The 56538-nt window shown below is 65.9% G+C and carries 52 protein-coding genes and 1 other RNA gene (2 of these 53 cut by a window edge); 16 read left to right on the top strand and 37 right to left on the bottom strand.

Annotation, left to right across the window (positions count from 1 at the left end; translation table 11 throughout):
* From ftsA to rsmH, 14 genes are all read right to left on the bottom strand, one after another.
* Positions 1-60: the beginning of a cell division protein FtsA gene (ftsA, locus tag AC0WRY_RS27650; protein WP_491121789.1), read on the bottom strand. The gene continues 1263 nt to the left of window position 1, outside the view; 60 of the gene's 1323 nt are visible here — the first part of the coding sequence; its start codon is at positions 58-60; the stop codon falls past the left edge of the window.
* The gene (locus tag AC0WRY_RS27655) at positions 57-1085 is read right to left on the bottom strand and encodes a cell division protein FtsQ/DivIB (protein WP_194403926.1); all 1029 of its coding nucleotides are present in this window, start codon (positions 1083-1085) and stop codon (positions 57-59) included. Before AC0WRY_RS27655 ends, ftsA begins: the two co-directional genes overlap by 4 nt.
* A 350-nt stretch (positions 1086-1435) precedes the next feature.
* On the bottom strand, positions 1436-2422 hold the full coding sequence (locus AC0WRY_RS27660; protein WP_194408428.1) for a D-alanine--D-alanine ligase family protein: 987 nt from the start codon (positions 2420-2422) through the stop codon (positions 1436-1438).
* 151 nt (positions 2423-2573) lie between these two features.
* Positions 2574-3494, bottom strand: a complete 921-nt coding sequence (gene murB, locus AC0WRY_RS27665; protein WP_491121791.1) for a UDP-N-acetylmuramate dehydrogenase — start codon at positions 3492-3494, stop codon at positions 2574-2576.
* Positions 3495-3498: 4 nt separating this feature from the next.
* Positions 3499-4902, bottom strand: coding sequence for a UDP-N-acetylmuramate--L-alanine ligase (gene murC / locus AC0WRY_RS27670; protein ID WP_285807640.1), 1404 nt, complete (start codon positions 4900-4902; stop codon positions 3499-3501).
* Between the two features lie 124 nt (positions 4903-5026).
* Positions 5027-6127 carry an undecaprenyldiphospho-muramoylpentapeptide beta-N-acetylglucosaminyltransferase gene (gene murG, locus AC0WRY_RS27675; protein WP_491121794.1) on the bottom strand — a complete coding sequence of 367 codons (1101 nt, stop codon included), beginning with the start codon at positions 6125-6127 and terminating at the stop codon, positions 5027-5029.
* Positions 6128-6316: 189 nt separating this feature from the next.
* The gene (gene ftsW / locus AC0WRY_RS27680; protein ID WP_194403930.1) at positions 6317-7468 is read right to left on the bottom strand and encodes a putative lipid II flippase FtsW; all 1152 of its coding nucleotides are present in this window, start codon (positions 7466-7468) and stop codon (positions 6317-6319) included.
* A gap of 196 nt (positions 7469-7664) precedes the next feature.
* Positions 7665-9062, bottom strand: coding sequence for a UDP-N-acetylmuramoyl-L-alanine--D-glutamate ligase (murD, locus tag AC0WRY_RS27685; protein WP_491121796.1), 1398 nt, complete (start codon positions 9060-9062; stop codon positions 7665-7667).
* Between the two features lie 7 nt (positions 9063-9069).
* On the bottom strand, positions 9070-10173 hold the full coding sequence (mraY, locus tag AC0WRY_RS27690) for a phospho-N-acetylmuramoyl-pentapeptide-transferase (RefSeq protein ID WP_194403932.1): 1104 nt from the start codon (positions 10171-10173) through the stop codon (positions 9070-9072).
* 149 nt (positions 10174-10322) lie between these two features.
* On the bottom strand, positions 10323-11702 hold the full coding sequence (locus AC0WRY_RS27695; RefSeq protein ID WP_491121798.1) for a UDP-N-acetylmuramoyl-tripeptide--D-alanyl-D-alanine ligase: 1380 nt from the start codon (positions 11700-11702) through the stop codon (positions 10323-10325).
* Positions 11699-13171 (bottom strand): UDP-N-acetylmuramoyl-L-alanyl-D-glutamate--2,6-diaminopimelate ligase, encoded by a 1473-nt coding sequence (locus AC0WRY_RS27700; protein ID WP_491121800.1) that lies wholly within the window; start codon positions 13169-13171, stop codon positions 11699-11701. Before AC0WRY_RS27700 ends, AC0WRY_RS27695 begins: the two co-directional genes overlap by 4 nt.
* 86 nt (positions 13172-13257) lie before the next feature.
* Positions 13258-15012: a peptidoglycan D,D-transpeptidase FtsI family protein gene (locus tag AC0WRY_RS27705; protein WP_194403935.1), complete on the bottom strand. Its 1755-nt coding sequence runs from the start codon at positions 15010-15012 to the stop codon at positions 13258-13260.
* Entirely contained in the window at positions 15009-15401 is a 393-nt protein-coding gene (gene ftsL / locus AC0WRY_RS27710) for a cell division protein FtsL (protein ID WP_194403936.1), read from the bottom strand. The genes AC0WRY_RS27705 and ftsL overlap by 4 nt, the downstream gene beginning before the upstream one ends.
* A gap of 3 nt (positions 15402-15404) precedes the next feature.
* The gene (rsmH, locus tag AC0WRY_RS27715) at positions 15405-16394 is read right to left on the bottom strand and encodes a 16S rRNA (cytosine(1402)-N(4))-methyltransferase RsmH (protein ID WP_491121803.1); all 990 of its coding nucleotides are present in this window, start codon (positions 16392-16394) and stop codon (positions 15405-15407) included.
* Between the two features lie 554 nt (positions 16395-16948).
* Between rsmH and AC0WRY_RS27720 the strand changes: the two genes are divergently transcribed.
* Positions 16949-17731: an N-acetylmuramoyl-L-alanine amidase gene (locus AC0WRY_RS27720; RefSeq protein ID WP_194403938.1), complete on the top strand. Its 783-nt coding sequence runs from the start codon at positions 16949-16951 to the stop codon at positions 17729-17731.
* Positions 17732-17902: 171 nt separating this feature from the next.
* Here the strand turns inward: AC0WRY_RS27720 and AC0WRY_RS27725 are convergent, their stop codons facing one another.
* Positions 17903-19135 (bottom strand): RNA polymerase sigma factor, encoded by a 1233-nt coding sequence (locus AC0WRY_RS27725; protein ID WP_491121805.1) that lies wholly within the window; start codon positions 19133-19135, stop codon positions 17903-17905.
* A gap of 22 nt (positions 19136-19157) precedes the next feature.
* Complete coding sequence (locus AC0WRY_RS27730) at positions 19158-19511, bottom strand: YciI family protein (RefSeq protein WP_194403940.1); 354 nt, start codon at positions 19509-19511, stop codon at positions 19158-19160.
* 149 nt (positions 19512-19660) lie between these two features.
* Here AC0WRY_RS27730 and rnpB point away from each other — a divergent pair.
* Positions 19661-20086: RNase P RNA component class A (gene rnpB, locus AC0WRY_RS27735), an RNA gene on the top strand.
* Positions 20087-20268: 182 nt separating this feature from the next.
* On the opposite strand, the gene AC0WRY_RS27740 is transcribed toward rnpB, so the two are convergent.
* Complete coding sequence (locus AC0WRY_RS27740) at positions 20269-20742, bottom strand: DUF983 domain-containing protein (RefSeq protein ID WP_491121807.1); 474 nt, start codon at positions 20740-20742, stop codon at positions 20269-20271.
* Positions 20743-20791: 49 nt separating this feature from the next.
* Between AC0WRY_RS27740 and AC0WRY_RS27745 the strand changes: the two genes are divergently transcribed.
* The gene (locus AC0WRY_RS27745) at positions 20792-22162 is read left to right on the top strand and encodes an aminotransferase-like domain-containing protein (RefSeq protein ID WP_491121809.1); all 1371 of its coding nucleotides are present in this window, start codon (positions 20792-20794) and stop codon (positions 22160-22162) included.
* A gap of 97 nt (positions 22163-22259) precedes the next feature.
* On the opposite strand, the gene AC0WRY_RS27750 is transcribed toward AC0WRY_RS27745, so the two are convergent.
* Positions 22260-22526, bottom strand: coding sequence for a hypothetical protein (locus AC0WRY_RS27750; protein WP_194403943.1), 267 nt, complete (start codon positions 22524-22526; stop codon positions 22260-22262).
* Between the two features lie 218 nt (positions 22527-22744).
* Between AC0WRY_RS27750 and AC0WRY_RS27755 the strand changes: the two genes are divergently transcribed.
* Positions 22745-23488 (top strand): sulfite exporter TauE/SafE family protein, encoded by a 744-nt coding sequence (locus tag AC0WRY_RS27755; protein WP_194403944.1) that lies wholly within the window; start codon positions 22745-22747, stop codon positions 23486-23488.
* Here AC0WRY_RS27755 and AC0WRY_RS27760 read toward each other — a convergent pair.
* From AC0WRY_RS27760 to AC0WRY_RS27780, 5 genes are all read right to left on the bottom strand, one after another.
* Positions 23485-24753, bottom strand: a complete 1269-nt coding sequence (locus tag AC0WRY_RS27760; RefSeq protein ID WP_491121812.1) for an O-antigen ligase family protein — start codon at positions 24751-24753, stop codon at positions 23485-23487. The two genes, AC0WRY_RS27755 and AC0WRY_RS27760, sit on opposite strands and share 4 nt — an antisense overlap.
* Positions 24754-24824: 71 nt before the next feature.
* Complete coding sequence (locus AC0WRY_RS27765; protein ID WP_491121814.1) at positions 24825-26231, bottom strand: MATE family efflux transporter; 1407 nt, start codon at positions 26229-26231, stop codon at positions 24825-24827.
* Positions 26232-26299: 68 nt separating this feature from the next.
* Positions 26300-28099 carry an ABC transporter ATP-binding protein gene (locus AC0WRY_RS27770; protein ID WP_491121816.1) on the bottom strand — a complete coding sequence of 600 codons (1800 nt, stop codon included), beginning with the start codon at positions 28097-28099 and terminating at the stop codon, positions 26300-26302.
* A 413-nt stretch (positions 28100-28512) separates the two neighbouring features.
* Positions 28513-30096, bottom strand: a complete 1584-nt coding sequence (locus AC0WRY_RS27775; protein ID WP_212067694.1) for a DHA2 family efflux MFS transporter permease subunit — start codon at positions 30094-30096, stop codon at positions 28513-28515.
* A gap of 33 nt (positions 30097-30129) precedes the next feature.
* Positions 30130-31443, bottom strand: a complete 1314-nt coding sequence (locus AC0WRY_RS27780) for an HlyD family secretion protein (RefSeq protein WP_212067695.1) — start codon at positions 31441-31443, stop codon at positions 30130-30132.
* 197 nt (positions 31444-31640) lie between these two features.
* Here AC0WRY_RS27780 and AC0WRY_RS27785 point away from each other — a divergent pair, with 197 nt between their 5' ends.
* Together AC0WRY_RS27785 and AC0WRY_RS27790 are read left to right on the top strand one after the other, a co-directional pair.
* On the top strand, positions 31641-32276 hold the full coding sequence (locus AC0WRY_RS27785; RefSeq protein WP_194403950.1) for a TetR/AcrR family transcriptional regulator: 636 nt from the start codon (positions 31641-31643) through the stop codon (positions 32274-32276).
* 43 nt (positions 32277-32319) lie between these two features.
* Entirely contained in the window at positions 32320-32661 is a 342-nt protein-coding gene (locus tag AC0WRY_RS27790) for a DUF6665 family protein (protein ID WP_194403951.1), read from the top strand.
* Between the two features lie 6 nt (positions 32662-32667).
* Here AC0WRY_RS27790 and AC0WRY_RS27795 read toward each other — a convergent pair whose 3' ends face one another.
* The 7 genes from AC0WRY_RS27795 to AC0WRY_RS27825 all read right to left on the bottom strand — a co-directional run bounded on the left by AC0WRY_RS27795 (position 32668) and on the right by AC0WRY_RS27825 (position 40728).
* The gene (locus AC0WRY_RS27795) at positions 32668-33396 is read right to left on the bottom strand and encodes a Crp/Fnr family transcriptional regulator (RefSeq protein ID WP_483070942.1); all 729 of its coding nucleotides are present in this window, start codon (positions 33394-33396) and stop codon (positions 32668-32670) included.
* A 72-nt stretch (positions 33397-33468) separates the two neighbouring features.
* Positions 33469-34824: an amidase family protein gene (locus AC0WRY_RS27800; protein WP_491121820.1), complete on the bottom strand. Its 1356-nt coding sequence runs from the start codon at positions 34822-34824 to the stop codon at positions 33469-33471.
* A 49-nt stretch (positions 34825-34873) separates the two neighbouring features.
* A complete protein-coding gene (locus AC0WRY_RS27805) occupies positions 34874-35884 on the bottom strand; it encodes a taurine ABC transporter substrate-binding protein (RefSeq protein WP_491121822.1) in 1011 nt (336 codons plus the stop codon).
* Between the two features lie 21 nt (positions 35885-35905).
* Positions 35906-36745 carry an ABC transporter permease gene (locus AC0WRY_RS27810; RefSeq protein ID WP_194403955.1) on the bottom strand — a complete coding sequence of 280 codons (840 nt, stop codon included), beginning with the start codon at positions 36743-36745 and terminating at the stop codon, positions 35906-35908.
* A complete protein-coding gene (locus tag AC0WRY_RS27815; RefSeq protein ID WP_211416277.1) occupies positions 36742-38040 on the bottom strand; it encodes a M20 family metallopeptidase in 1299 nt (432 codons plus the stop codon). Before AC0WRY_RS27815 ends, AC0WRY_RS27810 begins: the two co-directional genes overlap by 4 nt.
* Positions 38041-38281: 241 nt before the next feature.
* Positions 38282-39496, bottom strand: a complete 1215-nt coding sequence (locus AC0WRY_RS27820) for an extensin-like domain-containing protein (RefSeq protein ID WP_194403957.1) — start codon at positions 39494-39496, stop codon at positions 38282-38284.
* A 356-nt stretch (positions 39497-39852) separates the two neighbouring features.
* Positions 39853-40728: a DUF2147 domain-containing protein gene (locus AC0WRY_RS27825; protein WP_491121826.1), complete on the bottom strand. Its 876-nt coding sequence runs from the start codon at positions 40726-40728 to the stop codon at positions 39853-39855.
* A 194-nt stretch (positions 40729-40922) separates the two neighbouring features.
* Here AC0WRY_RS27825 and AC0WRY_RS27830 point away from each other — a divergent pair, with 194 nt between their 5' ends.
* Positions 40923-41708 carry a DUF2147 domain-containing protein gene (locus AC0WRY_RS27830; protein WP_491121828.1) on the top strand — a complete coding sequence of 262 codons (786 nt, stop codon included), beginning with the start codon at positions 40923-40925 and terminating at the stop codon, positions 41706-41708.
* Positions 41709-42033: 325 nt separating this feature from the next.
* Positions 42034-43488: a FecR domain-containing protein gene (locus AC0WRY_RS27835; protein WP_491123505.1), complete on the top strand. Its 1455-nt coding sequence runs from the start codon at positions 42034-42036 to the stop codon at positions 43486-43488.
* Positions 43489-43617: 129 nt separating this feature from the next.
* On the opposite strand, the gene AC0WRY_RS27840 is transcribed toward AC0WRY_RS27835, so the two are convergent.
* Together AC0WRY_RS27840 and asd are read right to left on the bottom strand one after the other, a co-directional pair.
* Positions 43618-44181 (bottom strand): NUDIX domain-containing protein, encoded by a 564-nt coding sequence (locus tag AC0WRY_RS27840; protein ID WP_491123506.1) that lies wholly within the window; start codon positions 44179-44181, stop codon positions 43618-43620.
* A gap of 64 nt (positions 44182-44245) precedes the next feature.
* Positions 44246-45109: an archaetidylserine decarboxylase gene (gene asd / locus AC0WRY_RS27845; protein ID WP_212067704.1), complete on the bottom strand. Its 864-nt coding sequence runs from the start codon at positions 45107-45109 to the stop codon at positions 44246-44248.
* Positions 45110-45144: 35 nt separating this feature from the next.
* Between asd and AC0WRY_RS27850 the strand changes: the two genes are divergently transcribed.
* Entirely contained in the window at positions 45145-46809 is a 1665-nt protein-coding gene (locus AC0WRY_RS27850) for an aminotransferase class III-fold pyridoxal phosphate-dependent enzyme (protein WP_491121830.1), read from the top strand.
* Positions 46810-46979: 170 nt separating this feature from the next.
* On the opposite strand, the gene AC0WRY_RS27855 is transcribed toward AC0WRY_RS27850, so the two are convergent.
* The 3 genes from AC0WRY_RS27855 to AC0WRY_RS27865 form a co-directional block, all read right to left on the bottom strand.
* Positions 46980-47639, bottom strand: coding sequence for a hypothetical protein (locus tag AC0WRY_RS27855; RefSeq protein WP_194403962.1), 660 nt, complete (start codon positions 47637-47639; stop codon positions 46980-46982).
* Positions 47640-47758: 119 nt separating this feature from the next.
* Entirely contained in the window at positions 47759-48448 is a 690-nt protein-coding gene (locus AC0WRY_RS27860) for a class I SAM-dependent methyltransferase (protein ID WP_194403963.1), read from the bottom strand.
* A 33-nt stretch (positions 48449-48481) separates the two neighbouring features.
* Entirely contained in the window at positions 48482-49534 is a 1053-nt protein-coding gene (locus AC0WRY_RS27865; RefSeq protein WP_491121833.1) for a glycosyltransferase family 4 protein, read from the bottom strand.
* 274 nt (positions 49535-49808) lie between these two features.
* Here AC0WRY_RS27865 and AC0WRY_RS27870 point away from each other — a divergent pair, with 274 nt between their 5' ends.
* The 4 genes from AC0WRY_RS27870 (at position 49809) to AC0WRY_RS27885 (ending at position 51902) form a co-directional block, all read left to right on the top strand.
* Positions 49809-50516 carry a L,D-transpeptidase gene (locus AC0WRY_RS27870; protein WP_491121835.1) on the top strand — a complete coding sequence of 236 codons (708 nt, stop codon included), beginning with the start codon at positions 49809-49811 and terminating at the stop codon, positions 50514-50516.
* A 110-nt stretch (positions 50517-50626) separates the two neighbouring features.
* Entirely contained in the window at positions 50627-51040 is a 414-nt protein-coding gene (locus tag AC0WRY_RS27875; RefSeq protein ID WP_491121837.1) for a c-type cytochrome, read from the top strand.
* 53 nt (positions 51041-51093) lie between these two features.
* Positions 51094-51312 (top strand): hypothetical protein, encoded by a 219-nt coding sequence (locus AC0WRY_RS27880; RefSeq protein ID WP_491121839.1) that lies wholly within the window; start codon positions 51094-51096, stop codon positions 51310-51312.
* Between the two features lie 8 nt (positions 51313-51320).
* Entirely contained in the window at positions 51321-51902 is a 582-nt protein-coding gene (locus AC0WRY_RS27885) for a Fic/DOC family protein (RefSeq protein ID WP_491121841.1), read from the top strand.
* Here the strand turns inward: AC0WRY_RS27885 and AC0WRY_RS27890 are convergent.
* Positions 51899-52168 (bottom strand): hypothetical protein, encoded by a 270-nt coding sequence (locus AC0WRY_RS27890; RefSeq protein ID WP_491121843.1) that lies wholly within the window; start codon positions 52166-52168, stop codon positions 51899-51901. The genes AC0WRY_RS27885 and AC0WRY_RS27890 overlap by 4 nt on opposite strands.
* Positions 52161-52952, bottom strand: coding sequence for a DUF899 domain-containing protein (locus tag AC0WRY_RS27895; RefSeq protein ID WP_371746168.1), 792 nt, complete (start codon positions 52950-52952; stop codon positions 52161-52163). Before AC0WRY_RS27895 ends, AC0WRY_RS27890 begins: the two co-directional genes overlap by 8 nt.
* A gap of 141 nt (positions 52953-53093) precedes the next feature.
* Here AC0WRY_RS27895 and AC0WRY_RS27900 point away from each other — a divergent pair, with 141 nt between their 5' ends.
* The 3 genes from AC0WRY_RS27900 to AC0WRY_RS27910 form a co-directional block, all read left to right on the top strand.
* Positions 53094-54314: a helix-turn-helix domain-containing protein gene (locus tag AC0WRY_RS27900; protein WP_194403969.1), complete on the top strand. Its 1221-nt coding sequence runs from the start codon at positions 53094-53096 to the stop codon at positions 54312-54314.
* 30 nt (positions 54315-54344) lie between these two features.
* The gene (locus tag AC0WRY_RS27905) at positions 54345-54980 is read left to right on the top strand and encodes a Vgb family protein (RefSeq protein WP_194403970.1); all 636 of its coding nucleotides are present in this window, start codon (positions 54345-54347) and stop codon (positions 54978-54980) included.
* Positions 54981-55069: 89 nt separating this feature from the next.
* Positions 55070-56538 carry the 5' portion of a DUF4403 family protein gene (locus tag AC0WRY_RS27910; RefSeq protein ID WP_194403971.1) on the top strand. Its footprint extends 100 nt past the window's final position, so the window shows 1469 of its 1569 coding nt (coding positions 1-1469); its start codon is at positions 55070-55072; its stop codon lies off the right edge, out of view.

The raw sequence follows: 56538 nt of genomic DNA on the forward strand, positions 1-56538 counted from the left end.
GCCGCGCTTGTGCGGCATCGGGCGCGTCTTCGGTGTCTGGGTGCGATCGAGACCGGTCATGCGGAATCCCCGGCCTTCTTTTTCTTCTTGTCCTTGAACAGATCTTCGCGCGCCTTGGCGGCGTCCTCGGACAGCTGCACCACCAGGCGATCGGGCAGGCGCATGTCGACGGCGACGATATCGCGGGAGAACAGCCTGTCCTCCTTGTCGAGCTTGGACAGCATCGCGAGCGCGTTGCCGATGTCCTGCTCGGGCAGGCGAATGTCGAGGCCGTCCTTCAGCCTCAGATTCCAGCGCCGCTCGCCGACATAGATCGCAGCTTTCGTCACGGAATTGACCTGCGGATAGCGCGCCAGCAGCGCGAGAAAATCGCGGGCCTGGGTCTCGGCGCCCTTGCCGACCACGAGCGGCAACGACAGGAAGCGGCGCGAGACGTAGGGCTCGAGCACCGCGCCGTCATCGGCGATGACCGAAAGCCGGCCGGCCTCCTGCCACAGCGCGAACGCCTTGCGCTCGGTCAGCTCGATCATGAGCTGGCCCGGATAGAGCTTCAGCACGGTCGCATCCGCGATCCAGGGATTGGCCTTGAGCTTGTCGCGCACCGCGTCGGCGTCGAGGAACAGCAGCGAGGAACGGCCGCTGACGCCGCCGATCGCCAGGATCTCGTCCTGGGTGAGCTGCTTGCGGCCGTTGATCACGACCGAGGTGATGCGGAACCCGGCGGAATTGGCCAGCGCGTTGCGGGCATCGCTGACCGCGGTGACGAAATCCTGGAGATGGCCGCCCTTGACGATGCCGAAGCCGGTGCTGCCGATCAGCAGCAGCACGGTCATGCTGATCCCGACCCGGCGCGGCAAATAGCGCTCGACCAGCGCGACCACGCGCGGTGGCGGCTCGCGCTCGACTGCGGCCTTGGCCTTCGCCCTGGTCTTGATCCTGTCCTTGGCGGCGGCGCGCGCCCCGGCGTGCTTGTCCTGCAGCCACTCGCGCAGAAGCACGACCGCTCCGACAGCGGCCGCCTTCAGGTCAGCTTGGGGCCTCAGCGATCTGAAAAGAGACCGGGTGAGGCTTCCTGCTCCATCCATTGCACGAGCTCGTCAACAGTTAGTCCGCGACATCGCGCGGATCCTGGCGAACATGACGTCTTGAACATGCCGGGCCGGGTGCTGGTCTTCAGCAGAAGAAAACCTCTCCCCTTCAAAGCGTTCGCTGGAGGTGACATCACCCGCGACAGCTCACGCGCCGGCAGCCAAAGCGCCATATGCGCCGCCAGCGTTAACCTTCGGACGTCCTGGTAAACAAAAGGTAAAGTTCGTTAACATCCGGCGCATTTTGCCCCGGTGTGTGAGGCATTTATGCCGCGATGTCCGGCATTTTACCGGTTTTGGACCCCAAACCGGCCCGTTTCGCCCATTTGGCCGTTAACCAGTCCTAATTATTTCCGCACGGCCCGCCCCGCGAGCTCCACCAGGCCGCGCAGGAAGTCGACGAAGGCGATGCCTTCGGCTTTCAGCGCCTTGGGGTAGAGCGAGGACTTGGTCAGCCCGGGCAGCGTGTTGGTCTCGAGATAGACGAGGCCCTTGTCCGAGACGATGAAGTCCGACCGGGAGTAGCCGCTGCAGGACATCGCGCGATGCGCCAGCATCGCCTGCGCCTTCAGCGCGGCGGTGATCTCGGGCGCGAAACGGCCGGGGCAGATCTCCTGGGTCGACTTCAGCAGATATTTCGCGGCGTAGTCGAAGCTGCCCTCGCCCGGAATGATCTCGATCGGCGGCAGCGCGATGATCGAGCCATCGGCGCGCTCCAGCACACCGCAGGTCGCCTCGATGCCGGCGATGTAGGGCTCGATGACATACTCTTCGTGCTTGGCCGCGCTACGGACGGCGACGAGATCCTGCTTGGCGTTGACGAAGATCAGACCGTAGCTCGAGCCGTCGCGCGCCGGCTTTGCGATCAGTCTTCCGTATTCGGCGAAGGCTTCGTCGATGTCGTCGAGCGCAACGTTCGGCGGCGATGCCACGCCGCCGAGCGCGGCGAAATGCTTGGCCGCGATCTTGTCGAAGGCCAGATGCGAGGAGGCCGAGCCCGATCCGGTGAAGGGCACGCCGCGCGCCTCGCACATCACCTGCAATTCGCCGTTCTCGGCACGCCCGCCATGCAAGCCGAGCACCAGCACGCGATTCTCGGCCTTGGCCTGGTCGAGCGCCTGCTCCAAGGGAATGCCACGCGTGCCCGGCTTGAACTCGTCCTCGAAGGGACGGGCGTGCTCGAGCAGCTGCTTGGACTGCACGACATGCACCTTGTCCTCGACGTCCCACCACCAGAGATCAGCCTCGGGTAGCGCCTGATGCAGCGCCTGCGCCGAGGCGACCGAGACGAGACGCTCGCGGTTGGAGCCGCCGAAGAGGATGGTGATGCGCATGGTCATGGTCTGCAATCTCTCCGTTCGTCATTCCGGGGCGCGACGAAGTCGCGAACTATGGTGCGCAATTGCGCACCTGAGAATCCATTTCCCCATCGTCTCTGCCGTCCGATGGATTCCGGTTCTCGCTTCGCGAGCCCCGGAACGACACTCACGCGGGAATCCCGATCCGCTTGATTTCCCAGTGTAGCTCAATCCCGGAATTCGCCTTCACGCGTTCGCGTACGGTCTCGCCCAGCGTCTCGATATCGTGCGCGGTGGCATCGCCGTTGTTGATCAGGAAGTTGCAGTGCATCTCCGAGACCTGCGCACCGCCGACGCGCAGGCCACGACAGCCGGCGGCGTCGACCAGCTTCCAGGCGGAATGACCGGGCGGATTCTTGAAGGTCGAGCCGCCGGTCTTCTCGCGGATCGGCTGCGCTGTCTCGCGATGGCTCTGCACCTCCGCCATCCGCGCGCGGATTGTCTCCGCATCCCTGATCTCGCCGCGAAAACGCGCGGAGGTGAAGATGATGGAGGGATCGACGCCGCTATTGCGATAGACGAACTTCATGTCGGCATTGGAGAAGACGTGCTTGGTACCGTCGCGCCCGACGCCGCGCGCCTCGATCAGCACGTCCTTGGTCTCGCCGCCATTGGCGCCCGCATTCATCCGCAGCGCGCCGCCGATGGTGCCGGGAATGCCGAAGTAGAATTCGAGCCCGCCGATATTGGCGGAGGCGGCCACCTCCGCCACGCGCTTGTCGAGCGCGGCCGCGCCGGCGGTCACGACGTCGCCGCTCGCGCTCGCCTCCCCGAAGGCGCGCGGCGCCAGGCGGATCACGACGCCGGAAATGCCGCCGTCGCGCACGATGAGGTTGGAGCCGACGCCGACGACATAGACGGGGATGTCGGGCGCAAGACGCGCCAGGAAGTAAGCGAGATCGTCCTCATTCGCCGGCGTGAACAGCACCTGCGCCGGACCGCCGACGCGAAACCAGGTGAGCTCGGCGAGAGACTGGTTGGCGAGCAGCCGGCCGCGAAGTTGCGGCATCGCGGTTTTGAGGTCGGGCGTGATGTCGGGGAAGCTCACCACCCTACCCCAGCGCCTTCAACTGATCCGGCAAGGCATACGCCCATTGCGTGATGTTGCCGGCCCCTAAGCACACGACGAGATCGCCGGACTTCGCGAGCCGCTTGACGATGCCCGCGAGCTCCGGTGCCGCCGGCAGCGGCACCACCTCGCGATGCCCATGGGCGCGCAGGCCTTCCACGAAATGGTCGCGGTCGATGCCGTCGATGGGCGCTTCGCCGGCGGCATAGACGTCGGCGACAACAACCGCGTCCGCATCGTTGAAGCAGGTGCAGAATTCCTCGAACAGTGATTGCAGGCGGGTGTAGCGATGCGGCTGCACCACGGCGATCACCTTGCCGGTGTAGGAATCGCGTGCCGCTTTCAGCACTGCCGCGATCTCCACGGGGTGATGGCCGTAATCGTCGATGACGGTGACGCCGTTCCACTCGCCGGTCTTGGTGAAGCGGCGCTTGACGCCGCCGAAGCCGGCCATCGCCTTGCGGATCGCATCGTCGGAGACGCCGAGCGCATGCGCGACCGCAATCGCTGCCGTCGCGTTCGACGCATTGTGCCGGCCCGGCATCGGCAGCGCGAGATCGGCGATCTCATGCGTGGTGCCGGCCTTGCGGTCGCGGATCACGACCTTGAATTTCGAGCCGCCGCCGCCCGCGGTGAGATCGACCAGCCGCGCGTCGGCCTGCGGGTTCTCGCCATAGGTGATGATGCGGCGATCCTCGATCTTGCCGACAAGAGTCTGCACCACGGGATGGTCGATGCACATCACGGCGAAGCCATAGAATGGCAAGTTCTCGACGAAATGGCGGAACGCGTCCTGCACGGCGTCGAAGGTCTTGAAGTGATCGAGATGCTCGGGGTCGACATTGGTGACGATCGCGACATCGGTCGGCAGCTTCAGGAAGGTGCCGTCGCTCTCGTCGGCTTCCACCACCATCCAGTCGCCGGCACCCAGCCGCGCGTTGGAGCCATAGGCGTTGATGATGCCGCCGTTGATCACGGTGGGATCGAGCCCGCCGGCATCCAGCAGCGTTGCGACCATCGTCGTCGTCGTGGTCTTGCCGTGGGTGCCCGCGATCGCGACGCAGCTCTTCAGCCGCATCAGCTCGGCCAGCATCTCGGCGCGGCGCACCACGGGAATGCGCCGTTCGCGCGCCGCCATCAGTTCCGGATTGTCGCGCTTGATCGCGGTGGAGACCACGACGACTTCGGCGCCGTCGACATTCTCGGCCTTGTGGCCGACCGAAACCTTCGCGCCCTTCTTGCGCAGCCGGTCAAGATTGTAATTGTCGGAGGCATCCGACCCCTGCACGGCATAGCCGAGATTGACCAGCACCTCGGCGATGCCGCTCATGCCGATCCCGCCGATCCCGACGAAGTGGATGGGTCCGATCTCGCGCGGCAGTCTCATGCTCTGTTCCCTGACCTCGCCGCCTTCCGCAGGCGGCATCTGGCGAAGGTCACGGCCAAATCAGCCGCGCGCCTTTCTTACTGGATGCCTCGCTTTAGAAGGCGAAGACAAGGGCTTTTTCGCGTCAGATTCCCGCAACCTTGACCACCAGATCGGCCAGCCGCTCGGCGGCATCGAGCCGGCCCGCGCCACCGGCCGCTGCGGCCATGGCGGCGAGGCGCGCGGGTTCGGCGGCGAAGGCGGAGATTTCGGACGCCAACCGGTCGGAGGTGAACTCGGTCTGCGGGATACGGATCGCGCCATCCACCTTGACCAGCACGCCGGCATTGGCGAACTGGTCCTGGTCGATCGAGCCCGGCAGCGGCACCAGGATCGAGGGCCGGCCGATTGCCGCGAGCTCGGCCACCGTGCCGGCGCCGGAGCGCGATACCACGAGATGATTTGACGCGAGCCGGGCCGGCAAGTCGGTGAAGAACGGCGCCAGCTCCACCTTGATCTTGAGCCTGTCGTAGACCGCTCGGACGCGGCTCATGTCCTCGTCGCGCACCTGCTGGGTGAGAACGAGCCGGCCCCACAGCGCAGGCTCGAGCCGCTCGATCGCACCAGGCACGATGTCGGCCATGATGCGCGCGCCCTGACTGCCGCCGACGACGAGCAGACGCAGCGGGCCGTTCACCTCGGGCGCAGCATAGGGCACGGCGGCAGCAGCGAGCACCGCCGGCCGCATTGGCGTGCCGACGGTGGTGGTCTTGGCCGACAGCGCGGGATCGCGGTCGAGCACGCCCGGCAACGACGTCGCGATGGCGCGCACGCGGCTCGACAGGAACCGGTTGGCGCGGCCGAGCACCGCGTTGGCGTCGTGGATGATGCCGGGCACGCCGGCGAATTTCGCCGCGACCAACGGCGGCAGCGTCGGATAGCCGCCGAAGCCGACGACTGCGACAGGCTTCCATCGCTTGATCAGTCCGTAAGCGGACAGCGTGCCGGCCACGAGCGTGAGCCCGGCATAGGCGAGCTGAAGCGGATTGCGGCCGCGCGCGGTCTCGCTGGCCACGACGTCGATCATGTCCTTGCTGAACAGCCCGCTATAGCGCAACGCGCGCTCGTCCGTGACGAGGCGGACGCGATAACCGCGCCGGATCAATTCGACGCCGAGCGCCTCGGCCGGAAACAGATGGCCGCCGGTGCCGCCCGCGGCGAGAAGAATCAGGGGGGACGTGGTCATGATGGCGGAGTTTTACAGGGAGTTTTCCGTCATTGCGAGTGCGGCAACGAAAGTGTTCGTGCCCCCGGCGCAGCGCAGCGCGCTGCCCTTCGCAGCGTGGTGCGCTGCTGAACCGGGGCCCATTGGTTGCAGCATTCTGGATCCCGGCTCTGCGCTCCGCTTCGCGGAGCTTGCCCGGGACACGTGCAACTACGCGTAACTCCGCATTGCCTCGGCGTGGCCGCTGGCTTCGACCTCGGTGCGCGGGCGCAGCCGCGTCAGCGCCAGCATCATGCCGACGCCATAGGCCAGCGACACGATCGAGGAGCCGCCATAGGAGATGAACGGCAGCGTCATGCCCTTGGCAGGGATGAGTTGGAGGTTGACCGACATGTTGATTGCGGCCTGCACGCCGAACAGGATCGCAAGTCCCGAGGCGGCGAAGCGCGAGAACATGTCCTCGTTGGCATAGGCGCGCGACAGCGTGCGGATGACGACGAAGGCGAACAGCGTCAGCATCGCAAGGCACAGGATGATGCCGAACTCCTCCGCGGCGACTGCGAACACGAAATCGGTGTGACTGTCCGGCAGACTGCGCTTGGCGATGCCCTCGCCCGGGCCCAAGCCGAACCAGCCGCCGTTGTAAAAGGCCTCCATGGCGGTATCGACCTGGAAGGTGTCGCCGGAGGCCGGGTTCATGAAGCGCTTGATGCGGCCCGCGACGTGCGGGACGAACAGGTAAGCGCTGAAAAGGCCGGCCGCCGCGGCGCCGGCGAGGCCGAACACCCAGATCATGCGCATGCCCGCGATGAAGAACAGCGAGCCCCACACCATCAGGATCAGCATGGTCTGGCCGAAATCCGGCTCCATCACCAGCAGCGAAACCAGCATCAACAGCAGCACCAACGCCATCGTGGTCGCAGGCATCTCCGGCCGCTTGGTCGATTCCGCAAACAGCCAGGCCGCGATGACGACGAAGGACGGCTTGGCGATCTCGGAGGCCTGGATATTGACGCCGAGCAGCGTGATCCAGCGTCGCGAGCCCTTCACCTCAGGACCGATCGCGAGCGTCAGCACGATCAGGATGATGCTCGCCGCGAAGATGATCAGTGCCGAACGGCGGATCGCGCGCGGCGACAGGAAGGACACCCCGAGCAGCACGATGCAGGACGGCACCAGGAACAGCACGTGGCGGCTGAAGAAGTGGAAGGGATCGAGCCCGATGCGCGTCGCGACCGGCGGGCTCGCCGCCAGCGACAGGATCACGCCGGTCAGCATCAAGGCCAGGATCGCGCCCATCAGCGGCTTGTCGACGGTCCACCACCACTCGGAAAAGGGGGTGCGTTCTTCACGGGAGAGCATGGGCGGCCGCTTTCGGACAGAGGTCAGCCCATTGGTCGCCGAGGTTGGTTACCGCAGGGTTAAGGAAGTGGATGAAGTTGTGCACAGTCTCGTGCCCCGGACGCAGCGCAGCGCCATTGCGGTGCGCTGCAGAGCCGGGGCCCAGCGGCTTCTGCGTCCCGGCTCGCGCTACGCGCGTCCGGGACACGAGAACTCGCTACACCACCGGCTTCACGCCCGGCAGCGCCTGCACCAGCTCGCGGAACTTGGTGCCGCGGATCTCGAAGTTGCGATACTGGTCGAAGGAGGCACAGGCTGGCGAGAGCAGCACGACGGCATCGGCGAGGCCTGATGCCTCCGCATCGCGCGCGGCGTGCTCGACGGCGACGTCCAGCGTCTGGCTGATCTCGTGCGCGACACTACCAAGCGTGCCGGAAAATTCCTGCGCGGCCTCGCCGATCAGATAGGCCTTGCGGATGCGTGGGAAATAACCGGTGAGACCAGTGATACCGCCCGCCTTGGGCTTGCCGCCGGCGATCCAGAAGATGTCGGCAAAGGACGACAGCGCATGCGCGGTGGCGTCCGCATTGGTGCCCTTGGAATCGTTGACGAACAGCACGTTGCCGCGGCGGCCGACCTGCTCCATGCGGTGGGCGAGGCCCGGAAAGCTGCGCAGGCCATTCTGAAGCACGTCGAGGCCGATGCCCATCGCGAGCGCGGCTGCGGCCGCGCAGGCCGCGTTCTGCGCGTTGTGCAAGCCGCGGAGCGAGCCGATGCCGCCGAGCGCGGCGATCTCGTTGCGCGCACCGCCCGCGGTCCGCACGATATTGCCGTGCTCGACATGGATGCCCGACGCCAGCGGGTTCTTGACGGAGATGCGCACCACATTCTTGCCCGAGCGGTCGAGCCGGTCGGCGATGTCGCGGCAAAAGCCGTCGTCGACGCCGACGATCGCGGTGCCGCCTCCTTGCACGCCCGCAACGAGGCGCTCCTTCACCGCGGCGTAGTGCGCGATGGTGCCGTGACGATCGATATGGTCTTCGCTGACATTGAGCAAAATGCCGACGGAGGGATCGAGCGAGGGCGTGAGGTCGATCTGGTAGGACGACATCTCGATGACGTGGACGCGGCCCATGCGCGGCGGCTCCAGCGACAGGATCGCGGTGCCGATATTGCCGCCCATCTGGGTGTCGTAGCCGGCAACCTTCGTGAGGTGCGCGATCAGCGCCGTCGTAGTCGACTTGCCGTTGGTCCCGGTGATGGCGACGAACGGCGCATCCGGCGCATGGCGCCGCCGCTCGCGGCAGAACAGCTCGATGTCGCCGATCACCTCGACGCCGGCTTCGCGCGCCTTCAGCACGCTCCAATGCGGGACCGGATGGGTCAACGGCACGCCGGGCGCGAGCACGAGCGCCGCAAAGTTCGCCCAGGACACGTTGCGCAAATCCGCGGTGATGAAGCCGGCCTGCGCAGCCTTGGCGACGTTCTCGGCGTTGTCGTCGGCCGCGACCACCTCGGCGCCGCCGGCCTTTAGCGCGTGGCAGGAGGCGAGCCCGGAGCCGCCGAGGCCGAACACCGCGACGGTCTTGCCGGCAAAAGAGGTGACGGGGATCATCGAGCGATCACCGCAGCTTCAGCGTCGACAGGCCGGCCAGCGCCAGCATCACCGAGATGATCCAGAACCGGATCACGATCTGCGGCTCGGTCCAGCCGAGCTGCTCGAAATGGTGATGGATCGGCGCCATGCGGAAGATGCGCTTTCCGGTGAGCTTGAACGACACCACCTGCACGATGACGGAGACCGCCTCCAGCACGAACAGGCCGCCGATCACCGCGAGCACGATCTCGTGCTTCACCGCGACCGCGATGGCACCCAGCATGCCGCCGAGCGCGAGCGAGCCGGTGTCGCCCATGAAGATCGACGCCGGCGGCGCATTGAACCAGAGAAAACCGAGGCCGGCGCCTAGAAGCGCGCCGCAGAGCACCGCGAGCTCGCCGGTGCCGGCGACATATTTGATCTGGAGATATTCGGCGAACACCGCGTTGCCGGCGAGATAGGCGATCATCGCAAAGCTCGCGGTCGCGATCATCACGGGCACGATGGCGAGGCCGTCGAGACCGTCGGTGAGGTTCACCGCGTTGCCGGAGCCGACGATGACGAAGGCACCGAAGATCACGAAGAACCAGCCGAAATGCAGCACGGTGTCCTTCAGGAAAGGAATCGTCAGCGCGGTGGACGCGGGATCGCGGTTCAGCCGCACCAGGGCGTAGCAGGCCACCAGCGCGATCGCCGCCTCGATCAGCAGGCGAAGCTTGCTGCCGAACCCGCTCGTGGTCTGCTTGGTCACCTTGAGGTAGTCGTCATAGAAGCCGACGAAGCCGAAGCCGAGCGTCACCGCCAGCACGATCCAGACATAGGGGTTGAGCGGATTGGCCCACAGCACGGTACCGACGGTGAGGCCGGACAGGATCATCAGCCCGCCCATCGTGGGCGTTCCCTTCTTGGCGAGATGCGATTGCGGACCGTCGGTCCGGATCGGCTGGCCCTTGCCTTGGCGGATACGCAGATGGTCGATGATCCAGGGCCCGAACAGGAACACGAACAGCGCACCGGTGACCACCGCGCCGCCGGTGCGGAAAGTGATGTAGCGGAAGACGTTCAGGAAGGTGCGAACGGCACCGAAGCCGGGAAATGTGTTGGAGAGCTCGATCAGCCAGTAAAACATTCAGACGGTCCTATGGCGCCTCTGCACGCACGATCTTGGCGTGCTCACGCGCATTCGCTGGTCTTCATCATGGGTCGCGCGCCCCCAGGGAAACCGGACGGCTTCGCGCCGCAAAGGATGGGATTCGGGAACGGCGCCTTCCAAGCAGTTTACGCCTTTGCCTGCAAGGCGGCCACCAGGCCCGGCACAAACTTGTTGACCCAGAACATCTTCTTGCTGCCCTTGACAACCACGACATCGCCTGCCTGCAGCAGGCTCGCGACCTCGACCGGCTTCAGCGTGGCTGGGTCGTCGTGCCAGCCGAGACCCTTGCCTGACGGCAGCACGTCGTAGAGGTGCCGCATCAGAGGGCCGACGCAGTAGACCCCGTCGATGCCGTCGAGGTGCTTGGCAAGGGCGGTGTGATAGTCCGGGGCGTCTTCGCCCAGCTCCAGCATGTCGCCGAGCACCGCAATGCGGCGGCCGCCGGTCATGTTGCGTGCCTGCAGGCTCTGCAGCGCGGCAGCGACGCTGGCCGGATTGCCGTTGAAACTGTCGTCGATCACGGTGATGCCGCCGATCGTCTGCTCGACGCCGCGGCCGGTCATGATGCCTACCCGGTCGAGCTTGATCGCGAGCGTCGCTGGGTCGAGACCCGCGGCACGAATCGCGGCGAGCGCGGCCAGCGCATTCTGAACGCGGTGCGGCGCGCCCGGCGTCAGGCTGAAGGCAAGTTCCTTCTTGCCGATCATGGCCACGATTTGCCAGCTCTCGCCGTGCGGCGCGTGCGCGACCTCGTGCACCTCGGCGTGCTCACCGAAGCGGACGACCTTGCCCTTCCATTCCGACGCCTTGAGCCCGGCGGGCAGCACCAGCACCCCGTCCTCGGGCAGGCCGAGCGCAATCGAGACCTTCTCGCGCCTGATGGCTTCGAGCGAGCCGAGCTTTTCCAGATGCACCGGCTGGACGTTGACGACGAGCGCGACCGTCGGCCGCGTCAATTCGCTGAGCCGTGCGATCTCGCCTTTCTGGTTCATGCCCATCTCGACGACCCAGAGGCTGGCATCGGTGCGCGCATTGCACAGCGTCAGCGGCACGCCCCAGAAATTGTTGAAGCTGGAGGGGCTGGCATAGGCGTTCGGATAGGCCGCCAGAAATTCCTTGGTGCTGGTCTTGCCCGCGCTGCCGGTGAGCCCGATCACCGGCCCGTTGAACCGCGCGCGCGCGGCGCGTGCGAGGCCCCAGAGGCCGTCGATCAGCGTATCCTTGACGACGATCTGGGGAATGCGGATGCCGGCGATCTCATGCGGCACGATCATCGCGACTGCGCCGGACGCCTCAGCCTTGTCCGCGAACTCCCAGCCGTCGCGTGCGCTGGCGAAGGCCGAGACGAAGCCGCCGCTCGGCGTGCCTGATAGCGCGACGAACAGGCTGCCCGGTTTCACCAGGCGGCTGTCCTGGGTGACGAAATCGATCGGAGTGTCGGGGAACGACCCGTCCGCGCCCAGCGCGCGCGCCACTTCGGCAACCGTCCATATCGGCGCGCTCATGCAACCCTCGACGCTAATGCGGCGGCGACCGCCTCGTGATCACTGAAGGGCAAAACCTCTCCGCCGACGATCTGCCCGGTCTCGTGGCCCTTGCCGGCGATGAGCAGCGCATCGCCCTCCTGCAATTCCTCGATCGCGGCGCGGATGGCAGCGGCACGGTCGCCGATTTCACGGGCGCCCCTGGCGGTAGCGAGGATCGCGGCGCGGATCGCTTCCGGCTTCTCGCTGCGCGGATTGTCGTCGGTGATGATGATTCCGTCGGCATTCTCGGTCGCGATCTCGCCCATGATCGGACGCTTGCCGGCATCGCGGTCGCCGCCGGCGCCGAACACGACGACCAGCCTGCGCCTGGCATAGGGACGCAGCGCCTGCAGTGCCTTCACGAGCGCATCGGGCTTGTGCGCGTAATCGACGAAGATCGGCGCGCCATTGCGCTCGCCGACGAGCTCGAGTCGTCCCTTGGCGCCTTCGAGATGCTCAAGGCTTGCGAACACGTTGGCCGCATCGCTGCCGGTCCCGATGGCAAGACCCGCCGACACCAGCGCGTTCTCGATCTGGAATTCGCCGACCAGCGGCAGGCGGATCGCATAGCGCTTGCCGCGATGCTCGAGCCCGAGCACTTGCGAGAAGCCTTCGACCCTGGCGTCCGCGAGACGAATGCCCTCGCCTGCGCCGTCGCCGTTGCGACCGACCGCCATGACGCGCAGGCCGCGCGCCTTCGCGGCGTCGATCGCTTCCGCCGAGCAATCATGATCGGCCGAGATCACCGCCGCGCCGCCGGGCGGCACCAGTTCGCGGAACAGGCGGAGTTTCGCGGCAAGGTAATGCGCGACGGTCGGATGATAATCCATGTGGTCGCGCGAGAGATTGGTGAAGCCGCCGGCGGAGACGCGCACGCCATCGAGCCTGAATTGATCGAGCCCGTGCGACGACGCCTCGAAGGCGAGATGGGTGACGCCCTCGCGGGCGATCTCGTCGATCTGCCGGTGCAGTGCGATCGGATCCGGCGTCGTCAGCGAGCCATAGACCGTGCGCTTGGGCGAGACGAGACCGATGGTGCCGATGCTGGCGGAGACATGCCCGAGCCGCTCCCAGATCTGGCGCGTGAAGGCTGCAACAGAGGTCTTGCCGCTGGTGCCGGTCACGGCCGCGATGGTCGCCGGCTGGGCGGGGAAGAAGCTTGCGGCGGCCCGCGCCAGCGCACGGCGCGGATTGGCGACGGCGATGAACGGCACCTTGCCTCCATCAGGCGCATGGTCGCCGACGACGGCGACCGCGCCCGCGGCAATCGCGGCGTCGATGAAGCGCGCGCCATCGGTCTTGCTGCCCGCCAGCGCGAAGAAGAGATCACCCGGCTTGACGACGCGGCTGTCGAGCGCAAGGCCGGTCACATCGAGCGCGGCGATGGCGGGCTCGATCGCGGCATCATTGCCCAGAATATCCAGACCCAGGAGGTCGCGCAGCTTCATGGTCTTCCAGTCGACATGCCCTGCCGGGAAGCCGAATACGGGTGGAAAATCCCGACTCAGCCGCGGCGAAAAGCTTACCCCGTTGATTACTGGGTTGTCCTGGATGCTGCAAGAATAAGGCGCTCCGCAGGCGGCAGGTCGAACCGCGGCTCGACGCCCAGGAGCGGCGCGATCCGCTCGATCACCTTGCCGCCGGTCGGAACAGCGTTCCAGCCGGAGGTGATGAACCCCTTCGTCTCAGGAATGGCCTGCGGCTCGTCCAGCATGATCAGGATCTGATACTTGGGATCGTCGCAAGGCATGATCGCCGTGAAGGAGTTGAGCACGCGCTTCTTGGCGTAGCGACCGTTGATGACCTTTTCGGACGTGCCGGTCTTGCCGCCGACGTAATAGCCCTTGATATCGGCGGTCTTGGCGGTGCCGATCTCGGCGTTGAGCCGCATCAGGAACCGCATCTTGTCGCTGGTCTCGGTCTTGATGACGCGCTTGGCGATCGCCGCGGCTTCGGACTCGCTGCGCTTCATGAAGGTCGGCGGAATCAGATAGCCGCCGTTCACCAGCGCATTGATGCCCATCACCGCTTGCAGCGGCGCCACCGACATGCCCTGACCGAACGCGATGGTGACCGTGTTCAGCTCGCCCCAGCGCCGCGGCACCAGCGGCGCCGCGCTCTCCGGCAGCTCGGTGCGCAGCCGCGTCAATTGGCCCATCTTGGCGAGGAACGCCTTGTGTGCCTCCACGCCCTGGCTGAGCGCGATCCGCGCCGCACCGATGTTGGACGAGTAGGTGAACACTTCCTTGGTGTTGATGAAACGTCCGAGCGGGTGGCTGTCGTGGATGGTGAACTTGCCGTAGTGCAGGTTTCCACGCGCGTCCCACGACGAGTTCAAATTGATCTTGCCGGAATCGAGCGCCATCGCCAGCGTGAACGCCTTGAAGGTGGAGCCCATCTCGTAGACGCCGGTGGTCAGGCGGTTGATGCGATCAGGATCGTGCGCTTCCTTCGGGTTGTTGGGGTCGAAATCCGGCAGGGAGACCATCGCCACGAGCTCGCCGGTCTTGACGTTCGAGATGATGCCGGAGGCGGCCTTGGCGTGGAACTTGTCCTTGGCCTTCAAGAGCTCGTCGCGCAGCGCATGCTCGACGCGCAGGTCGATCGAGAGCTCGATCGGCTTTTGCAGCCGGTCGGTGGCAAAGCCGGCGCGGTGGAGATCGGCGAGGCCCTGATTGTCGAGCCACTTCTCCATGCCGGCGATGCCCTGGTTGTCGATGTTGACGAGACCGATGAGGTGGGCGACCTCGTTGCCGGTCGGATAGACGCGCTTGTTCTCGCGCAGGAAGCCGATGCCGGGAATGCCGAGCTTGTGGATGGCCTGCTGCTGCTTCGCCGTGACCTCGCGCTTGAGCCAGACGAAGCCCTTGCGCGTTCTCAGGCGCTCGCGCACCTCGGCCTCGTCGAGGTCGGGCACGGTCGCGGTGAGAAGCTCGATCGCCTCGTCCTTGTCGATGATGCGACGCGGTTCGCCGAACAGGCTTGCCGCCTTGACGTCGGTGGCAAGGATCGCGCCGTTGCGGTCGACGATGTCGGGACGCGCGGTCGCCACCACCTCCTGCGCCGCGGCGCGGCGCGCGCCATGGGCATCGGCGCCGATCGCGAACATCACGAGCCGGCCGCCGATCAGGGCATAGACCGAGGCGAAGGCGAGCATGGCGAGGCCGACGCGCGCGCGCGCCTTCGCGGCGCGGTCGACGTTGCGCCCGTAGAGCAGGCTGCGGATCAGACGCTGCCGCCAGGGCTCAGTCGGCTTTTCTGCAGGTTTGGCCGGAGTCGCAGCGCTCATTGATTGTCCTCGGGCTGAGGCACGGAGCCCGTCACGGTGTCGGGATCGCTGGCGGCTTCGATCGTGTTCAGCATGGCCCCGATCGGATCGGGCTCGCCCGGCCTGAACATCCGCGGCGGACGCTCCGGCAGGTTCTTCAGCGAATCGTATTGGGTGCCATTGACCGGCTTGAGCTGCAGATGCCGATCGGACAGGCCTTGCAGCCGGTGCGGCGCATCGAGCCTGGCCCATTCGGACCGCAGAGACGCGATCGCGTCGCGCTGCTCGCGGATCTCCGCATGCAGCCGCAGCACCTTCTCGACGCGCGCTGTCGAGTCCATCTTGATGCGGTAGACATAGGCCGCCGCGAAGATCAGCGCGCCGATGACGAGGAGGTGGATGATGCGCATGCGCTAGCCGCCCCTCATCACGTCGGAGAGTTTCGGCCAGGACGATGGCTCGTCATTATGATGCGCCGGCGCGGAGGTGCGCTCGGCTGCGCGCAGTTTTGCGGAACGCGCCCGCGGATTATGCGCGACTTCGTCGTCACCGGCGACCACAGGCCGCCGCGTCAACAACTGGAAGCTCGGCGGAACCTGCGCGACTTCCGGCAGATGCCGCGAGCCGCCGCCGGTCTTCGAACGCGCGGCGAAGAAATTCTTGACGATGCGGTCTTCCAGCGAATGGAACGAGACCACGACGAGGCGGCCACCGGGCTTGAGCACGCGCTCGGCGGCGGCGAGCGCGGTCTGAAGCTCCTCGAGCTCCTCGTTGACGAAGATGCGCAAGGCCTGAAACGTCCGCGTCGCCGGATGGATGTCGCCGGGCTTGGAGCGCACGATCCTGCCGATGAGATCGGCGAGCGCACGCGTGGTCGTGAACGGCGTCTCCTGCCGGTCGGCGACGATGGCGCGGGCGATGCGGCGCGACTGCCGCTCCTCGCCGAACAGATAGATGATGTCGGCAAGATCGCCTTCGGAGGCATGCGCGACCACGTCGGCCGCGGTCGGCCCAACCTGCCCCATCCGCATGTCGAGCGGACCGTCGAGGCGGAACGAGAAGCCGCGACCGGCCTGGTCGAGCTGCATCGAGGACACCCCGACATCCATCACGACGCCATCCACGGCGTCGATGCCCTGGGCCGCGCAGACATCGGCGAGATTGGAGAAGCGGTCCTCGACCAGCGTCAGCCGGCCGTCGGAACGTTCGACCAGTTCGGCGCCGCCGGCAATGGCAGTTCGATCGCGGTCGATCGCGATCAGGCGGGTTCCAGGCACGTCGAGGATGGCGCGGCTATAGCCGCCCGCGCCGAAGGTGGCATCGACATAGATCCCGCCCGCACGCGGCGCGAGATGATCGATGGCCTCGCGGCCGAGCACGGGAATGTGGGGAGCGGAGCTCATGCGCCAAGCCTGGTGATCCAAAGCCTTGTGACCCAAAGCCCGCCGAAGGCCTTGCCTGACGTCCAAGCGAGATCGGGGACGGACAAGCCCATAACGCCTCGAATCATTCCGCGCCGCGGCGGTTCCACGACAAAGCTCGCGTCCGGCATGGTTACCGAGCCCGGTCGTCCCGGGCAGCAAACCCAGTGTTGCCAGTGGAATTTGTCGGGCAGCCATGGGATTTCGAGCCAAAATACGCTTTGGCCGCCTCCGGACGCGGGTCGGCTCTTCATCCCTCAGTAACGGCCCTTAGCGTTAAGAAAGCGTTGCTCGGCTGCCTACAAGTCGAAAAGCTGATGGCGTGGTGATGCTTCATCCACACACATGCGCCAAAATGCATCCGTTAACCGCGCCGCACGATTGCGTGCGGTGGAGGGTAAAGGAATAGTAAAGAGAAGGGCTTGCCCATTCTCGTCCGACCTGAGTTGTCTATGCCGCCGTCCGGTTCGTCCACGCCGTCTGGATCTGATTCGAAGCGTCAACGCGTTCTCCCGGTTCCCAAGGCCGCGGCGAACATGCGGACGTTCGAGCCGGACTCCTCGATCGTCTCCGACATCATCCCCTCGCCGAACTTCGGCGAGCGCAACAAAGGCCGGCAGCCCGACATGATCGTGCTGCACTACACCGGCATGCCCGACGTCGAGGGCGCGCTGGCGCGGCTGTGCACGGCCGGAACGGAAGTATCGGCGCATTACGTCGTGCTGGAGGATGGCCGCATCGTGCAATGCGTGTCCGAAACCAAGCGCGCCTGGCACGCCGGCGTTTCCTCGTGGGCCGGCGAAGACGACATCAATTCCTGCTCGATCGGCATCGAGATCATCAATCGCGGCCATGACTGGGGCTATCCGGAATATCCGCTGCGCCAGATCGCCGCCGTGATCGCGCTGTGCCGCGGCATCATGCTTCGCCGCAAGGTGCCGGCCCACCGGGTGCTCGGCCATTCCGACGTCGCGCCCGCGCGCAAGAAGGACCCCGGCGAGAAGTTTCCGTGGCACTCGCTGGCCAATTCCGGCGTCGGCCATTGGGTCACGCCCGCTCCTGTCGTGCGCGGCGAGACCCTGATGCTCGGCACCATCAGCGACGAGGTGCTGAGCCTGCAGCAGGCGCTCGCCAGATACGGCTACGGCGTGCCGCTATCAGGCAAATACGACGCCGCGACCATGGAGGTCGTCACGGCCTTCCAGCGCCATTTTCGCCCGGCGCGGCTCGACGGCGTCGCGGACCATTCGACGCTGTCGACCTTGCAAGCGCTGCTGGCGAGCCTGCCGGCAGAGGGGACGCCGGTCGCGTCGAAATGACGGCGACGGCCACATAGTTCACTCTCGTGTCCCGGACGCGCTGCAGCGCTCTAGCGCTGCTGCGCAGAGCCGGGACCCGGTTGGCGACGCGAGCTCGCTCCGGAGAAATGGGCCCCGGCTCTGCAGCGCATCGTCGAAGTGACGCTGCGCTGCGTCCGGGGCACGAGAGCCCTACCCCATCTCCCTCACCCGTCGCGCATATAGCCGCCGCAGCGGCTCCAGCTGCGTTGCCTCCGCCGCCGCACGATACGCCTCGCGCGCCTCGTCCTTGCGACCCAACCTTCGCAACAAATCCGCGCGCACTGCAGGTAGCAGCTCATAGCCGCGCAGGTCGCCGCGCGCACTGAGCGCGTCGACGAGATCGAGCGCGCGGGCCGGTCCATCGACCATCGACACGGCGGCAGCGTGGTTGAGCTCGATCACGGGAGACGGACCGATGCGCAGCAACACCTCGTAAAGCCCGGCGATCTGCGGCCAGTCGGTCTGCCCGAAGCTGGGCGCACGCGCATGCAGCGCGGCGATCGCGGCCTGCACGGCATAGGCTTGCGGCCGGCCGGGGATACGCAGCGCGTCGTCGACCAGGCGCAGGCCCTGCTCGATCTGCGCGCGGTCCCACAACATGCGGTCCTGCTCTTCCAGCAGCACGATATCGCCGGCCGTCGTCGCGCGCCCGGCGCGGCGCGCATCGTGCAGCAGCATCAGGGCGAGCAGGCCCTTGATGCCGGCGCGATCCGGCATCAGCCGGTCGAGCAAGCGGCCGAGCCGGATCGCCTCGGCCGCAAGATCGGGCCGCATCAGATCCGCGCCCTCGGTCGCGACATAACCTTCCGTGAAGACCAGATAGATCACGGCGAGCACGCCATCGAGCCGCGGCGCCAGCGCGTCGCGCTCGGGCACCTCATAGGGGATGCCGGCGAGCCTGATCTTCTGCTTGGCGCGGACCAGCCGTTGCGCCATTGCCTCCTCGCCGACAAGGAAGGCGCGCGCGACCTGCGCGGTCGAGAGCCCGCAGACGGTGCGCAGCGTCAGCGCGACCTGGACTTCGGCCGCGAACGCCGGATGGCAACACGTGAAGATCAGCCGCAGCATGTCGTCGTCGAGCATTGCCGGCAGTTCCTCGGGCGCCTGCGCGTTCAGCTCGAGCTCGTGCACGATCGCCTGCTGCTTGCCGCGGAAGGCAATCTGGCGGCGGACCCGGTCGATCGCCTTGTGCTTGGCGACGTTGACCAGCCAGGCGCGCGGATTGTCCGGGATATTGCACGCCGGCCAGCGCTCCAGCGCGACCGCAAAGGCATCCTGCAACGCATCCTCTGCAAGATCGAAATCGCCGACGAGACGGATCAGCGTGGCCAGCGCCCGCCCCGCCTCGTCGCGAAATACTTTGTCGATCTCGGACGGTGTCATGCGCCGACGCGCAGGCTAGTCGTCACTTGTCGTAGACCCAGATCGGCCGCACCTCGATCGAGCCGATGCGCGCGCTCGGAATGCGCGCCGCGATCTCGATCGCAGCGTCGAGATCCCTGGCCTCGATCAGATAATAGCCACCGAGCTGCTCGCGCGTTTCCGCGAACGGACCGTCGGTCGTCAGCACCTTGCCGTCGCGCACGCGCACAGTGGTTGCGGTCGTGGTCGGCTGGAGCCGGTCGCCGGCCTTGAAATTGCCGCTCTGAATGATGGACTGGGTGAAGGTCTGATATTCCGCCGTCATCTGCTGGCCGGCCGCCGGACGCATGTTCGCGTACTCGGCTTCGTTCTGGTAGATCATCAGCAAATACTGCATCTCTTAACTCCTGTTGCACGGCTGGATCGCCGACATCCAGTCGAACGGGGCCCACTCCAGACGACATCTTCAGGATAAATTATTTGCAGGCCGCGTGCGCGGCGATACCGGCTTGACGGAACCATCGCAAATGCCCCATGCGTTACCGGTCAGTCGGCCGGACGGCCGCTCCGGCAAGGGTCGAAAGGCCGCCGGGGAGGAAAGTCCGGGCTCCCTTGACATGCGGTGCCGGATAACGTCCGGCGGGGGCGACCCCAGGGAAAGTGCCACAGAGAACGAACCGCCCCGCTTCGCCTTTGGCTTCGCGGGGTAAGGGTGAAAAGGTGCGGTAAGAGCGCACCGCGGCTGCGGCAACGGAGCCGGCATGGCAAACCCCACCGGGAGCAAAACCGAATAGGGACGGCGTAGCGGGCTGTTCGCGCAAGCGATAACGCCGCGGGGCGATGTCAGGCCCGCCGTCCGGGTAGGTTGCTCGAGGCCGTGTGCAAACATGGTCCCAGAGGAATGGCCGTCACGTATCGTTCGCGCAAGCGGGCGGTGCCTTACAGAACCCGGCTTACAGGCCGGCTGATATCTTGCAACGAGGGGTTCGGCGTGACTGCGCCGGGCCCCTCACCATTTGGGCTGACGCGCAGCCATTCGACCGCTGTCATTCCGGGGCGTGCGCAGCACGAGCCCGGAATCCATCGGGCCGCAATGTTAGTCGAGGAATGGATTCCAGGGTCCCGCTTCGCGAGCCCCGGAATGACAGCGAGAACTACGCCGCGCGCGCGTCCGCCTTCACCAGCACCGGCGCAAGCTCGTCGGCTTCGCGCCGGAGCTTGCTCGCCTCGAATCCGTGCATGCCGAGCTGCCATTGCAGAGCGACGATGGCGCCCTTGGTCGGCTGCAGCAATGCGAGCGAGGCGAACAGCGTCACCGGCAGCCACACCGCGAGCTGGAGCCACTCCGGCGGCGCATAGGCGGTCTCGACCGCGAGGATCGCCGGCACCACGAGATGGCCGACCACGACCATCACGAGATAGGCCGGGAAGTCGTCGGCGCGCTGGTGGAACAGCTCCTCTCCGCAATGATCGCACTCGTGGGCGACCTTCAGGAAGCGGCCGAACAGATGGCCCTCGCCACAGTTCGGGCACCTGCCGCGAAAGCCACGCCACATCGCCTTTGCCAGAGAGACCTTCGCCAGAGAGACAGACATGACCACACCTCTTCTTCCTTTCCAACGATCCATACAATATTATCTTGCCTCCATACATTCAAAGGATATGGGCCTTAATTGCATGGATTGGACTCCTACAATCTCGGAGCTCTCAGGGCCGCGCTACCAGCGCATCGTCGACGCCATGGAAGCCGACATCGCCGCTGGCCGGCTGGTGCGCGGCCAGCAATTGCCGACGCAGCGCGCGCTGGCAAAGACGCTCGGCATTGACCTCACCACGGTGACGCGCGCCTATACCGAAGCGCGGCGACGCGGCATCATGGAGGCGCGGGTCGGACAGGGCTCGTTCGTGTCTGAGACCAGCGCGCGCCGCGCGGTCGACCTGCCGCATCCCGTCGCGATCGATCTGTCGATGAACGTGCCGCCGCATCCGCTGGAGGCGCAGCTCGACGAGCGCATCATCGCCGGGATGGATTTCATCCGCGCGCAATCGGGCCTGACGGCCTATCTCAACTACCAGCCGCCCGGCGGCAGCGCGCATGAGCGCGAGGTCGCCGCGCGCTGGATGCGTTCACGGGTGCCGCACGCACAGGCCGACAGGCTCGTGATCTTTCCCGGCGCGCAGACGATCCTGTTCAACCTGCTTGCACAGCTTGCGCGGCCCGGCGACATCGTGCTGACGGAGGCGCTGACATTTCCCGGCATCAAGGCCGCGGCCGTGCAGCTCGGCGTCAAGCTCGTCGGCGTCGCCATGGATGATTGCGGCATCCTGCCAGATGCGCTGGCGAAGGCCTGCCGCGCGCACCGGCCCAAGGCCGTCTATCTCATTCCGACGCTGCACAATCCCACCACCGCGACGCTTTCCCCGGAGCGGCGCCGCGCCATCGCAAAGATCATCCGCGACGCCGACACGATCCTGATCGAGGACGACGCCTACGGCCTGCTCGACCGCTCGGCCTCGCCGATCGCGAGCCTCATTCCGGAACGGACGTATCTTGCGACCACGCTGTCGAAATGCATCGCGCCGGCGCTGCGCGTTGCCTATCTGGTGACGCCGGACGGCGACACGCAGCGGCAGATGCGCACAGCCCTGCAGGCGACCGTGCAGATGCCGGCGCCGCTGATGGTCGCATTGGTGACGCATTGGATCGAGAGCGGCATTGCGGATCGCATCATCGCCGCCATCCGCAGCGAAGCGGTCGGCCGTCAGCAGCTCGCGCAACGCACGTTGAAGGGCTTCCAATTCCAGGCCAAGCCCGCCGCGCATCATCTGTGGCTGCGACTGCCCGAGGGCCGGCCCGACGTCGCCGCACATCTCTTGCGGAACGGACTTGCGGTGGTCGCCGGCGATGCTTTCACCGTCGACGGGACACCGCCGCATGCGGCGCGCGTCTCGCTCGGGGCGGCCCGGAACAGATCTGAATTGACGGAAGCGCTGCGCATTCTGATCGGCGCGCTGCACAAGCCCGCCGACATCAGGCAGATCGTCTAAAGCATGATCCGGAAAAGTGCGCAGCGGTTTTCCGAGAAGAGCATGCTCAAACAACAACCTAAAGCGCGATGACGATTCATCCTCATCGCGCTTTTGCTCATCGACGATGACGGCGATGGCCGGAGCGCACGGCCGGCACCGCGGGCGACGGATAGGCCTGCGACGCGTAAGCATCATTGGGCGCTCCCTGCCGGCCAAGAGCCGCACGTGCGGCAGGTGTGAGCTGGCCGCCATTCAGCACGTCGCGGTCGGGATGCGCGGCCTGATAGGCCGCAGGCTCGGACAACTGCGCCTGGGCCATTGTCGGCATCAACGCCGTCGCCGACACTAGCGCTGCCGCAATGGCAATCTTGGTGCGGGTCATGGTCATTCTCCATCATCGCGTTCGGGGCCGAGCCGATGATCACGCCAGATAGCGGCCCGAATTGAAGTACGACCGTCATGTAGGCGCGTCTTCCGCGAATGCCCGATGCCGCAGATCACGCCTGCGTGCAGCATGGATTGACCTGCACGGCGGCAAGCGTGCTATGCGAGCCGGAGCGATCAACTGTTCGGGATCGCCGCCGCAAAGAGGACAATCCGTTGGAAACGCTCACCTATGTCCTGCTGCTGTTCGGCGCGCTGGCCGGGGGCTTCGTTTCGGGGCTGGCAGGGTTCGGCACGGCGTTGATGGCGCTCGGCATCTGGCTCTACGTGCTGCCGCCCTCGCTCGCGGTGCCCCTGGTGCTGATCTGCTCTGTGATCGCGCAGACCTCGACCTTGCCCTCGATGTGGAAGAGCTTCGATCTCTCGCTGGTCTGGCCCTTCCTGATCGGAGGGCTGATCGGCGTGCCGCTGGGGACCATGCTGATCGCCTCGGCCGATCCCAAAGTGTTCAAGCTGAGCGTCGGCGTTCTGATTCTGATCTTCTCGACGGCGCTCTATCTGAACAAGAGGCCGCTCGCCGTCACGTTCGGCGGCCGCATCGCCGACGGTGCGGTCGGCTTTGCCGGCGGCATTCTTGGCGGCCTCGCCGGCTTGTCAGGGCCGCTACCGATCCTGTGGGCCAACATCCGCGGCTGGAACAAGCACGAGCGCCGCGGCATCTTCCAGCTATTCAATTTCACGGTGCTGGCCACCGCGCTGGTGCTGCAAGCCGCATCGGGTCTCGTCGAACTCAAAGTGGTCTGGCTCGCACTGGTCGCCTTTCCCTGCACCTTGATCGGCGCCTGGGCCGGCGCGCGCGTCTATCACGCCCTCAACGACAAGCATTTTGGCGATGTCGTGCTCGGCCTGTTGTTCCTGTCGGGCCTCACTCTCGTCTGGAATAGTCTCGGCGCGCTTTAGCTCTGCCTTCGCTTCGCTGCGAGCGCCATGCCGCCGGCGACACCGACGCCGAGCACGTAGATCCAGCCCGCTGTGAAGTCGAACAAATGGGTGTTGAACAGCGAGGTCAGCATGTTCTGCACCACGACCAGCAGGCCGATCCAGGACGCGAGCCCCTCGCCGCGAAACAGCGCGAGATGCGCAAACCAAAGTGCGTAGAGGATCAGCACACCAACGACACCCCATTGCACGGCCGCACTGAGGGTCTGGTTGTGCGGATTGCTGACGATCTCCCCGCGCAGCGGATCCATCTCCGCATCGACAGCCACGCTTGTGAACAGGCCGCGGATCGATCCGGTGCCATGGCCGATCAGCGGCGCATCGGCGATGAAGCCAAGGGACTTCCGCCAATATTCCAGACGCGAGCCCATGCCGCTGACCTGACTGTCCTGCACGCTCATCTCATAGTCGGCCTGGAACTTCGCAACCGTCATGCGCAGATGCGGTGACGCGACAAAGAGCAGCACGGCCAGCAGTCCCATCGCGCCGGCGGCAAGCAGCGCCGTGCGCAGGCGCAGATGCAGCAGCGCGAAGAGCAGAACCAGGATCGGCAGCGTCACGAGCGCCGTGCGCGAGACCACCACGAAGATCATGTTGGCGAGGAATCCGGCCGCGAGGCCTGCGAACAACGCCGCGTTGCGTGAGCGACCTTGCAGCGACACGACCGGATAGACCAGCGCGAGCGCGCAGAGCGCGAATTCCTGGCTCTGGTCGATGTAGTTGCGCACCGCGATCCCGCTTTCGACCTTGTAGGGCCCACGCGACAGATAGAGCTTCAGCGAGAGCGCGGGGTCGATGGCGACGGCAAATGAATAGAGCATCAAGGCGGTGCAGGACGCCAGGAACGCGGCAAACACCCAGCCGCCATAGGGCCAGCGCTCGAACTGGTAGATCAGAAGCGGGATGACCAGCAGCTTCGCGGCCGGTCCGAGGGCGTGGATTCGCTCCGGCCATGGCGCATCCGACCAGAGCATGCCCAAGCCGCCGAGCGCGACCAGCGCGATCGGCAGCAGGCAGATCGGGCGAAGCAGCGAACGCGGAAATGCGCGGAGATCGAGGAACGCGAACGCGATCAGCCAGGGTATCAGCGCGAAGGTCAGCCCGGTCGTGGTCCACGGCAGCAGCAGCGCGATCAGCGCGACGAAGCGTGCCGGCGTGCGGTAGCGCGCCGCCCAGATCGCGGCGAGCCATGACACCCGCCGCTGCTCGTTGGTCGCTCCGGTCATTGGCCCGTCTGCAGCCCGCCATCCCGCCGTCCGGCAAATTAGCCGGAGCAGCCGGGATGGAACAAGCCGCGTTACGCAGGCTCGCGGGCGAGAGGCGCAATGGCTTCGGGGCTCTCCGGCCCTGGAGCCTTCTCCTGCGGCGCCGGCGCCAAGCGCTTTGCGAGCTCGCGGTGCAGCAGCCACAGGCTCAAGCCCGCCTGCAACATCGTCGCCGCGACCGAGAGGTACCAGACGTACTCCATGCGAAAGCCCGGGCGTGTCGAGAGCCAGATCGCCGGCAGCGAGTAGGTGAACACGCGCGACGCCGAGGTCAAAAGCACCGGCTTGGTGTTGCCGAGGGCCTGGAACATGCTCGAGCAGGTGAAGATCAGCCCCTGCGCGATCATGTTGAGCGAGATGATCCGCAGAAACAGATAGGCGATCTCCATGGTCTCGCGGTCGTTCGAGAATCCGCCGAGCAGCAGCTCCGGCTTCACCTGGGCAAGGATCATGAAGCCGGCCATCACGGTCGTGACGATCAAGGCCGCCTTGACGAAGGTTTCCCGCACGCGCGCGGCGTTGGCAGCACCCACGTTCTGGCCGGCGATCGGCCCGGCCGCCAGCCCGACCGCGAGCGCAGGCATGTTGATCAGGCCGAGCACGCGCTGCCCGATGCCGAAGCCGGCCTGCGCCGCCGCGCCGAAATCGCGCAGCACGTAATAGACCACCGCCATGAAGATGAACATCATCGCGAACTCGCCGCCGGCGGGCAGGCCGACATTGAGAATGCGCTTCAGATGGCGCGGTTGCGGACGCCACTGCGCTACGTTGAACGCGACGTAGCGCTCGACCTTGCGGAAATAGGCCAGCAGCATCAGCGCGCCGATGGCGACCGCGATCGAGCTCGCCAGACCCGCACCGGCCACCCCGAGCGCATGGCCGGTGCCCCAGCCCGTGATCAGAACCGGCGCCAGGACGATATTGATGGCTACGGCGAACGTCTGCACCAGCATAACGGGACGAACGATACCGGTCGCACGCAACGCCGATCCCATCACCTGCGTCGCGAACTGCAGCGCGAGCGCCGGCATGAACCACAGCAGGTAAGTGGTCCCCGCCTCGATCGTGGCCTGGTCCGCGGCAATCGCATGCATATAGACGCGTGACAGCGCGGCACCCGCAACCAGGGTCGATAGTCCGAACAGCACCGACAGCATCATCGCCTGATTGAAGATCAGGTTCGCATCCGTCCGGTCCTTGCGTCCCACTGCATGCGCGATCAGTGCCACCGCGCCGACGCCAAGCACCTGCATCAGCCCGTTGACGAGGAAGCCGGCGTTGCCGGCCGCGGCAACGCCGGCGACGGCCGCATCACCCAGGCCCGACACGAAATAGAGATCGACCAGCTGGCAGATCATGATCGTGACCATGCCGACCATGATCGGCGGCGCCATGACCAGGATGTGTCTCACGATGGAGCCGTTCGTCAGGTCTTTCATGTCATTCGGTCCTTGACGTAGTCCCTGGCGCCGCGGCAGCGGGACGTTTCACCCCGCTGCCGCACGCCTCATTCCGCTGCCGCGATATGCCCGAGCTCAACCACCTGCCGCTCGAACAGGCCGCGATAGATGCCGCCCGGCTTGCCCGCCAGCAGAGCATGCGTGCCCTGCTCGACGATCTCGCCGCGGTCGAACACCAGGATTCGATCGAGGCTCCGCACCGTCGACAGCCGGTGCGCAATCACGATCGAGGTGCGGCCCTTCATCAACCGCTCCATCGCCTGCTGGATCAGCGCCTCCGATTCCGAATCCAGGCTCGAGGTCGCCTCGTCCAGGATCAGCACCGGTGCATCCGCCAGGAACGCACGCGCCAGCGCCACGCGTTGCCGCTCGCCGCCCGACAGTTTCACGCCGCGCTCGCCGACCAGCGTGCCGTAGCCCTTCGGCAGACGCAGGATGAAGTCGTGCGCGTTCGCCAGCCGCGCCGCCTGCTCGATCGCCTCGAGGCTGGCACCTGGCCGGCCGTAGGCGATGTTCTCGGCGAGCGAGCGGTGAAACAGGATCGGGTCCTGCTGCACGATCGCGATCTGGCTGCGCAACGATTGCTGCGTGGCGAGCGCGATGTCCTGCCCGTCGATCAGCACGCGGCCGCCGCTCACGTCGTAGAGCCGCTGCACCAGCTTGACGAAGGTGGTCTTGCCGGAGCCGGAGCGTCCGACGAGGCCCACGCGTTCGCCGGCCCGGATCGTCACCGAGAGCCCGTCGTACAGCGGCGTGCGATGACCGCCATAGTGGAACGTGACGTCGTCGAACACGATCTCGCCGCCCTCGATCGCGATCGGCCGCGCGTCCCTGGCATCCGAAATTCCGATCGGCTCGTCGTGGATCGCCACCAGCTCTTCCATGTCGTTGACCGAGCGCTGGAGGTTATTGATGTGCATGCCGACGTCGCGCAAATAGGCGTGGATGACGTAGTAGCTGGTGAGCACATAGGTGACGTCGCCGGGCGAGGCATGCCCGGACATCCACAGCAGCACCGAACCGCCGATCACGGACCCCCGCAGGCACAGCAACAGCGAGAGCTGCGCCATGGCGGTGTAGTTGTAGCGATACCAGGTCCGCCGCACCCGCACGCGCCAGCGGTTGATGACGCGGGCGAGCCGTGCGTCTTCGCGCAGCTCGGCGCCGAAGGATTTCACCACCGCATTGCAGGTCAACGCATCCGCCAGCGTGCCGCCGACCTTGGTGTCCCAGGCATTGGAGACACGCGCGGCCGGCGCGATGTAGCGGGTCGAGAACAGCACCGTCATCGTGACATAGACAAGCGCGCCGAGCGCAATCACCGCGCCGAGCGAAGCCCAGTGCACGCCGAGCAGGATCATCGATCCGATCAGCACCACCAGCGAGGGCAGCAGGGCCAGCAGGATGGTGTCGTTCAACAGATCGACCGCCCACATGCCGCGGGTGACCTTGCGCACCGTGGAACCGGCGAAGGAATTGGCGTGCCAGTCGGTCGAGAAGCGCTGCACGCGCAGGAAAGCATCCTGCGCCAGGTCGGACATGATCTTCAGCGTGAACGGTACGATGGCCTGAAGGCCGATGAGCCGCAGCATCATCGAGGCCGCGCCCAGCGCCACGATCGCGCCGAAGGCCACCAGCGCCGCGTGGCGCGCCTCCAGATCGGACGGGCCGCGCGTCAGCGCATCGATCAGGTGTCCGGAGAACACCGGCATGAACAGGTCGGCGGCGGTCGCCCCCAACAGGCCGACGACGATGACGAGCGTGCGCGCCGGCTGCTTCAGCCAGTGCCGAAATACGAAGGGCAGCACCACGCGAATTGCGGCGGGTTTCTTGGACAGAGAGGTCATGACATCATCCAGCCGCCTCTGGGGCAGGCCGGCTCCATCGATGGACGCAAACCGGCCGCGAGGGCCGAGGCGGCGTCACCTAAGATTGATTTTGACTTGGGAAGCGGAGCGATCGGGACACAAAACCCAATCGAAGCTGGCGGAAAGGACCTCTAGGAGGTCGAGCACATACCGAGCCAGGACATCATCGACGACATCATCGAGCGCGGGCGTACGATCTGCGAATGCGACGAAATCATGCAAATCCTCCCGGTTCGATTGAATGAGGTGCGCTTTATAGATGTGCAATCCGCGTTTTGCAACGGGGCTCGCGTGAGATCACGGATGAGTGTTGCATTTTGGTGCGGAGGTCGCGCGGAGCGCATTGCCCTGGCGGATGACACCGAATGTGTGGCTCACCAACCATATGGCGATCAGTGCGCGTCGCCGCCGCCGGTCAACGAGGCCGGCTTGTTCAGCAGCGTCACCAGCAGGCTGAGGCCGAGATAGAACAGCGTCAGGATGAAGAAGGCGTCGCCGAAGCTCATCACCACGGCCTGGCGGTGCACGAGCTGCGAGAGCTGCTTCATCGCCATCAGCGTGGAATCGCCGAGCCCCTGGAACTTCTGCATGAACATGGTCAGGGTTTCGGTCGCGGTCGCGTTGCCCCAGGTCACGCGCTCCTGCAGGCGCGTGATGTGCAGATCGGTGCGGTCGTTGAGCACGGTGTTGATGACGGCGAGGCCGACCGCGCCACCGAGGTTGCGCATCAGGTTGAACAGGCCCGAGGCGTTCTTCACCTTGTCCGGCGCGAGCGTACCGAGCGCGATGTTGTTGGTCGGCACCATTGCGAACATCATGCCGATGCCGCGCAGGATCTGCGGCACCAGCAGCTCGTAGAAATCGTAGTCGCGCGTGATCCACGTCATCTGGTAGGAGCCGATCGCGAACACGACGAGGCCGAATGCGATCATGTAGCGCATGTCGAACTTCACCATGAGGCGGCCGACCAGCGGCGCGACCAGGAACATGGTGATGCCGGAGACGAACATGGTCTCGCCGATCATCAGCGCGCTGTAGCCGCGCACTTCGGCGAGATAGCGCGGATAGATGTAGGTCAGGCCGTAGAGGCCGATACCGATGCAGAATTGCAAGAGGCAGCCGATCGCGAAATTGCGGTTGGAGAAGGTCCGCAAATTGACGATCGGCTCGGCCGCCGTGAAGACGCGCCAGAAGAAGGCGATCGCCGAGATGCCGCAGATCCACGCGCAGATCGCGACCGAGGTGTCCTGCATCCACTCATATTGCGGCCCCTCCTCCAGCACGTATTCCAGCGCGCCGAGGAAGCCGGCCATGAACAACAGGCCCCACCAGTCGAAGCGGTCGAGCAGCTCGAAATGCGGCTCGTCGAAATCGACCAGCGCCAACACGCCGACGGTGATGCCGATGCCGGGCACGACGTTGATGAAGAACAGCCAGTTCCACGACATCAGGTCGGTGATGTAGCCGCCGACCGTCGGGCCGATCGTGGGAGCGAGGGTCGCGACAAGCCCGATGATGGGGCCGACGATGTGGAATTTCGATCGCGGGAAGACGGTATAGGCCGAGGCGAACACCGTCGGGATCATGCCGGCGCCCAAAAATCCCTGCAGCGCGCGCCAGAGGATCATCTCCTCGATGGTGGTGGCAAATCCGCAGAGCAGGCTCGAGGCGGTGAAGCCGGCCGCCGAGATCGCGAACAGCAGCCGCGTGCCGAAGGCGCGCGACAGGAATCCCGACAACGGAATGGCGATGACCTCGGCGATCAGATAGGCGGTCTGGACCCAGGAGACTTCGCTGGAGCTCGCCGACAGTCCGGCCTGGATCTCGCTGAGGGACGCCGAGACGATCTGGATGTCCAGAATCGACATGAACATCCCGAACACCATGATGATGAAGGCGAACAGCCGCTTCGGCGCGATGCGCTCCGAAGCAGGATCCGCCATCATGGCAGGTGAAGCGGTGGTGGCGTTGGCCATGGTCGTCCGACCTCGCAGCGCTGGGATCGCGATTTACTGCGGGTGGATCGCCGTGGGATCGTCGAGATCGACCTCGCTGTCGGCGTCGGCCGCGCCCTTGTTGGTGTCGACGGTCGCATAGACCGACATGCCGGCACGGAGCAGGTTCTGCTTTGCCACCGATTTCGGCACGCGGATGCGGACCGGCACGCGCTGCACGATCTTGGTGAAGTTGCCGGTGGCGTTGTCGGGCGGCAGCAGCGTGAACACCGAGCCCGCCCCCGCCGCGATGCTGTCGACCACGCCGGAGAATTTGCGCATGCCGTAGGCGTCGACCTTGATCGTCACGGGCTGGCCGGGACGGATGCGCTTGAGCTGCGTTTCCTTGAAATTGGCGTCGATATAGACGTCGTCCAGCGGCACGACGTTGCCGAGGCGCTGGCCGACCGCGACGAAGTCGCCGGCGTTGACCAGGCGATTGGAGAACGTGCCGCCAACCGGCGCACGCACCGCGGTGAAGCTGAGGTCGCGCTCCGCCTTGGCGAGCGTGGTCTTGAGCTCGGCGAGCTGGGCCTGCGCTTCGGCCTGCTGCGCCTTGGCGACATCGACATTGCTGACGGCGACATCGTAGGCGGCCTGCGCGGCCTTGACCGCGGCGGCGCCCTGGTCGCGTCCGGCTTCCGAGCTCTCGAAGGTGGCGCGCGAGGCAAAGCCCTTGTTGCTCAGGGCCTGCTGGCGCTCATAGTCGAGATCGGCGCGCTTGAGGCCCGCTTCGGCCGAGACGAGCTGTGCCCTGGCCTGCGCGACCTGGCTGTCGAGTGCCGCGACCTGGCGGCCGATGCGATCGATGGTGGCCTGCTGGGTCGCGATCCTGGTCGCGGCGGCGTCGACCGCGATCTTGTAATCGCCTTCGTCGATACGGAGGACGACGTCGCCCGCTTTCACCGGCATGTTGTCGCCGGCCAGGATCGCGGCGATATGACCGGAAACGCGCGCGCCCAGCATAGTGTTGTTGGCGCGGACATAGGCGTCGTCGGTGGAGATGTAGAAGCGGCCGACCAGCGTGTAGTAGCCGGCATAGCTCGCGGCGGCGAGCGCCAGCACGAGACCGACGCCCATCAGGACGAACTTGCGCTTGCCGGATTTGGCAGCGCCGGCGGCGGATGCGTCAGGCGCAGGCGCGGCCGGCTTGTCGATCACAGGCTTCTCCGGCGCCTCAGCGGTGCGGCGCTTGGCTTCCTCGGCCACATGCGCGCGCAGCTGCCCGGCAAGGGGGGCCGAGTTCTCGGCCGCAGCGTCACCGCCCGCGTGCTCCTCCACCGCTTCCTGGCGTAGGACGCGCGCAGCCTGGTCTCTCGATACGGCCATCAAGGCCTCCCCAAAAAAGCGCGATCGAGGCGACGGCCGGCAAGCGGCCCGGTCCCCCTTCGCTGATCCAAATACCATTGACCGAACGGTTCGGTCAATATACATAATGATCCCGGCCGGACCCTACTGACGAGAATCCTTTATTCGGGTTTCATGGCCGCAGACCCGACTCAAAAACCTTCCGAGACCCTGAACCAATGGTTGTAGCTGCCAGCGACCGTCTGCACGTCATCCAAGAGGAGGACGGCTCCAAGCGTCGCCAGATCCTGGACGGTGCCCGCAAGGTGTTCATGGATCTCGGCTTCGACGGCGCCAGCATGGGCGAGATCGCGCGCGCGGCGCAGGTTTCCAAGGGCACGCTCTACGTTTACTTCGCCGACAAATGCGCGCTGTTCGAAGCCATCCTCGAGCAGGAGGCGCTCCAGCACGGCCAGGTCGTGTTCAACTTCGATCCCGCGCGCGATGCGGAGACCACGCTGAAGGAATTCGGGCAGGCCTACATCCACCTGCTCTGCCGTCCCGGCGGCGGATCGGCGATCCGCACCGTGATGGCGATCGCCGAGCGCATGCCCGATGTCGGCCGCCGCTATTATGCACGGGTGCTGGACAAGACCATCAATCGCCTCTCCGACTATCTCAAGACCCATGTCGCCTCGGGCGATCTCAAGATCGACGATTGCGATCTCGCGGCCTCGCAGTTCATGGAGCTGTGCAAGGCCTCGCTCTTCCTGCCCTTCGTTTTCCAGGCCGCGCCCGCACCGTCGGAACAGCGCATGACCGAAGTGGTCGACAGCGCGACGCGGATGTTCCTCGCGGCGTACCGGGCGACGTAGCCGCGCGTTGCGCGGGCCGGTCCGGCCGAATTATATTGCGATCATGTCCCGTGATCTTCGCCCGCCCGTCGATATCCTCCATTACGAGATCGTCCAGGAACAGGCCTCGGCGCTCGGACGGATGGGCCGCACGCTCGAACAGGCACTGGCGCGTTTGCGCGAGTTCGACGCCGCGCACGGCACCACGGAAATTGCAGCCTCGGTGCAGCAGGCCAGGCGAAAGCTGGTGCTGGAAGCCGGCCAGGCACTGTGGATGTTCGTGGTGCAGCGTGAGGCATCCGGCTTGCGCGACAGCCGCCACATCATGCGAACCTACAACGTTCCAAGCGAAGTGCAACTGTGTATGGGGCTGGCGCCGGCGCCGCTGAAGCCTTCAGCGAAATAGAGCTGGCTAGTCCGTGATCTGCTTCCTCAACGCGGCGAGATCGTTGACGACCAACTTGGTCGGGCCGGTCGAGATGATACCGTCATCCTGGAGACGACTCAGGATCAGGCTGATAGATTGCCGCGTCGCGCCGATCATGCGCGCGAGATTGGCCTGTGTGATGCGGCCGAGCGATATCGGGCTATTCTCGTCCTGCGCCGCGTTCTCGCATAGCTTGACCAGCAGCAGCACCAGCCGTTCCGCCGCTTTCTGCCCGGCCAGCGTCTGCGCCAGCATCGAATAGGTCTCGCCCTTGAAGCCGAGACATTCGATCAGCGCGACCGCGAACGACGGCGACTGGGCGATCAGCCTGCGGATCGCGTCCTGGTCGAGATGCAGCGCCTCGACCCGGCCCAGCGCGCGAGCAGACCAGCTATGGCGGTGATCGCCGAGAATGTAGGGCGCACCGACGAAGTCGCCGGCCTCCCAGGTCGCCAGCATCAGCTCGCGTCCCTGCGTGCCGGCATGGGTGCTTTCGACGATGCCGCTCAGGATGACGTGAATGCCGTTGGCGGGCTCGTTCTCCCTCAGCAGATAGTCGCGGTTCTGGTAGGCGCCGAGCCTGCCGGTTCGCATCACCAGGTCGAGATCGGCCTTGTCCAGCGCCTTCAGCACGTAACGCCCGGCTCCGGCCCTTCGCCGTTCGGTGCGCGGCTCACCCGCATCAGCCACCTCATGCGCATGATTGGGCTCCACCAACGGTCTCCCTCCGAGTGACGGCTCGAAGGCTAGGAGGTCTCCGCTCGGATTGCAACGCGGCGCAAATGCTCAAGGCTGCGCTGCCTCCCCCGTGAATGCACAGGCGAGGTCAGCGAGCAGGCGCTCCCGGCCGGCCGGCGCCAGAAAGGTGATGCCATAGGGCACGCCCGCCCCGGTCACCGCATTCGGGACCGCGATTGCGGCAAGCCCGAGCGGGTTCGCGAAATTGGTGTAATAGCCGTTGTCGAAATTGGCAGCCAAAGGATTGCGCGCGACGTCGTCGATGCTGAGCACGGTTCCGACCGTCGGTACCACCAACGCGTCATGGGCCTCCCAGAAGTCGCGCAGCGCGCACTGCGCCTCCTTGACCGCGTAGAGCGCGCGATAGGCATCGGCCGCGGAAAACTTGCGACTGCCGATGACGAGATCGCGGACGATCTTCACGCCCGCATCCGGATTGGCGTCGAGGAACGCGCCGACGGAGACATCGCGCTCGGCGAGAAACGGCCCGAAGAACATCAGATCGTTGATCGAGGTGAACGGAGAGAAATCAGCCGACGTGACTGACATGTCGAGCCGCCGCAGCTTGCGAAGCGCACCGCCGAACAACTCCTCCGTCTCGGCATTGCCGAAGAATCTGAGTTGATCGATACGCGGTGTCGCGAGGCGAAGCGGCCGCGCTGGCGGCGCCTGCTCGGCCCAGCCGGCAAACGCGACCGGCGAGAAGCTGTCGTGGGCATCGCGCCGCGCCAGCGCGCGGTAGACGTCGTATCCGTCCCGCGGCTCGCGGGTGTAGAGCGAGATCGTATCGAAACTCCGGCACGCATAGACCATGCCGCGCTGGCTGAAGGCGCCAGGCGCCGGCTTGAAGCCGGTGACGCCGCAATAGGACGCCGGCACCCTGCCCGATCCGCCGGTATCGGTGCCGAACGCAAAGGACGACGTGCCGGTCGCCACCGACACCGCCGCGCCCGAGCTGGAGCCACCGGGTATGTAATCCGGATTGTGCGGGTTGCGCGCGATGCCATAGGGCGAGCGCACGCCGACCAGGCCGGTCGCGAACTGGTCCATGTTGGTCTTGCCGACATAGATCGCGCCCGCGGCGATGGCATCTGCCACCACCGGGCTCGTATCCGTCGCGACATGGGAGAACTCGGGGCAAGCCGAAGTGGTCTGCTCGCCCGCGACGTCGATGCAGTCCTTGACCGAAAAGATCAGCCCGTAGAGCGGCAGCGTGTCGATCTCGCCGATGCGTGCATCTGCCCCGCGCGCGGCAGCCATCACGCTTTCGGGATTCGCCGTCGAGATCCAGACGCCACTCTGGTCGGCGTCCGTCAGACGCGACAGCACGTGCGCGGCGACATCGGAAGGCTTGAGCGCGCCGCTGCGATAGGCGGCACGAAGACGGCGGGGTGAGATATCCATGTCAATCCTGCGGGAATATGCCGGCGGGACCAGCCCGTCGGCACCGGCCTCAGCGGCCAACCACCTTCTCCAGGTAGGCGGGCTGGATGAACGCCTCGAAGTCGGCACGCGGCAACAGCTTCGGCAGACGCTCCTGCTTCACCAGGAAGTCGGCGGTCGAGACCAGCGTGTCGACGAACTTGCCCTTCTTCGCGGACGTGCCGAGATACTCCTCCGTGAGCTGCTTGTTGCAGGGGACCATTCCCGTGCCCTTCATCATGCGCGTCGCATCCTCGAGCGGCAGAGACAACTCGTCCGCGATGATCTGCGCCGTCTTCTCCGGATTCTTCAGCCAGAAATCGATCCCCTCGCATTCGGCCTTGATGAACTTCTCGACATAGGACGGATATTTGTCCGAGAACGCGTTCATGACGACGCCGATGTCCCAGGTCGGATAGCCGCGCTTGGCCATCTCGCCCGAGGTGACGAGGATCTTGCCGCCGTTCTTGACGGCCTTGTCGAGGTTCGGCTCCCAGAACCAGGCGGCATCAATATCGCCGCGCAGCCAGGCTGCCGCTATGTCCGAGGGCGCGAGATCGATGATCTTCATCGAGGCGGGATCGACGCCATCGTCCTTCAACGCTTGCAGCAGCAGGTAATGCGTGGTGGATCCGAACGGCGCGGCGACCGTCTTGCCCTTGAGGTCCTTGAGCGACGTGATGTTCTTGTCGGAGCGCGCCACCATCGCCTCGACATAGTCGAGCATGTTGATCACCAGGATGCCCTTGATCGGCAGCGCCCGGGTCGCACCGATTGCCGTCGGCGGATTGCCGAGGCCGCCGAAATCGACGTCGTTGCCGGCGATCGCACGCAGCATGTCGCCGCCGCCGCCGACCTTGACGTATTTGATGTCGACACCCGGCATTTCCTTGGCGAGCAGGCCGAGATGCTTGGTGACGAGCTGCGCGTTCACCAGATTGAGATAACCGACGGTTACCTTGGCCGGCTTTTCCTCGGCGCGAGCGGCGACCGTGAGCGCCAGCGTAGCAAGTGCGAATGTTGCAACAAATCTCTTCATCATGTCGATCTCTCCTCGATCAATTCAGGTTCGGGCCCAAGGCATCAACAATTTGGCGATGCCGCGCATCATCAGGTCGAGCACGACGCCGGTCAGGCCAAGCACGATCAGGCCCATGATCACGACGTCGGACAGTAGGAATTTCGCGGCATCCCAGATCATCCAGCCGATGCCGGCCGAGGCCGCAACGATCTCGGCGGCGACGAGGACGGTGTAGGTGAAGCCGAGCGAGATGCGCATGCCTGCGAGGATCAGTGGTCCCGCAGCTGGCAGATAGACGTGAAAGAGCAGGTGTCGGCGGGTCGCACCGAGGGATTGCGCGGCGCGCACATAGACCGGATCGACGCTGGTGACGGCCTGGATCGTCGAAATGACGATGCCCGGCAGGCCCGCCAGGAACAGCAAGGACAGTTTGGAGCTCTCGCCGATGCCGAGCCACATCACCAGCAGTGTGTAGAGCCCGAGCGGCGGCAGCGGCCGGTAGAATTCAATCAACGGATTGAGCAGCGCGCGTGCATTGCGCGAAACGCCCATGAGAACGCCGAGTGGAATGCCGACGAGGCACGCCAACGCGAAGGCCGTGAGGATGCGGTACAGGCTGGCGCCGAGATGCTGAAGCAGCGTGGCGCCTTGATAGCCCTTCGTCATGGTCTTGACGAACGCGGCCCATACCGCCTGCGGCTTCGGCAGGAACAGCTCGTTGGCCCAGCCCATCTCCGTGACGACGACCCATGCGGCCAGCAGCACGGCGACGGTGAGCGTCGAGAGCAACACCGACCGGGAGACTGTCGGCAGCCGCAAATTGCCTCGTCGCGTACGATCGGCCGAGATCGGAATCGCCATGGGGCTTGCCTCGACGCTCATGTACGCACTCCCAGGATCTGCATGATGGTCAGCGCGTAGATCCGCGTCGCCATCACCGACTTGGTGATCGAGATGTTCTCGTTGTCGACGGCCCAGCCATCCTCGCCCGGACCGAACGTCACCGCGTTGATGCCGGCCTCACGGAAACGGATGGTATCGTTGAATGCGTTCTTGCGATTGACGCCGGGCTCGCGGCCCATCAGCCGGCGATAGACCGCACGCAGGGAGCGGCACGGTTCTTCCTCGACCGGCACCGGCTCGGTCGCATTGACGAACAGCGAGCCGGGCACCTGGCGGACGGCAACCTTGACGTCGTTCACCCCGGCAAATGTCTGCTGGCCGAGCCCCTCGATGTCGGAGATCACGCTGGCGAGCGTCATGCCCGGCACGATGCCCACCACCGCGAGCGTGATGGTGCAGGCATCTGGCGAGAACTGCATCTCGCCGGGCAGACCGCCGCGGATGCGCACCACCGAGCAGCAGGGCGGCGTGTGTCCCATGAACGTGCTCGGAACATGCGTGAACGCCATCTCCTTCAGCTTCGGCAGCAATTTTGCCGCTTCCATGATGGCGTTGACGCTGATGTCGGGCCGCCAGATGTGCGACTTGATGCCCTCGACCGTGACCTCGATCAGGCAATGGCCCGAATTGGCCACCGAGAGGTTCATGCCCCAGTCTTTGCTGACATCGCCCCAGGCCGTCGGCTCGGCCGTGATCTCGTAATCGGCAGTGAGGCCGACTTTGTCGAGCATGTAGATCGAGCCCTCGGTGCCGTTGCGCTCTTCGTCGACGGTGTAGCAGCACATCAACGTGCCATCGAATTTCACACCCTCCTCGATCAGGGCCTGAACCGCGAGCAGCGAAGCGGCGAGATTGCCGCGCGTATCGGACGTCCCGCGCGCGTAGAGCAGATCGCCATGGCGCGTCGCCTTGAACGGATCGTAATCCGTCATATGCCATTTCTCGGGCTCAACCGCCGGATAGGTGTCGAGATGATCGTTGAGGATCAACGACGGCGCGCCCTCACGCCCTTTGAGCACACCGAGCACATTGGGCCGGTGCGGCTGCGCGCTGTGCTTGGTCACCTCCATGCCGAGAGCTTCGAGCTTGCCGGCGACCAGCATGGAGATCGCCTCCTCCTCGGCGGGCGGCAGGTCGGGATCGAGCGGATTGCCGGAGCGCGGCTGACCGGTGCCGATCAGTTCGGATGCAAGGTCAAGCCAGCGTTGCTCCGTGATGCGCGACAGCACGCGCCGCTCGAGATCGGAGTAAGACGGGGCGACAGGCATCTGCATGACGGGTCCGCTGGCTCACAGCGCCGGCTGCGCTGCTTCGTTGCAGGCTCTTCACTGCACCGACTGTGCCAATTGCCGGCCACGCCCGCTCGGACACGAATAGCGATTGCAATTCAATGATTTGCTCTAGAATCGAGGCCGCGCAAATTTTTGCGCGTCAGCAGCGCTTTGCTGAAGACACGGCGCCGGCTGAACAGACCAGCCGCAGCGCGTTGACGGCCGCTTCAGCTCCGGCGGACGTCTAATCGTCGGCGTAGTCGTCTTCCTCGCGCTTGCGCGCCATGCTCTTGCGCGCGCCGAGCGAACCGGTGACGGAGGGCTCGCGCGCATTGGCATAGGGACTGCGCGACTGCGCACGCGAGGCAACTTCCTCGCCGGAGACCGCGGCGGGCTGGCAGATCAGGCGGCGGCTGGCGCGGCGCATCAGGTCCACGTGGATGTGGTCATAGTGATAGACGTTGGAGCCCGGCGCCAGCACCGTGGTGAAATGCGCGCAGGCGCCCGCCTGCACGTCGCGCAAGAATCCCTGCTCCTCCGGCATGCCGCGCCAGCCGTCCTTCACGGTGACGCGGCGTCCGTCGGCCAGCACGAAGGCAGCAATATCGAGCGCATTGCCGAAGGCGTGCTCGGAGATATGGGCACGCGAGTTACCGTTCATGCCGCGGCAGGAATAGGCGGAGATCTGCTTGATCTCGGCGACGCGGACGCCGAACCAGCGCATCGACGAAGGCTGCACGGTATCGGCGAGCCAGCGGTCGAGCTCGGACACGATCGGACAGGCCAGCGTCGCGGTCGGCTTGATCGCGACAGGACCGACGGCTGTGACACCATTGCCCTGCGCCGGACCAAGACGCGGCAGCGCCTGCTGTGCGGGCGCCTGCGAATAAGGCGCGGGATTCGCCGGCCTAGCCGGATAGCTCGGCGCATTCATGTAGCGCGAGGCCCCCGCGGCATCAGTGCCCTCGGGCGGCAGATCGATCTCGTCTTCCTCCGGCGCGACGCCGGGCGCGTTCAACGACATCGGCCCCGTCGAGGTGCCATAACCGCTGGGTTGGCGGACCGCGGTTTCGGGATAGTTCGAGCGCGACGGAGTGGAGGACGCCGGATAATTCTGGCTCTGCGGATAGTTCGATCGCGGCTGCGCCACCGGCCAACGTGGCTGGCCACCGATGCTGCCCGGCGGTCGCAGTTCCTCGTCGGCAAAGCCGTAAGTGCCTGAGGCTTCGCCGAGGGCGGCGACCTTGAGCGGAAACTCGGCGCCGCACTGGCCGGGCCCCGAGATCGGGTCGATCCGGACCAGATCCGGCCCCTCTTTCACCGCGCCCGATTTCAGGCATGCGGCCTCAGCCTCGGCCCGCCATGGTTCACGTTCGGCCTGGAAGAAGCCGCGTCCGCAACCCGCTAGCGAAACAAGGACGATGGAGCCGACGAGATACAAACGAACTCCGCGCGTCATGCACGCACGTTCGATGAATTTACTTAAAGACTCTTCAACACGTTGATTTCAGTGTTCTTTAACCATACCGGCTCACGCATGCCGAACCCCGGGCAGAACCGAGCGACAGCAAGGCTGACTTTTTCGCGCCGAGACTCTCTGTTAACCATACCGGCTCGCGCGCCAAAGCAGCGCGCAGGGTGGGAGCGACCTCATGACGTTCGCCGGGAGACTGAGCATAGTCACCGCGTACCTCGCCATGGCCTTCGTCGGCGCCATCGTGCTCGGCATGATCTAGCGGCTTATTAAGCCCATCGCAGGCGGCCTCTTCCCTTCTCCTCTTGTGGGAGAGGGGAGCAGCGCGACTGCCGCAAATATTACGACCGTGCACTCCACTGCCGCGACGTGGTGATCAACTGCTCCTCCGGCGCCTCGACGCGCGTCCAGTCGTTGCCCGAGCACCAGAAACGCCAGAACGCGCAGGCCTCGACGTGGAGCCTGCCGGGACTCTTCAGCGTCATCGTCGCGTAATAGGTGTTGCCGCTGGAGCGGCTGTAGATGCTGCCGGTCCAGGCGTCGTGCGATTTCGGCTTCATGTTGACGAGCACGCTCTCGCCCCGGCTCAAAGCCTCGGTCAGCGCGTAGCCGCACAATGCGGGCCCGCAGCGCTCGATGCGGACTGTGCCCTTGGCACCGACACTCTCCCATTCGCCGAGCGGCGTATAGGCCTGCTCGTCGTCGTTGCGCTGTGCAGCCGCCGCGGTCGGCTTGATCTCGGGGCTCGGAACGGGCGGCGGCTCCATGCGCGGCGGATCGAGCATGACGGTCTTCGGTGGATCGATGCGCGGCAGCTCAACCCGTGGCGGATGCGGGCTCGGCGCCTCGGGTCTTGACGCCTCGGGTTTTGGCGCCGGCGGCAGCACGACGGGTTGCGACGTCGTCGCGGCCATGACGGGAGCCGCCGGCACCGGTGACGGCACGACCACGGTCGCCGGCCGGACCGGAATGACGACATTGGCCGGCGGCGCGGCCGCAGCCGGCGCTGGGGGGATCGATGTCACACCGGCATCTTCTGTCGGCCGGATGCTGCGATTCGAGGACACCGAGACACAGGACGCAGATCGGCAATTGCGCGGCGCCTCGACACGGAAGCGGTGGCCGCCAATCGAGAACGAATAGGAGCCGGCCTCGGCCGCCGGCGCGATCGCCAGCAGTGCGATCATTATGCCAAGCGAAGTCGCAAGCCGTTGCATCTCCGTCTCCCTCAGTATCGCGACGACCTTACGCAAAGGAACCGCGGCTGAATGTGCGCTGCCTCACCCAGGCGGCGCGCACCGTTGTGACCCCCATCACAGAACGCCCGGCCAGTCCGGCGTAGGGTCGAACCACGCTTCATCCACCAGCGTCTTCAGCCCATCTCGGGACCAACGCCATTTCGGAGGTTGTCATGAACAAGCTCACCATCGTCGCCACCGCACTCTTCCTGGCGTCGACCGCCGCCGCCCATGCCGGCGGCAATACGATCTCGTTCCAGATCGAGGGCCAGCACATCCGCATCGAGACGCCGCGCAACTGCGCCTCGCTCAATTGCGTGACCATCGTCGCGCCGGGCCTGTCGGACAAGCCGATCAAGCTGAACAACATCAACCTCAAGGGCCTCGGCGGCTCGAAGGACGATGACGTCGACACCACGCCGGCTCCGGCCACGACCGCGCAGCCCGCACCGGCTCCGGTGCAGCAGCCCGTGCAGCAGGCGCCGGTCCAGGCCACCGCGCCGGCCGCGCCCGTTGTCGCTCCGGCCGCACCCGCGCCGACCGTTGCCGCCGCGCCGTCCCTCGACACGACGACGCAGCCTGCGCCCGTCGCGGCGCCTGCTCCCGTTGCTGCTCCCGCGCCGGTCGCGGTTGCGCCCGCTCCGGCCCCGGTTGCCGCCGCGCCCGTGGCCGCGGCGAACTCGCCGATCGGCGTCTGGGCGACCGAAGAGGGCAAGGGCAATGTCCGCGTCGAACAGTGCGGCGCCAATCTGTGCGGCTACGCCGAGAAGACCAACGAGCGCATCCTGATCAACATGAAGCCCGAGGGCGCGAAGTGGAGCGGCCGCATTCACGATCCCAACTCCGGCCGCAACTACGACTCGACCATCGCGATGAAGGGCCCGAATGCGATGCGCGTGCAGGGCTGCGCCTTCGGCGGCATGTTCTGCGGCGGCCAGACCTGGAAGCGCGTGAGCTGACACGCGGAGCGCGTCATCCGGGGCGATGCCAAGCACCGAACCATGGCGCGCAATTGCGCACCTGAGGATCTCGCGCCACACCTACAAATCTTCGTCATGCCCGGGCTTGTCCCGGGCATCCACGTTCCGAGTGACGCGAAGCAAGGCGTGGATGGCCGCGTCAAGCCTAGCCATAACGGAGTAGAGAGGTTTAGCCCCAAGCTGGCACCGCACACCATTTGGCCTCCTCACCCCTGCGACACATGTTCATCCGCCATTCAGGTCTCTCCGGCTGATATCGGCCGATCTCGCCTCGCGTTCTCACCGGGACTTCCTCGTGACATCATTGCTGGCCTGGCGCCGCTTCGTGTTCGCGCTTGCGCTGCTGGCATTGCCGCTGGCGGGCAGCGGCGCAACGCATGCATCCGATGCAATCGAGCTCGCGCAGGCGCAGCCCCAGGCAGAGCCGGCGCCTGCGGCTTCCCCAGCCCCTTCCGCCTCCCCCACGCCTTCAGCCTCGCCTGCTCCCTCGACAGATACGCAATCCACCGTCGAGCCGATCGGCAACGTCGCGGCCGTCACGGGGATCGCCACCGTGATCCGCGACAAGAACTCCTATCCGTTGCGCGTGCGCGACGACATCTACCTCAACGACATCGTGCAGACGTCGTCGAACTCCACGCTCGGCATCACCTTCAACGACGCCACCACGTTCAACCTCTCCGCCTCGTCGAAGATCACCATCGACAATTACGTCTATGAGGACGGCGGCAAGCAGAATTCCGGAATCTTCGACATCGGCAAGGGCACGGTGGCCTTCGTGGCGGCCGCCGTGGCGAAGACCGGCAACATGAAGATCACGACGCCGACAGCGACGCTCGGCATCCGCGGCACCACCGGCGTCGTCGACGTGCCCGAAGGCGCGGCCGCGAGCAGCGCGCGCAACGTCAACATCAAGCTCTATCCCGATGCCGACGGCCGCGTCGGCCACATCGACGTCGACGACCGCACCAGCGGCACGCGGCTCGGCGCGCTGACGCAAGGCGCGAGCGGCTTTGCGATCCGGCCTGGCGCTGCCGGCCCGGGCGGCATGCGCTTTGCGGCGGTGCCGATCACGATTCCCGCGCAGCAGATCGCGCGCGACCGCGGCTTCGTCAGCCAGGTGCATCTGGCGCAGACCACGGGGCGTCAGATCGTCACCGAGCAGCGCGACTTCCGCCGCGCCAATCCGGCTGCCCAGAGCCGCATTCCGCGGCCGGCACAGCCGCCGCAGCAACAGCAATTGCGTCCGGCGACCACCGCACCGGGACAGCAGCCCCAGCGCCCGAACGGCCAGCCGGGCCAGAACAACCGTCCAGGTCAGCAGCAGCCGGGCACACCGGGCCGGCAAGGTGCGCAGCCGCCGCAGCAGCGGCCGGGCCAGCAAGGTGGCGCCGTGCAGCCGGGCACACCGCGTGCGGGTCAGGGCCAACAGCAACAAGGCCAGCAACAGCCCGGCCAGCCGCAAGGCGCAGGACGTCCAGGAGCACCGCGCGCCGGACAGCGCACACCGCCGATCGGCACGCCGCAAACCCAGCCGCAACGCGGCGGACAGATTCAGCCCGGAGGAGTCGTGCCGCCACAGCAGCCGGCGACACAGCCGCAACTGCCGCGCACCGGCATGCAATCGGGCCAGCCGCCTGCGGCTCAACCGCCGGGCATGCAACGCCCCGGCGGATTCCAGCAGCGCCCCCCCGCCGCGCAGCGTCCGGCGGCCCCGCGCAAACCAGCATCCGCTCCGAAGGAGAAGGAGCGGCGGTGACCCTCGAGGCAGCGCCCGCCTCCGCACGATAGCGCTGAGGAGGACTCGTCCCTCCTCCGTCAGCCCACGCTTCCACAGGCATATCGACTTGCGGATGGTCTCCAGGCGCGCCAGCAGCGCGGCGTGACCTCACGCCCCGCCGCGCAGCCAGGCCTTCACCTTCCGCAACAGGCCGTGGCGCAACTCGTGGACGGAGGCGGCTTCGGCAGGTGTCAGCGCCTGCAAGGCTGTATCCATGTCATCGGCCGATTGCACCGGCTCGGGTATCGGCGACGGCGCGCGCCCCGCGGCCGCAAGCGCAATCGGGCCAATCTGGGTCAGGAACGCGCGTTCATATTCGCGCGACAGCCGCGCGATCGCGTCGTCCAGCGCGAGCCATTCGACCGCCTTGATGTCGTTCATCAGCTTGCGGACGGGACCGCCCTCGGCTTCCATGCGCCAGAAATGCACGACCTTCGAGCGCCCGCCGGATTGGTAGACGAGCGTGCCGAGAAATTCGTGAACGGCGACGTCGTGGCCGGTCTCTTCCAGCACCTCGCGATGTGCCGCCTCCTTCGGCGTCTCGCCGTCGTCGAGCTTGCCCTTGGGCAGGACCCACTCGTTGCGCTTGCGCTGGCGCACGACCGCGATCAGCGGTGTCGAACCACGCCGCAGCACGATACCACCCGCCGCCATCACCGGCGCCCGCGCCATCATCAAATCCGTCGTCGTGTAGTCCCCACCGACGATATAGGCGACGGGAGCGGCAGATTGAAGGCTACTTTCTTCTGAGCAGCGCCTCGCCGGCACGGATGCGCGTGCCCTCGGCGATACCGTCGCAGAAACTGAAATCGCCCGGCGCGAGGATGATGATGGTCGAGCCATGTTCGAACCAGCCGAGTTCCTCGCCCTTGGTCACGTTGACGTCGCAGGGGAAGTTGACCGGACCGCGCGTCTGCGCGTTCAGCACCCTATCGAGAAAGTGCAGGCGGATGCTCGCGACCAGGATCGCGGCGACCGGTACCAGCGTCACGGCCTCGCCGGTCGACAAATGCGTGCGGATCACCGCGCGCTCGTTCTTGCAGAACAGGCGCTCGACGCGCTTGAGCGCAATCGGATTGACGTTCCAGACGTCGCCGTGGATCAGCGTGACGCGCTCGATATGCGCATCGAAGGGCGCATGGAAGCGATGATACATGCTCGACGTCAGCCGCAGCGTCACGAAGCTGCCGTTGCGGTGCTGATCCACCAGCGCGGAATCGCCGACGAGGTCGAGCAGCGAATAGGGCGCGCCCTTGACCTGGAACAGCTCGGTGTCCGCGATCCTGCCGTGAGCGCCGACAATGCCATCCGAGGGGCTGGCGACAATGGTGGGGTCGGGATCAAAGGGGCGCAAGCCCGGCTTCAGCTCCCGGGTAAAACAATCATGCAGGCTCTTGAAGTGGGTCTTCTTCGCCTCGGACAGATCGAGGTCGGAGAACAGCTTCCACAGCGCGATCGAGAAGTCCCGCACGAGGGGATTCTCGATCTTGGAGAACCAGCCCATGAAGCGGGTCAGCGCGGCGCGCGGGATGCGGTTGGTCAACAGAAAGTTGAGGTCTTCCTGCTGGGTGAAAGAGGCGATGAGGGCTTTGACTGTCATGAATCTGTCAGCTCACAGTATTAGCGCTTGTTGTCATGGAAACGACACTCCCGATTCTCTCGATGTCCGTGGCCGCCGCAGCGTCTGCTGCCGCCGTCCTCCCGAAGCTGAAGGCGCGGATCGAACTGTCCCGCGCCAAGCATCGCTCGCTCGCCGGGCACTCCAAGATGTCGCGCCGGGTGGCAAAGCTGCTCCCGTTCTACGAATACGGAGAGAACGACATCTTCTCGTGCGACGGCGCGCCGGCGGACATCGCCGCGCAGCGCAAGGAGGCCTTCTTTCGTCTCGCCGCCCTCTACGCCGAGCGCTACCCGAAGGGCCGCGCGATGACGAAGGAAGCGGCGGACAAGATCTCCGACCTGAATTTCACCGAGAGCTACCGCGTGCCGTTCCAGTTCTCGCGCCTGGTCCGCGAGCACCTGGGCACCTCGACCTTCGTGGAGTCCTCGCGCGGCGTCACCGTCACGGATGTCGACGGCAACACGTCCTACGATCTCACGGGGTCCTACGGCGTCAACATCTTCGGCAACGATTTCTACAAGGAGTGCATCGAGGGCGCCGAGAAGCGCACGCATGCACTCGGCCCGGTGCTCGGCCCCTACCATCCCGTGATCCTCGACAATGTGCAGCGTCTCTGCCGGATCTCGGGCCTCGACGAGGTCTCGTTCCACATGTCCGGCACCGAGGCCGTGATGCAGGCGGTGCGGCTGGCGCGCTACCATACCAAGCGCACGCATCTCGTTCGTTTTGCCGGCGCCTATCACGGCTGGTGGGGCGACGTGCAGCCGGGCGTCGGCAATCCCATTGCCGCGCACGAGACCTACACCCTCGCCGAGATGTCGGAGAAGACGCTGCACGTGCTGCGTACGCGCAAGGACATCGCCTGCGTGCTGGTCAACCCTCTGCAAGGCCTGCACCCCAACGCCAACGCGCCCGGCGATTCCTCGCTGGTGGATTCCTCCCGCGGCGGCAACTTCGATCGCGCGGCCTACACCGAATGGCTCAAGAAGCTGCGCGAGGTCTGCGACCAGCGCGGCATCGTGCTGATCTTCGACGAGGTCTTCGTCGGCTTCCGGCTTGCCGCCGGCGGTGCCCAGGAATATTTCGGCGTGAGCGCCGACATGGTGACCTACGGCAAGAGCCTCGCCGGCGGCCTGCCGGTCGGCGTGGTCTGCGGCAAGCGCGAGCTGATGCGCCGCTTCCGCGACGACCGTCCCGCCGACATCTGCTTCGCCCGCGGCACCTTCAACTCGCATCCCTACGTCATGACGGCAATGGACGAGTTTTTGAGTCGGCTCGCCAGCCCGAACTTCCATGCCATTTATGATGGACTGGAAGAAACCTGGAACGGTCGCGTCCAAAAGCTCAACCAGATGATGACGGATGCCGACCTGCCGGTGCGGTTCGCCAACTTCTCGTCGATCTGGACGGTGGAATACACGACGCCCTCCCGCTACAATTGGATGCTGCAATATTATTTGCGCGCCGAGGGCCTGGCGCTGAGCTGGGTCGGCACCGGCCGGCTGATCTTCAGCCTGAACTACACCGACGCCGATTTCACCGAAGTCGCCGACCGCTTCGTCCGCGCGGCCGGGAAGATGAAGGCCGACGGCTTCTGGTGGCACGACGGCGTGCTCACCAACAAGACTATCAAGCGGCAGATCCTGAAAGAGATGCTGGCCAAGCGTTTTGGACGCTGAGGCCACACTTCGCGGGCTTGCCGCCGATGCGGCGGGGTTGTGTGCGCCATATGCGATTGCCCTACCGCGCGCGGGGAGAGGCGAAGCAGCCCCCAGCACGTGGATGCCCGGCACGAGGCCGGGCATGACGTAACCATCAGACATCGGAGTGTGTTGTGTACGTAGCGCGCTCAGGCGTGCTGCTCTTCGAGCGTGGGCTCGCCGATGAGGCCCAGCGTGTGCTCGGGGTTGAGGTGCAGGCCGGGATCCATCAGCTCACCGCGCATCAGGGCAAGCGGAGCACTGCGGTAGAGCATCAGATCGTGGAACGGATCGGTCAGGATCTTGGTCATCCAGACGAGGCCGGTCTCGACGTCGCGGATGAAGAACAGGTGCACGGTGCGGAACAAGAGGCCACCGCCGCCGACCACGAGCCAGATCTTTGCAACCTGCCGCATGAAGTCGGTCGCGCTGGCCCAGGGCGTGAACAGGCCGAACAGCGTCGGGTCGAGGAACAGCACCAGCGGCGAGGCCGCCCAGATCGCCATCAGCACCACCTTGCGCTGCAAATTGTAGCCGACCTTGATCTCTTCCTTGTACTCGTGCGTCGCCTGGTTGATGTGGTCGTAGGTATGCGGCTCGAAGAAGAAGTGACCGGCCTGGCGCGAGGTCATCGAGACCAGCCAACCGACCAGCGCAGAGACGACAGGGTCGACGAACAGCCAGACATAGGCGAAGAGGAAGCTCAGCGCGCTGACGAAGTGCAGGCTCTGATTGATGCGGCTGTGGTGATAGTAGCGATGGTCGTCCCAGCGCTGGATCCGCAGCTGCTCGAGATAATTCTTGATCATGCTCTTCCCCAAGATGCTTTCGGGTACGGGGTTAAACGGATTCGATGTACGCCGTGTGACAACATCATCCTGTCATGTGACGGCACGCAGCGGCGCGATGACGCACGCGACGCGTAAGCTCACGCCGCCTTGGCGATGTCGATCTTGCGGAAGCGCACCAGCGAGAAATGACCGAGCGGCGGAATCAAACGACGTTCGGCGAGCTCGATTCCGTTGGCGCCGGCCAGCCATTTCGCATAGCGCGACCAGGCGAACTCGGCGGTGCGGAAGCCGAGCGGACGCACCACCGGCTGCAGCTTCTGTTCGATGAACCGGCGCATGCCGGCGTCCGCGCTGACGCGGGTGAGGATGATCAGCTCGCCGCCCGGGCGCAGCACGCGGGCGAATTCGTCGAGCGCCTTCTCCGGGTTCGGCACGGCGGTGACGACATATTGCGCCATCACGACGTCGAAGGAATTGTCCGGGAATTCCAGCTTCTCGGCGTCCATCACCGCGAGGCCCTCGACGTTCTTCAGCTTGCCCTCGGTAACGCGCTGGCGCGCCTTGTCGAGCATGGCTTCCGAAATGTCGGTGCCGAAGATGCGCAGGTGCGGGGCGTAGAGCGGCAGCGAGATGCCGGTGCCGACACCGACCTCGAGCACGCGGCCGCCGATCTTGTTGGTGGCCGCGATCGCGGCCTGCCGGCCCTTGGCGAACACGCCGCCGAACACGAGGTCGTAGACCGGCGCCCAGCGGTCATAGGCCTGCTCGACCGTGCCGCGGGTGAGGTCGAGCTGCTGGGTGCCGTCAAGGTTCATGATCTTAGCCATCGATGAGGTTCTCGCTGTGGTTCTAACGAAAGATCAACCGCGCACCGGCCGCCGCGCCATGCGGGGCGAAGCGCGCAAGACGCGGCTGGGCTGAAGTGAGGTGAGGTTGCCGACGAACTGGCGCGCGCTGTTCTCCCAGGAACGCTCCAGCGCGAAGTTGCGACACGTCTCGCGCGACATGGCGAGCGCGCGCAGGCACGCGGCGCGCAGATCGTGATCGATCGCGCCGATCGGATGATCGGCGATGACGTCCTTCGGACCCGTGACCGGAAATGCGGCCACTGGCGTGCCGCAGGCCAGTGCCTCCAACTGCACCACGCCGAAGGTGTCGGTCAGGCTCGGAAACACGAAAACGTCGGCGGCGGCGAGATGCGCGGTGAGATCGGCGCCCTTCTTCTCGCCGAGGAACACGGCATCGGGATATTTCCTTTCGAGCGCGGCCTTCTGCGGGCCGTCGCCAACGACGACCTTGGTGCCGGGCAGGTCGAGCGAGAGGAACGCTTCGAGGTTCTTCTCCACCGCGACGCGGCCCATGGTCATGAAGATCGGACCCGGCAGGTCGAGCCTCGCCGGAGAGTCGGGATGGAACAGCTCGGTGTTGACGCCGCGGGTCCAGAAGCCGAGCCGCTTGAAGCCACGCTCGGACAGCTCCTGCCGCAGCGACGGCGTCGCCACCATGGTCATGGCGGCGGCATCGTGGAAATGGCGCAGCACGGCATAGCCGACGCTGGCGGGCATGCCGGTCCGCACCGAGACGTATTCCGGAAAGCGCGTGGTGTAGGAGGTGGTGAAGGCGAGCCGGTTGCGCCGGCAATAGGCCCGCGCGGCCCAGCCGATCGGCCCTTCGGTCGCAATGTGCAGCGCGTCCGGTGCCGCCTTCTCGATCCGGCGCGCGATCTCTTTGCCGCTCGGCAGCGCGATGCGCAGGCCCGGATAGGTCGGCAGCGGCCAGGACGGAAAGCCGTCGGGTGTCAGAAAGTCGATCTCGACTTCGAGGGCCTTGGCCGCATTCGCCAGCGAGGTCAGCGTCCGGACCACGCCGTTGACCTGCGGATGCCAGGCGTCGGTCGCGATTAATACCCGCATGGGAAAATCCCGAGAGTTTGATGATTCTCAGGGATCGACCATCAACGAAGGATATTTCAGGCGTGTGACGTCATAGAAGTGTCCGCGGGCTGTTTTGTTCGTTAACGGGCGGCCCCAGCCACGAAACCGTCATGAAACAATCCTTGCCGCCGTGAAACCGTTTTCGGTTTTCCGCGCAAATCTCCCGAAACGTTTTGCCGTTAGTGATCCAGGCAACAGAGCACCGCAACGGTGCCGCGGTGGCCAAGACCACCGAGCAAACAGGGGCGATCACATGTTCAATCTGGATATTTTCAAGACGTTTTCGCGCGCCGTTGCTTTCGGCACAGTCGCGGTCTCGGCGATCGCATTCGCGGGTAGCGCCAAGGCCGCACCGGTGCAGATCTTCCCGTTCTTCCAGCCGCTGCCGCCGATGGCCGCGCCGCAGCCATTCCAGCCCTACCAGGCGCCCACTTACCAGACTGAGCCGTCCGAGGATCAGGACGCCGTCGAGATGCCGGCCCGCTTCCGCCGCCAGACCGTTTCCTATGCAACGCGCGAGGCGCCGGGCACCATCATCATCGATACCCCCAACACTTATCTCTATTACGTGCTCGGCAACGGTCAGGCGCTGCGCTACGGCATCGGTGTCGGCCGCGACGGCTTCACCTGGTCCGGCATCCAGTCGGTGACCCGCAAGGCGGAGTGGCCGGCCTGGACGCCTCCGCCGGAGATGATCGCCCGCCAGCCCTATCTGCCGCGCCACATGGCCGGTGGCCCCGGCAATCCGCTCGGTGCGCGCGCCATGTATCTCGGCGGCACCATCTACCGCATTCATGGCACCAACGCCCCCGAGACCATCGGCAAGCGCGTCTCGTCCGGCTGCATCCGCATGACCAATGACGACGTCACCGACCTCTACTCCCGCGTCAACGTCGGCACCAAGGTCGTGGTGCTGCCGATGACGGAGCGCCGCGCCGAGCTCGGAACCGCAGCGCGCTGAACCGGCAGGACATTGTGACGCAAACGGCCCCGGAACCCACCGGGGCCGCTTTCGTTTGCCCTCGACACGTCGACGCGCTTGCTGCGGCACGGTGCTCCACGGAGGCGCAAATGCACTCACGCCTGCAATCCTCGCCCTATCGATGGCTGCACGCGTTCGTCTGCGCCGGCGCCCTGACGCTGCTCGCGCCTGCCTCACTCGCGCAGCAGCCCGCAAGTGGCGAGGCCGCCCAGCAGGCCTTCAACAATTCCTGCCGCACCTGCCATTCGGTGAAGGAAGGCGACAACCGCCTCGGCCCCAACCTCAACAAGATCGTGGGGCGCAAGGCCGGCGCGCTGCCGGACTACAACTACTCCTCATCGATGAAGGAAGCCGGCTTCACCTGGGACCAGGACAAGCTGACGCGCTTCATGCTCAAGCCGGACGAGGTGGTGTCGGGCAACAAGATGCAGCCTTATGGCGGGATTTCCGCGGAAGAGGCGGCCAAGGTGGTTGCGTATTTGCAGGCGGCAGGCGGGCAATAGGATCGCGGCGGCGCTACGTGCGCGGCCGGTTTCATTTGTGCCGGCGCCCTGATATGCTGCCGGACATGAGCAATCGTAAGCAACCAGCGACCAAGACAGGCGGAACGTCGGCCAAGCTCGTCATTGGCAGGGAGCGTTTCGCCAAGATCAGCGCGGTCGAAGGTATCGTCCCGTCGGCGGCCATGAAGACGCGTGTTGCTCGATTCGACCGGCAAGGGCTATCGGCCGCGGAGCGCCGGCGCGAAATCATCAACGCTCACAAAAAGGGCTAGCCGCCCTCATGTATGACGCCGTTGAAGACCCGTATTGTTATCCGGGCACGACGGTCCTCAAGAACAAGCTTCATCTCGAGAAGCGGGCCGAGCTCGAATCTTTCGAGGCCGAAATCACCGCACAGCGCGCGGAGGAAGCCCTGCCCGCGGGGCGGCTGACTTATTCGCATTATCGCGCGATCCACCGACATCTGTTCCAGGATGTCTACGATTGGGCAGGCAAGATCCGCACCGTCCGAATTTCGAAGGGCGGCAGCATGTTTTGCTTCCCCGAGAGCATCCATCGAGAGATGTCGAAGCTGTTTCGCACTCTCGCCGACGAAAGGCACTTGAGAGACACGACGACGGATGAATTCGCGTCGAAGGCCGCTCATTTCCTTGCCGAGCTGAACGCGATCCACCCGTTCCGCGAAGGCAACGGACGCACGCAACTTACGTTCCTGCTTCTTCTCGCTGAGACCGCCGGCCACCCACTCGCAATGACACGACTCGACCCTGAAAAGGTTATGCAGGCGATGATCGAGAGCTTTGGTGGCAGCGAAGATATGCTGGCTCGCGTCCTGCGCCATCTCCTGGATAACGAACGCTAGCCGCCCCGCCGCTCCCCGATCCACCTCAGCCACGCCGCCGAATGAAACGCGCTCATCAGCAGATACATCGGCGCCATCCCGCTCAGTAGCGCGCCATGCCCGGCCACGCAGAGCGTGTCCGCCGGGCCCTCACCGATCACAACCGTCAACACGGCCATGATCGCGAAGGTCGGGCTTGCCGCCAGGGCCAGCCATCTGGCGAGGTGGCGGGCGGCCGCGATGCTGTCGCGGCCGGCGCCGGCCGTTGCGCTAGCGGGGTTAGTCACGACCTTGCGCAGCCTCCTCGCGAAAGGCCTTCTCGCCGGCGGTAGAGATCTCGACCCACTTCTGGTCGGGCGCGGCGCCTTCCGTGTAGCTGTCGTGCCAGTTCCACCATTTGTAGGTCGGCGTCTGCGGATAGCCCTTCGGCGAGTCTTCCCAGAGCTCCTGGCGGCCGAGCGGCGTGATGTCGAGATAGTTCCAGGTGCCACCCATCTGCTCGTCGCCGCGGCTCTTGACGAAATAGGTGCGGAAGATGCGCGTCCCGTCGCGGTAGAACACGTTGGTGCCGTGCCATTCGTCGACGCCGAAATCGGCATCGAAACTGTCTGTTACGGTGACCCATGGCATGGTCCAGCCCATCCGCTGCTTCAGCCTGATGATGTCGGCCTGCGGCGCGCGCGAGGCGAACACCAGCGTGGTGTCGCGGGCATTCAGATGCGCGACATGGGCGACCTGATCGGCCACCATGGAGCAGCCGCGGCAGGCGTGATCCGGCCAGCCGAACACGCCCGGCTCGAAGAACGCGCGGTAGACGATCAGCTGCCGCCGGCCCTGGAACAGGTCGGCGAGACTGAGCTTGCCGCCGGGCCCCTCGAACGCATAGGTTTTGGCCACTTCCATCCAGGGCATGCGCCGACGCTCGGCGGCCAGGGCGTCGCGGGCACGGGTATGCGCCTTTTCCTTCACGAGCAGTTGCTGACGGGCTGCCTCCCAGTCCTGCGGCGACACCACCGGCGGTGTTTGCATCACAGCCTGTCCGTTATTCGGTTCGTTCTGGGCTAATGTCATCATGACTCTCCAAATCTCTTATTCGGGCGATCGGCCTGCAGGTCGCGGAACCGCTCGCCCCTCACCGCACATCGTCGGCTGGCAACGATTTCTGGCACCGCGCGGTTGCGCGGTGGGAGTAACAAGTGTGGCGGGATTTGAATGGAGTCGCTGATCACGGCCGCCGCACGGGCGCTCGAGGCGGGCGACCCGCTCGGTGCCCTGAACCGCGTTGCGCTGCGCAACGACGCGCCCTCGCTGGCGCTGCGCGGCATCGCGATGGCGCAGCTCGGCGACCTCGCCAAGGCCAAGTCGCTGCTGCGCAGCGCTGCGCGCGCGTTCGGCCCGCGCGAGGCGGTGGCGCGCGCCAGATGCATAGTGGCCGAAGCCGAGATCGCGCTGGTCTCGCGCGACCTCGGCTGGCCGGCGAGGACTCTTGCCGCCGCACGGGCGACGCTCGAGCACCACGGCGATCTCGTGAATGCCGCCCATGCGCGCCACATCGAGGCCCGGCGCCTCCTCCTCGTCGGGCGTCTCGACGAAGCCGAGCGCATTTTGGCTGAGCCCGGCGCCGCCCTGCTCCCGCCGGCATCGCAGGCCGTCCGCGCGCTCGTCGTCGCCGGCATCGCCATCAGGCGTCTCAGAACGAAAGACGCGCGCGCGGCGCTTGACCTGGCAGTGCGGGGCGCGAGGCTCGCCGGCATCCCCGCGCTCGCGGCCGAAGTCGAAAGCGCGAGCCGCGTGCTCGATGCGCCGGCGGCGCGGCTGATCACGCGCGGCAAGGAGCGGCCATTGCTGCTTGCCGAGGTCGAGGATCTCCAGACATCCGAGGCGCTCGTCGTGGACACGTTCCATCATTCGGTTCGCAGGCGCGGCACCGTCGTGCCGCTCGGCACGAGGCCGGTGCTGTTCACCCTCGTCCGCGCCCTGGCGCAGGCCTGGCCCGCGGACGTCTCGCGGCAGACGCTGATCGCGAACGCGTTTCGTGCCAGGCATCTCGATGAATCGCATCGCGCGCGGTTGCGCGTCGAGATAGGGCGGCTCCGCACCAAGCTCGCCCCACTTGCCGACGTGACCGCGACGAAGCAGGGTTTTGCGCTGACGCCGCGCAAGACGCGACAGGTTCTCGTGCTGGCGCGGCCCGTCGAGGAAAAGCACGCGAGCATCCTCGCCTTCCTCTCCGACGGCGAGCCCTGGTCGAGCTCGGCGCTCGCGCTGGCGCTCGGAACGAGCGCGCGCACGGTGCAGCGGGCGCTCGACGAGCTGGCACGCGCGAACAAGGTGCAATGCTTCGGACATGGCCGGGCGCGGCGCTGGATGACGCCACCCGTTCCGGGTTTCCCGACAGGCTTGTTACTCCCCACGCCGCTCCTGAAGTCGTAACGTCAAGGCCACATCACAGGGAGCGAGCACATGAAGCGTTCAGCCGCCGAGATCGTCAGGGAGTATGGGCCGTTCGAGGGCGTCGAGGCCGTGCATGGCGTCAGCTATGACGGCAGCCATGTCTGGTTCGCATCCGGCGACAGATTGAATGCGGTCGATCCTGAGAGCGGCAAGGTCGCGCGCTCCATCGACGTCGCCGCGCATGCTGGAACGGCATTCGACGGAAGGCACCTGTTCCAGATCGCCGAGGATCGCATCCAGAAGATCGATGCGGCCTCGGGCAAGGTGCTCGGCACGATCCCGGCGCCAGGCGGCGGCGGCGATTCCGGCCTCGCCTGGGCCGAGGGCTCGCTCTGGGTCGGGCAATACCGCGAGCGCAAGATCCATCAGGTCGATCCGGAAACCGGCAAGGTTCTTCGCACCATCGAGAGCAAGCGCTTCGTGACCGGGGTGACCTGGGTCGACGGCGAGCTCTGGCACGGCACATGGGAGGGCGAGGACAGCGACATCAGGCGGATCGACCCTGAGACGGGCAAGGTGCTGGAGCAACTCGACCTGCCCGCGGGCACCATGGTCTCGGGCCTGGAGTCGGACGGCGGCGACCGCTTCTTCTGCGGTGGCGGTCCTCGCGGCAATGTGAGAGCAGTCCGCCGGCCCCGCCGTTAACCCATTCGCCGCAATTCCACCCCATCGGTGCGCTCTAGCGCCCTCCTCGCTCGCCCTGTAAAATCCCGTCGGGGCGGCCTGGGGGATAGATGCGACTAACGTTGAACTTGAAGACCATCACGATCGCCGTCGCAGTGCTCGCGGCGTCGTTCTTCATCAGCTTGAAGGCGATGGACTGGCTTGCGCCGCGCGCGACGAATTCGGCGCCGCCGGTCGCACAATTGCCACCGCTGCCACCGGTCGCGAAGAGCTCGATCGTGATCGCGCCGGTCGCGATCGCGATCGCGGCGATCCGCGAGCAGGCCGAGAAAGCCGCGCCGCGCAATTTCGCAGGCAAGGCCGACAACCCCGTCTCGCAGATCCTGGAGAACGCCGACATCGGCTGGACCGCCGTGCGCGGGCCGATGGCAGCGGCGGGCGACAAGGACGTGCTGACGATCTCGACGCCGCTCTCCGGCAAGCTGAACGTGACGGGCTCGCTGTCGGCGAAGGCCACGGGCGCGCTCGGTGACGCGCTCGGCAGCGTGCTCGGCGGTGACGCCGCGAAGCGGATCGGCGCCGTCAACATCAAGAATTTGAACGCCAGCGCCGAGATCAAGGGCAACGTGGTCATCACCTCGCGCCCGAAGCTCGCGGCCAACTGGCATCTCGAGCCCAATCTCGGCGCCCAGGTCAATCTCGGCGACACCAACGTCAACGTCGCCGGCGCCAAGGTCAACGTGCCGGCGCAGGTCAAGCCGCTGATCGACAAGAATGTCGGCGAGCAGATCAACATCGTCTCCGAGCGCATCCGCAACGATCCGAGCCTGCGCGAGAATGCGAAGCTGCAATGGGCCAAGGCGTGCCGCTCGATCCCGCTGCAGGGCTCGGGCTCCTCGGCCGCGCTTCCGCCGCTCTGGCTGGAGATGAAGCCGATCCGCGCCATCGCCGCGCAGCCGCGCGTCGACGCGCAGGCGGTGACGCTGCTGATGGGCCTGGAAGCGGAGACGCGCGTCACCTCGACGCCGACCAAGCCGGACTGTCCGTTCCCCGACAAGATCTCGATCGTGCCGCCGAGCGGCACCGGCGTGAACATCGGCGTTCCCATCGACGTGCCCTTCACCGAGATCAACAAGCTGATCACCGCGCAGATGGTCGGCCGCACCTATCCCGAGGACGGCTCCGGGCCGGTCGACGTCACCGTGAAGAGCGCCAACGTGATCCCGTCCGGCGACCGGCTGCTGATCTCGCTCTTGGTGCGCGCCAAGGAGAAGAAGAGCTGGCTCGGCCTCGGCGCCGAGGCGACCGTGCACATCTGGGGCCGGCCGGTGCTCGACCAGGCGCAACAGACGCTGCGGCTCACCGACATCCAGCTCGCGGTGGAATCCGAGGCGGCGTTCGGCCTGCTCGGCGCCGCGGCGCGCGCCGTCGTGCCGCAGATGCAGCAGGCACTGCTGCAGAGGGCAACGCTCGACCTGAAGCCGATCGCCGCCAACGCCCGCGAGAAGATCGCCGCCGCCATCGCCGATTACCAGAAGAGCGAGGACGGCCTCAAGGTCGACGCCAAGATCGACAGCCT

It is taken from the genome of Bradyrhizobium sp. T-12 (assembly GCF_058314695.1).

Bases quoted from the DNA above. Each gene is read 5' to 3' on its own strand.
- AC0WRY_RS27695 (WP_491121798.1), bottom strand. From the start codon at position 11,702: ATGAGCGCGCCGATATGGACGGTTGCCGAAGTGGCGCGCGCGCTGGGC.
- AC0WRY_RS27830 (WP_491121828.1), top strand. From the start codon at position 40,923: ATGAACAAGCTCACCATCGTCGCCACCGCACTCTTCCTGGCGTCGACC.
- AC0WRY_RS27840 (WP_491123506.1), bottom strand. From the start codon at position 44,181: ATGGCGCGGGCGCCGGTGATGGCGGCGGGTGGTATCGTGCTGCGGCGT.
- AC0WRY_RS27870 (WP_491121835.1), top strand. From the start codon at position 49,809: ATGTTCAATCTGGATATTTTCAAGACGTTTTCGCGCGCCGTTGCTTTC.
- AC0WRY_RS27875 (WP_491121837.1), top strand. From the start codon at position 50,627: ATGCACTCACGCCTGCAATCCTCGCCCTATCGATGGCTGCACGCGTTC.
- rsmH (WP_491121803.1), bottom strand. From the start codon at position 16,394: ATGAGCTCCGCTCCCCACATTCCCGTGCTCGGCCGCGAGGCCATCGAT.
- AC0WRY_RS27855 (WP_194403962.1), bottom strand. From the start codon at position 47,639: ATGATCAAGAATTATCTCGAGCAGCTGCGGATCCAGCGCTGGGACGAC.
- AC0WRY_RS27765 (WP_491121814.1), bottom strand. From the start codon at position 26,231: ATGAAAGACCTGACGAACGGCTCCATCGTGAGACACATCCTGGTCATG.
- AC0WRY_RS27810 (WP_194403955.1), bottom strand. From the start codon at position 36,745: ATGAGCGTCGAGGCAAGCCCCATGGCGATTCCGATCTCGGCCGATCGT.
- ftsW (WP_194403930.1), bottom strand. From the start codon at position 7,468: ATGCTCTCCCGTGAAGAACGCACCCCCTTTTCCGAGTGGTGGTGGACC.
- AC0WRY_RS27785 (WP_194403950.1), top strand. From the start codon at position 31,641: ATGGTTGTAGCTGCCAGCGACCGTCTGCACGTCATCCAAGAGGAGGAC.
- AC0WRY_RS27805 (WP_491121822.1), bottom strand. From the start codon at position 35,884: ATGATGAAGAGATTTGTTGCAACATTCGCACTTGCTACGCTGGCGCTC.
- AC0WRY_RS27775 (WP_212067694.1), bottom strand. From the start codon at position 30,096: ATGGCCAACGCCACCACCGCTTCACCTGCCATGATGGCGGATCCTGCT.
- AC0WRY_RS27800 (WP_491121820.1), bottom strand. From the start codon at position 34,824: ATGGATATCTCACCCCGCCGTCTTCGTGCCGCCTATCGCAGCGGCGCG.
- AC0WRY_RS27700 (WP_491121800.1), bottom strand. From the start codon at position 13,171: ATGAAGCTGCGCGACCTCCTGGGTCTGGATATTCTGGGCAATGATGCC.
- AC0WRY_RS27655 (WP_194403926.1), bottom strand. From the start codon at position 1,085: ATGGATGGAGCAGGAAGCCTCACCCGGTCTCTTTTCAGATCGCTGAGG.
- ftsL (WP_194403936.1), bottom strand. From the start codon at position 15,401: ATGCGCATCATCCACCTCCTCGTCATCGGCGCGCTGATCTTCGCGGCG.
- AC0WRY_RS27745 (WP_491121809.1), top strand. From the start codon at position 20,792: ATGGATTGGACTCCTACAATCTCGGAGCTCTCAGGGCCGCGCTACCAG.
- AC0WRY_RS27865 (WP_491121833.1), bottom strand. From the start codon at position 49,534: ATGCGGGTATTAATCGCGACCGACGCCTGGCATCCGCAGGTCAACGGC.
- AC0WRY_RS27790 (WP_194403951.1), top strand. From the start codon at position 32,320: ATGTCCCGTGATCTTCGCCCGCCCGTCGATATCCTCCATTACGAGATC.
- mraY (WP_194403932.1), bottom strand. From the start codon at position 10,173: ATGTTTTACTGGCTGATCGAGCTCTCCAACACATTTCCCGGCTTCGGT.
- AC0WRY_RS27780 (WP_212067695.1), bottom strand. From the start codon at position 31,443: ATGGCCGTATCGAGAGACCAGGCTGCGCGCGTCCTACGCCAGGAAGCG.
- AC0WRY_RS27825 (WP_491121826.1), bottom strand. From the start codon at position 40,728: ATGCAACGGCTTGCGACTTCGCTTGGCATAATGATCGCACTGCTGGCG.
- AC0WRY_RS27770 (WP_491121816.1), bottom strand. From the start codon at position 28,099: ATGACCTCTCTGTCCAAGAAACCCGCCGCAATTCGCGTGGTGCTGCCC.
- AC0WRY_RS27815 (WP_211416277.1), bottom strand. From the start codon at position 38,040: ATGCAGATGCCTGTCGCCCCGTCTTACTCCGATCTCGAGCGGCGCGTG.
- AC0WRY_RS27820 (WP_194403957.1), bottom strand. From the start codon at position 39,496: ATGACGCGCGGAGTTCGTTTGTATCTCGTCGGCTCCATCGTCCTTGTT.
- AC0WRY_RS27860 (WP_194403963.1), bottom strand. From the start codon at position 48,448: ATGGCTAAGATCATGAACCTTGACGGCACCCAGCAGCTCGACCTCACC.
- AC0WRY_RS27905 (WP_194403970.1), top strand. From the start codon at position 54,345: ATGAAGCGTTCAGCCGCCGAGATCGTCAGGGAGTATGGGCCGTTCGAG.
- murG (WP_491121794.1), bottom strand. From the start codon at position 6,127: ATGACCACGTCCCCCCTGATTCTTCTCGCCGCGGGCGGCACCGGCGGC.
- AC0WRY_RS27740 (WP_491121807.1), bottom strand. From the start codon at position 20,742: ATGGATCGTTGGAAAGGAAGAAGAGGTGTGGTCATGTCTGTCTCTCTG.
- AC0WRY_RS27705 (WP_194403935.1), bottom strand. From the start codon at position 15,012: ATGAGCGCTGCGACTCCGGCCAAACCTGCAGAAAAGCCGACTGAGCCC.
- AC0WRY_RS27750 (WP_194403943.1), bottom strand. From the start codon at position 22,526: ATGACCCGCACCAAGATTGCCATTGCGGCAGCGCTAGTGTCGGCGACG.
- AC0WRY_RS27885 (WP_491121841.1), top strand. From the start codon at position 51,321: ATGTATGACGCCGTTGAAGACCCGTATTGTTATCCGGGCACGACGGTC.
- AC0WRY_RS27720 (WP_194403938.1), top strand. From the start codon at position 16,949: ATGCGGACGTTCGAGCCGGACTCCTCGATCGTCTCCGACATCATCCCC.
- murD (WP_491121796.1), bottom strand. From the start codon at position 9,062: ATGATCCCCGTCACCTCTTTTGCCGGCAAGACCGTCGCGGTGTTCGGC.
- AC0WRY_RS27850 (WP_491121830.1), top strand. From the start codon at position 45,145: ATGGAAACGACACTCCCGATTCTCTCGATGTCCGTGGCCGCCGCAGCG.
- AC0WRY_RS27900 (WP_194403969.1), top strand. From the start codon at position 53,094: ATGGAGTCGCTGATCACGGCCGCCGCACGGGCGCTCGAGGCGGGCGAC.
- AC0WRY_RS27725 (WP_491121805.1), bottom strand. From the start codon at position 19,135: ATGACACCGTCCGAGATCGACAAAGTATTTCGCGACGAGGCGGGGCGG.
- AC0WRY_RS27760 (WP_491121812.1), bottom strand. From the start codon at position 24,753: ATGACCGGAGCGACCAACGAGCAGCGGCGGGTGTCATGGCTCGCCGCG.
- AC0WRY_RS27730 (WP_194403940.1), bottom strand. From the start codon at position 19,511: ATGCAGTATTTGCTGATGATCTACCAGAACGAAGCCGAGTACGCGAAC.
- AC0WRY_RS27880 (WP_491121839.1), top strand. From the start codon at position 51,094: ATGCTGCCGGACATGAGCAATCGTAAGCAACCAGCGACCAAGACAGGC.
- murC (WP_285807640.1), bottom strand. From the start codon at position 4,902: ATGAGACTGCCGCGCGAGATCGGACCCATCCACTTCGTCGGGATCGGC.
- AC0WRY_RS27895 (WP_371746168.1), bottom strand. From the start codon at position 52,952: ATGACATTAGCCCAGAACGAACCGAATAACGGACAGGCTGTGATGCAA.
- AC0WRY_RS27660 (WP_194408428.1), bottom strand. From the start codon at position 2,422: ATGCGCATCACCATCCTCTTCGGCGGCTCCAACCGCGAGCGTCTCGTC.
- asd (WP_212067704.1), bottom strand. From the start codon at position 45,109: ATGACAGTCAAAGCCCTCATCGCCTCTTTCACCCAGCAGGAAGACCTC.